Origin of the sequence: Lutimaribacter pacificus, from assembly GCF_900142185.1 — a bacterium.
In the GTDB taxonomy this organism is placed as follows: Bacteria; Pseudomonadota; Alphaproteobacteria; order Rhodobacterales; family Rhodobacteraceae; genus Lutimaribacter; species Lutimaribacter pacificus.
The window spans coordinates 1-55,123 of the sequence record NZ_FQZZ01000006.1; the positions used below are offsets into that span (position 1 = coordinate 1).

57 protein-coding genes (1 of these 57 cut by a window edge) are annotated in these 55,123 nt (G+C 63.4%); 24 read left to right on the top strand and 33 right to left on the bottom strand.

The genetic code is table 11. From position 1 onward, the window contains the following. The 3 genes from F3H87_RS14780 to F3H87_RS14790 form a co-directional block, all read right to left on the bottom strand. Nucleotides 1-272, bottom strand: a 272-nt coding sequence (locus F3H87_RS14780) for a TRAP transporter large permease subunit (RefSeq protein ID WP_149792002.1), incomplete at its 3' end; no start/stop codon positions are given. Between the two features lies 1 nt (nt 273). Beyond that, nucleotides 274-801 carry a TRAP transporter small permease gene (locus F3H87_RS14785; protein ID WP_149787399.1) on the bottom strand — a complete coding sequence of 176 codons (528 nt, stop codon included), beginning with the start codon at nt 799-801 and terminating at the stop codon, nt 274-276. A 12-nt stretch (nt 802-813) separates the two neighbouring features. Beyond that, nucleotides 814-1,788 carry a TRAP transporter substrate-binding protein gene (locus F3H87_RS14790; protein ID WP_188129163.1) on the bottom strand — a complete coding sequence of 325 codons (975 nt, stop codon included), beginning with the start codon at nt 1,786-1,788 and terminating at the stop codon, nt 814-816. 330 nt (nt 1,789-2,118) lie between these two features. On the opposite strand from F3H87_RS14790, the gene F3H87_RS14795 reads away from it, so the two are divergent. The 3 genes from F3H87_RS14795 to F3H87_RS14805 all read left to right on the top strand — a co-directional run bounded on the left by F3H87_RS14795 (nt 2,119) and on the right by F3H87_RS14805 (nt 5,564). Next, entirely contained in the window at nt 2,119-3,075 is a 957-nt protein-coding gene (locus F3H87_RS14795; protein ID WP_149787397.1) for a LysR family transcriptional regulator, read from the top strand. A 210-nt stretch (nt 3,076-3,285) separates the two neighbouring features. After that, entirely contained in the window at nt 3,286-5,010 is a 1,725-nt protein-coding gene (locus tag F3H87_RS14800; RefSeq protein ID WP_188129162.1) for a thiamine pyrophosphate-binding protein, read from the top strand. A gap of 53 nt (nt 5,011-5,063) precedes the next feature. Then, nucleotides 5,064-5,564: a YbhB/YbcL family Raf kinase inhibitor-like protein gene (locus F3H87_RS14805; RefSeq protein WP_149787395.1), complete on the top strand. Its 501-nt coding sequence runs from the start codon at nt 5,064-5,066 to the stop codon at nt 5,562-5,564. Between the two features lie 125 nt (nt 5,565-5,689). Here F3H87_RS14805 and F3H87_RS14810 read toward each other — a convergent pair whose 3' ends face one another. From F3H87_RS14810 to F3H87_RS14865, 12 genes are all read right to left on the bottom strand, one after another. Beyond that, a complete protein-coding gene (locus F3H87_RS14810; RefSeq protein WP_149787394.1) occupies nt 5,690-6,229 on the bottom strand; it encodes a TRAP transporter small permease in 540 nt (179 codons plus the stop codon). A gap of 3 nt (nt 6,230-6,232) precedes the next feature. Beyond that, a complete protein-coding gene (locus F3H87_RS14815; RefSeq protein WP_149787393.1) occupies nt 6,233-7,531 on the bottom strand; it encodes a TRAP transporter large permease in 1,299 nt (432 codons plus the stop codon). Between the two features lie 78 nt (nt 7,532-7,609). Next, entirely contained in the window at nt 7,610-8,695 is a 1,086-nt protein-coding gene (locus F3H87_RS14820) for a type 2 periplasmic-binding domain-containing protein (RefSeq protein WP_149787392.1), read from the bottom strand. A gap of 333 nt (nt 8,696-9,028) precedes the next feature. Further along, a complete protein-coding gene (locus F3H87_RS14825) occupies nt 9,029-10,624 on the bottom strand; it encodes a class I adenylate-forming enzyme family protein (protein WP_223228078.1) in 1,596 nt (531 codons plus the stop codon). An 11-nt stretch (nt 10,625-10,635) separates the two neighbouring features. After that, nucleotides 10,636-11,526, bottom strand: a complete 891-nt coding sequence (locus F3H87_RS14830) for a MaoC/PaaZ C-terminal domain-containing protein (RefSeq protein ID WP_149787390.1) — start codon at nt 11,524-11,526, stop codon at nt 10,636-10,638. 186 nt (nt 11,527-11,712) lie between these two features. Next, nucleotides 11,713-12,708: an NADPH:quinone oxidoreductase family protein gene (locus F3H87_RS14835; protein ID WP_149787389.1), complete on the bottom strand. Its 996-nt coding sequence runs from the start codon at nt 12,706-12,708 to the stop codon at nt 11,713-11,715. A gap of 55 nt (nt 12,709-12,763) precedes the next feature. Then, the gene (locus F3H87_RS14840; RefSeq protein ID WP_149787388.1) at nt 12,764-14,014 is read right to left on the bottom strand and encodes an acyl-CoA dehydrogenase family protein; all 1,251 of its coding nucleotides are present in this window, start codon (nt 14,012-14,014) and stop codon (nt 12,764-12,766) included. An 82-nt stretch (nt 14,015-14,096) separates the two neighbouring features. After that, nucleotides 14,097-14,840 (bottom strand): FadR/GntR family transcriptional regulator, encoded by a 744-nt coding sequence (locus F3H87_RS14845; RefSeq protein ID WP_149787387.1) that lies wholly within the window; start codon nt 14,838-14,840, stop codon nt 14,097-14,099. An 81-nt stretch (nt 14,841-14,921) separates the two neighbouring features. Next, entirely contained in the window at nt 14,922-15,695 is a 774-nt protein-coding gene (locus tag F3H87_RS14850) for an enoyl-CoA hydratase-related protein (RefSeq protein ID WP_149787386.1), read from the bottom strand. Nucleotides 15,696-15,711: 16 nt separating this feature from the next. Continuing rightward, on the bottom strand, nt 15,712-16,872 hold the full coding sequence (locus F3H87_RS14855; protein ID WP_149787385.1) for an acetyl-CoA C-acetyltransferase: 1,161 nt from the start codon (nt 16,870-16,872) through the stop codon (nt 15,712-15,714). A 58-nt stretch (nt 16,873-16,930) separates the two neighbouring features. Then, a complete protein-coding gene (locus F3H87_RS14860; protein WP_149787384.1) occupies nt 16,931-17,692 on the bottom strand; it encodes an SDR family NAD(P)-dependent oxidoreductase in 762 nt (253 codons plus the stop codon). Between the two features lie 118 nt (nt 17,693-17,810). Continuing rightward, entirely contained in the window at nt 17,811-18,812 is a 1,002-nt protein-coding gene (locus tag F3H87_RS14865; RefSeq protein WP_149787383.1) for a phosphotransferase family protein, read from the bottom strand. Between the two features lie 237 nt (nt 18,813-19,049). On the opposite strand from F3H87_RS14865, the gene F3H87_RS14870 reads away from it, so the two are divergent. Both F3H87_RS14870 and trxA read left to right on the top strand, forming a co-directional pair. Beyond that, a complete protein-coding gene (locus F3H87_RS14870) occupies nt 19,050-19,892 on the top strand; it encodes an enoyl-CoA hydratase-related protein (RefSeq protein ID WP_149787382.1) in 843 nt (280 codons plus the stop codon). 120 nt (nt 19,893-20,012) lie between these two features. Then, nucleotides 20,013-20,333 carry a thioredoxin gene (gene trxA, locus F3H87_RS14875; RefSeq protein WP_149787381.1) on the top strand — a complete coding sequence of 107 codons (321 nt, stop codon included), beginning with the start codon at nt 20,013-20,015 and terminating at the stop codon, nt 20,331-20,333. Between the two features lie 51 nt (nt 20,334-20,384). Here the strand turns inward: trxA and F3H87_RS14880 are convergent, their stop codons facing one another. Then, a complete protein-coding gene (locus F3H87_RS14880; protein ID WP_149787380.1) occupies nt 20,385-21,293 on the bottom strand; it encodes a hypothetical protein in 909 nt (302 codons plus the stop codon). A 100-nt stretch (nt 21,294-21,393) separates the two neighbouring features. Here F3H87_RS14880 and hslV point away from each other — a divergent pair, with 100 nt between their 5' ends. Beyond that, the gene (gene hslV / locus F3H87_RS14885; RefSeq protein ID WP_149787379.1) at nt 21,394-21,969 is read left to right on the top strand and encodes an ATP-dependent protease subunit HslV; all 576 of its coding nucleotides are present in this window, start codon (nt 21,394-21,396) and stop codon (nt 21,967-21,969) included. Here hslV and F3H87_RS14890 read toward each other — a convergent pair. After that, the gene (locus tag F3H87_RS14890; RefSeq protein WP_188129161.1) at nt 21,951-22,613 is read right to left on the bottom strand and encodes a helix-turn-helix transcriptional regulator; all 663 of its coding nucleotides are present in this window, start codon (nt 22,611-22,613) and stop codon (nt 21,951-21,953) included. The genes hslV and F3H87_RS14890 overlap by 19 nt on opposite strands. A 117-nt stretch (nt 22,614-22,730) precedes the next feature. On the opposite strand from F3H87_RS14890, the gene hslU reads away from it, so the two are divergent. After that, on the top strand, nt 22,731-24,035 hold the full coding sequence (gene hslU, locus F3H87_RS14895) for an ATP-dependent protease ATPase subunit HslU (RefSeq protein WP_149787377.1): 1,305 nt from the start codon (nt 22,731-22,733) through the stop codon (nt 24,033-24,035). A 6-nt stretch (nt 24,036-24,041) separates the two neighbouring features. Here the strand turns inward: hslU and F3H87_RS14900 are convergent, their stop codons facing one another. Next, the gene (locus F3H87_RS14900) at nt 24,042-25,088 is read right to left on the bottom strand and encodes a dipeptidase (protein WP_149787376.1); all 1,047 of its coding nucleotides are present in this window, start codon (nt 25,086-25,088) and stop codon (nt 24,042-24,044) included. Between the two features lie 124 nt (nt 25,089-25,212). Here F3H87_RS14900 and F3H87_RS14905 point away from each other — a divergent pair, with 124 nt between their 5' ends. Together F3H87_RS14905 and F3H87_RS14910 are read left to right on the top strand one after the other, a co-directional pair. Then, complete coding sequence (locus F3H87_RS14905; RefSeq protein ID WP_188129160.1) at nt 25,213-26,313, top strand: alpha/beta hydrolase; 1,101 nt, start codon at nt 25,213-25,215, stop codon at nt 26,311-26,313. 67 nt (nt 26,314-26,380) lie between these two features. After that, on the top strand, nt 26,381-27,544 hold the full coding sequence (locus F3H87_RS14910; RefSeq protein WP_149787675.1) for an MFS transporter: 1,164 nt from the start codon (nt 26,381-26,383) through the stop codon (nt 27,542-27,544). On the opposite strand, the gene F3H87_RS14915 is transcribed toward F3H87_RS14910, so the two are convergent. The 3 genes from F3H87_RS14915 to F3H87_RS14925 are packed head-to-tail and all read right to left on the bottom strand — an operon-like array spanning nt 27,527 to nt 29,804. Next, the gene (locus F3H87_RS14915) at nt 27,527-28,108 is read right to left on the bottom strand and encodes a Smr/MutS family protein (protein ID WP_149787374.1); all 582 of its coding nucleotides are present in this window, start codon (nt 28,106-28,108) and stop codon (nt 27,527-27,529) included. The two genes, F3H87_RS14910 and F3H87_RS14915, sit on opposite strands and share 18 nt — an antisense overlap. After that, nucleotides 28,105-29,142: a murein transglycosylase A gene (gene mltA, locus F3H87_RS14920; RefSeq protein ID WP_149787373.1), complete on the bottom strand. Its 1,038-nt coding sequence runs from the start codon at nt 29,140-29,142 to the stop codon at nt 28,105-28,107. Before mltA ends, F3H87_RS14915 begins: the two co-directional genes overlap by 4 nt. Then, the gene (locus F3H87_RS14925) at nt 29,142-29,804 is read right to left on the bottom strand and encodes a Tim44/TimA family putative adaptor protein (RefSeq protein WP_149787372.1); all 663 of its coding nucleotides are present in this window, start codon (nt 29,802-29,804) and stop codon (nt 29,142-29,144) included. Before F3H87_RS14925 ends, mltA begins: the two co-directional genes overlap by 1 nt. 101 nt (nt 29,805-29,905) lie before the next feature. Between F3H87_RS14925 and F3H87_RS14930 the strand changes: the two genes are divergently transcribed. Next, nucleotides 29,906-30,427 carry an FxsA family protein gene (locus F3H87_RS14930; RefSeq protein ID WP_149787371.1) on the top strand — a complete coding sequence of 174 codons (522 nt, stop codon included), beginning with the start codon at nt 29,906-29,908 and terminating at the stop codon, nt 30,425-30,427. A 63-nt stretch (nt 30,428-30,490) separates the two neighbouring features. Continuing rightward, complete coding sequence (secB, locus tag F3H87_RS14935) at nt 30,491-30,979, top strand: protein-export chaperone SecB (RefSeq protein ID WP_149787370.1); 489 nt, start codon at nt 30,491-30,493, stop codon at nt 30,977-30,979. Nucleotides 30,980-30,983: 4 nt separating this feature from the next. Here the strand turns inward: secB and dnaQ are convergent, their stop codons facing one another. Genes dnaQ through F3H87_RS14955 form a run of 4 tightly spaced genes read right to left on the bottom strand, consistent with a single transcriptional unit; the run spans nt 30,984 to nt 33,724 of the window. After that, complete coding sequence (gene dnaQ / locus F3H87_RS14940) at nt 30,984-31,712, bottom strand: DNA polymerase III subunit epsilon (RefSeq protein ID WP_149787369.1); 729 nt, start codon at nt 31,710-31,712, stop codon at nt 30,984-30,986. Then, the gene (coaE, locus tag F3H87_RS14945) at nt 31,705-32,298 is read right to left on the bottom strand and encodes a dephospho-CoA kinase (RefSeq protein WP_149787368.1); all 594 of its coding nucleotides are present in this window, start codon (nt 32,296-32,298) and stop codon (nt 31,705-31,707) included. The genes dnaQ and coaE overlap by 8 nt, the downstream gene beginning before the upstream one ends. Further along, nucleotides 32,295-33,128 carry a shikimate dehydrogenase gene (locus tag F3H87_RS14950; protein WP_149787367.1) on the bottom strand — a complete coding sequence of 278 codons (834 nt, stop codon included), beginning with the start codon at nt 33,126-33,128 and terminating at the stop codon, nt 32,295-32,297. The genes coaE and F3H87_RS14950 overlap by 4 nt, the downstream gene beginning before the upstream one ends. After that, complete coding sequence (locus F3H87_RS14955) at nt 33,125-33,724, bottom strand: Maf family protein (RefSeq protein WP_149787366.1); 600 nt, start codon at nt 33,722-33,724, stop codon at nt 33,125-33,127. The genes F3H87_RS14950 and F3H87_RS14955 overlap by 4 nt, the downstream gene beginning before the upstream one ends. A 409-nt stretch (nt 33,725-34,133) precedes the next feature. On the opposite strand from F3H87_RS14955, the gene F3H87_RS14960 reads away from it, so the two are divergent. The 7 genes from F3H87_RS14960 (at nt 34,134) to F3H87_RS14990 (ending at nt 41,501) form a co-directional block, all read left to right on the top strand. Then, on the top strand, nt 34,134-34,583 hold the full coding sequence (locus tag F3H87_RS14960) for a CopD family protein (RefSeq protein WP_149787365.1): 450 nt from the start codon (nt 34,134-34,136) through the stop codon (nt 34,581-34,583). A gap of 130 nt (nt 34,584-34,713) precedes the next feature. Further along, nucleotides 34,714-35,985, top strand: a complete 1,272-nt coding sequence (gene rho / locus F3H87_RS14965; RefSeq protein ID WP_149787364.1) for a transcription termination factor Rho — start codon at nt 34,714-34,716, stop codon at nt 35,983-35,985. A 27-nt stretch (nt 35,986-36,012) separates the two neighbouring features. Further along, the gene (mnmE, locus tag F3H87_RS14970) at nt 36,013-37,287 is read left to right on the top strand and encodes a tRNA uridine-5-carboxymethylaminomethyl(34) synthesis GTPase MnmE (RefSeq protein WP_149787363.1); all 1,275 of its coding nucleotides are present in this window, start codon (nt 36,013-36,015) and stop codon (nt 37,285-37,287) included. 12 nt (nt 37,288-37,299) lie between these two features. Further along, nucleotides 37,300-39,168, top strand: coding sequence for a tRNA uridine-5-carboxymethylaminomethyl(34) synthesis enzyme MnmG (gene mnmG / locus F3H87_RS14975; RefSeq protein ID WP_149787362.1), 1,869 nt, complete (start codon nt 37,300-37,302; stop codon nt 39,166-39,168). Then, nucleotides 39,168-39,779 (top strand): 16S rRNA (guanine(527)-N(7))-methyltransferase RsmG, encoded by a 612-nt coding sequence (gene rsmG, locus F3H87_RS14980; RefSeq protein WP_149787361.1) that lies wholly within the window; start codon nt 39,168-39,170, stop codon nt 39,777-39,779. The genes mnmG and rsmG overlap by 1 nt, the downstream gene beginning before the upstream one ends. Then, nucleotides 39,772-40,581 (top strand): ParA family protein, encoded by an 810-nt coding sequence (locus tag F3H87_RS14985; protein WP_149787360.1) that lies wholly within the window; start codon nt 39,772-39,774, stop codon nt 40,579-40,581. The genes rsmG and F3H87_RS14985 overlap by 8 nt, the downstream gene beginning before the upstream one ends. Nucleotides 40,582-40,598: 17 nt before the next feature. Further along, nucleotides 40,599-41,501 (top strand): ParB/RepB/Spo0J family partition protein, encoded by a 903-nt coding sequence (locus tag F3H87_RS14990; protein ID WP_149787359.1) that lies wholly within the window; start codon nt 40,599-40,601, stop codon nt 41,499-41,501. On the opposite strand, the gene F3H87_RS14995 is transcribed toward F3H87_RS14990, so the two are convergent. Genes F3H87_RS14995 through rph form a run of 4 tightly spaced genes read right to left on the bottom strand, consistent with a single transcriptional unit; the run spans nt 41,491 to nt 44,317 of the window. Further along, on the bottom strand, nt 41,491-41,844 hold the full coding sequence (locus tag F3H87_RS14995) for a YbaN family protein (RefSeq protein ID WP_149787358.1): 354 nt from the start codon (nt 41,842-41,844) through the stop codon (nt 41,491-41,493). The genes F3H87_RS14990 and F3H87_RS14995 overlap by 11 nt on opposite strands. A 1-nt stretch (nt 41,845) precedes the next feature. Continuing rightward, a complete protein-coding gene (hemW, locus tag F3H87_RS15000; RefSeq protein ID WP_149787357.1) occupies nt 41,846-43,003 on the bottom strand; it encodes a radical SAM family heme chaperone HemW in 1,158 nt (385 codons plus the stop codon). After that, nucleotides 42,996-43,607 carry an RdgB/HAM1 family non-canonical purine NTP pyrophosphatase gene (gene rdgB / locus F3H87_RS15005; protein WP_149787356.1) on the bottom strand — a complete coding sequence of 204 codons (612 nt, stop codon included), beginning with the start codon at nt 43,605-43,607 and terminating at the stop codon, nt 42,996-42,998. Before rdgB ends, hemW begins: the two co-directional genes overlap by 8 nt. After that, on the bottom strand, nt 43,604-44,317 hold the full coding sequence (gene rph / locus F3H87_RS15010) for a ribonuclease PH (protein WP_149787355.1): 714 nt from the start codon (nt 44,315-44,317) through the stop codon (nt 43,604-43,606). The genes rdgB and rph overlap by 4 nt, the downstream gene beginning before the upstream one ends. 112 nt (nt 44,318-44,429) lie before the next feature. Here rph and hrcA point away from each other — a divergent pair, with 112 nt between their 5' ends. Together hrcA and F3H87_RS15020 are read left to right on the top strand one after the other, a co-directional pair. Then, complete coding sequence (gene hrcA, locus F3H87_RS15015) at nt 44,430-45,494, top strand: heat-inducible transcriptional repressor HrcA (RefSeq protein WP_149787354.1); 1,065 nt, start codon at nt 44,430-44,432, stop codon at nt 45,492-45,494. A gap of 9 nt (nt 45,495-45,503) precedes the next feature. Next, on the top strand, nt 45,504-46,067 hold the full coding sequence (locus F3H87_RS15020) for a nucleotide exchange factor GrpE (protein WP_149787353.1): 564 nt from the start codon (nt 45,504-45,506) through the stop codon (nt 46,065-46,067). A 20-nt stretch (nt 46,068-46,087) separates the two neighbouring features. Here the strand turns inward: F3H87_RS15020 and mutS are convergent, their stop codons facing one another. Continuing rightward, on the bottom strand, nt 46,088-48,706 hold the full coding sequence (gene mutS / locus F3H87_RS15025; protein WP_149787674.1) for a DNA mismatch repair protein MutS: 2,619 nt from the start codon (nt 48,704-48,706) through the stop codon (nt 46,088-46,090). Nucleotides 48,707-48,863: 157 nt separating this feature from the next. Between mutS and F3H87_RS15030 the strand changes: the two genes are divergently transcribed. Together F3H87_RS15030 and F3H87_RS15035 are read left to right on the top strand one after the other, a co-directional pair. Further along, the gene (locus F3H87_RS15030) at nt 48,864-51,119 is read left to right on the top strand and encodes an NADP-dependent malic enzyme (protein ID WP_149787352.1); all 2,256 of its coding nucleotides are present in this window, start codon (nt 48,864-48,866) and stop codon (nt 51,117-51,119) included. 52 nt (nt 51,120-51,171) lie between these two features. Next, nucleotides 51,172-52,044: a ribokinase gene (locus tag F3H87_RS15035; protein ID WP_149787351.1), complete on the top strand. Its 873-nt coding sequence runs from the start codon at nt 51,172-51,174 to the stop codon at nt 52,042-52,044. Here F3H87_RS15035 and msrA read toward each other — a convergent pair. After that, the gene (gene msrA / locus F3H87_RS15040) at nt 52,041-52,703 is read right to left on the bottom strand and encodes a peptide-methionine (S)-S-oxide reductase MsrA (RefSeq protein ID WP_149787350.1); all 663 of its coding nucleotides are present in this window, start codon (nt 52,701-52,703) and stop codon (nt 52,041-52,043) included. The genes F3H87_RS15035 and msrA overlap by 4 nt on opposite strands. A gap of 151 nt (nt 52,704-52,854) precedes the next feature. Between msrA and F3H87_RS15045 the strand changes: the two genes are divergently transcribed. Further along, nucleotides 52,855-53,766: a D-amino acid aminotransferase gene (locus tag F3H87_RS15045; RefSeq protein WP_149787349.1), complete on the top strand. Its 912-nt coding sequence runs from the start codon at nt 52,855-52,857 to the stop codon at nt 53,764-53,766. Then, nucleotides 53,763-54,485 (top strand): sulfotransferase-like domain-containing protein, encoded by a 723-nt coding sequence (locus F3H87_RS15050; protein WP_149787348.1) that lies wholly within the window; start codon nt 53,763-53,765, stop codon nt 54,483-54,485. The genes F3H87_RS15045 and F3H87_RS15050 overlap by 4 nt, the downstream gene beginning before the upstream one ends. A gap of 3 nt (nt 54,486-54,488) precedes the next feature. Here F3H87_RS15050 and F3H87_RS15055 read toward each other — a convergent pair whose 3' ends face one another. Together F3H87_RS15055 and F3H87_RS15060 are read right to left on the bottom strand one after the other, a co-directional pair. Further along, entirely contained in the window at nt 54,489-54,770 is a 282-nt protein-coding gene (locus F3H87_RS15055; RefSeq protein ID WP_149787347.1) for an SCP2 sterol-binding domain-containing protein, read from the bottom strand. A gap of 79 nt (nt 54,771-54,849) precedes the next feature. Then, nucleotides 54,850-55,123: the end of an argininosuccinate synthase gene (locus F3H87_RS15060; RefSeq protein ID WP_149787346.1), read on the bottom strand. The gene runs 953 nt beyond the window's last position; the window shows 274 of its 1,227 coding nt (coding positions 954-1,227); the start codon falls outside the window, past its right edge — the gene reads right to left on this strand; its stop codon occupies nt 54,850-54,852.

Sequence of the window (55,123 nt, forward strand, 5' to 3'; positions counted from 1 at the left end):
AGCCAGATCGCGGCGGCCCGGAACAGCGCCGCCCCCAGCCCGGATATCGCGATCACCTCGCCCATCAGGACGAACAGCGGCACGATGACGAGGACAAAGCTCCATGTATGCGAATAGGCAATGTTGGCAATCTGAACGACCGCGCGGGGCGACACGAAGATTGCCGTGCCCGCGATGCCGATAAGCCCCATGCTGACCGCAACGGGAATGCGCAGCGACAGCAGGAAAACGAGCGCGCCGATAAAGGCGCCGAACCATAACAAGGCTTCCATGTCAGTCCTTCAATCTGTCTGCTGCCCGCAGGCGCTGCTGCGCCTCGGCAAGTCTCAGGAGGGCGGTCAGCACGAACTGAAGCACGCCGATGGGGCCGATCACCTGGATCCATTTGAGCTGAACCGTGATCACGGCATTGGCAAGACGGTTGTCGCCAAAGGACCGCGCGGTAAGCTGCCAGAGATACCAGAAGAAGATCGCGCCGAACAGGATGCAGGCAATGGCGGCCACGTGATCCAGGTATTTCCTGAAACCACGGGGAACCAGCCCCTCGAACAGTTCGACCGTCACGTGCTGCCCGGATTGCAGGGCCGGTGCGAGTGACAGGAAGACCACGTAGACAAAGGCGATCTGCGCATAATCATGCGCCCACATCTGCGGTGCGCCAAAGGAACGGGCAAGGGTTGCCGCGACCACGATGATACCGATCGCGGCAACCAGAAGGCAGGCAATGGCGGTGAAGAGGGCATTTACCCCCTCCACCGCTTTGCTGAAGAGCGTGAACGCTCTCGAATGCGGCTCAACCATATCGCGGCGGGCCTATCGACCGAAGGAGTACAGGGTTTCGACCAGGTGCTTGCCGACCTCGTCGGACACGCCGGCCATGGCCTCCTGATAGACGGGGTCCCAGCGGTCCAGCAGAACGGCCATCTCGGCATCCGATGCCTTGTGATAGTTGGCCTGTTGTTTGACCTGCTCCATTTCCTGCGCGCTGATCTCGCGCAGCGTCCTGGTTCCCTTTACCGTCATCTCGTCCGAGAGATCCTGCACGATCTGTTTCTGCTCGTCGCTCAGGTCGTCCCAGATGTCTGCGCCGACCATCGTGATCAGCGAATTGCCGGCAAAGCTGTAATCCGAGAAATAGGGCGCAACCTCGTAGAGCGAGCTGGCCAGGTAGATCGAGGCCGAGATCACCGCGCAGTCGATCGTGCCGTTCTGCAAGGCGGTATAAATATCCGCGGCGGGCAGGGCCACCGGGCTTGCGCCCGCGGCTTCCATCTGTTTCGCCTGCCAGCGGCCGGCGGTGCGGAATTTCTTGCCCGACCACTCGTCGACGGTTTCGAGGAACTCGTCGCGGCAGGCAAGGCCGCCGCCGAAGGCCGGCATGATCCACAATGCCTTTACGCCATGGGGTTCGAGAAGCTTGTCCACATCGGGAAAGATCTGGGCCATCGCCTCTTCGGTGGGCGGGTTGTCGATGGGCACGCTGAGGTTCAGCTCCAGATAGCCGAAGGCAGGAATCGTGCCTGCCATGGCCGATGCCACGCCCATCGCCGCTGGAACGACGCTGCCGGTGACGGCATCAAGGGTTTCCGGGATGCTGACCAGTGCGGAGTTGAGGACAGGTTCGAAGCTTACCTCGCCTCCGGTCGCCTCGCTCACGGCTTCGGCCCATTCGATGCCGATCTTGGAAAACTCGTTGGTTCCGTTGAAGGGAAGCGAATATTGCATATCCGCGACGGCCGGAGAGCCGACAAGGCACGCGACAAGTGCGGTGGCGTTAAGTCTGTTCATAAGATTTCCTCCCATTTGGTGTGTGCGTCCACGCCGCCGGCACCAGAACCATTCGGGCGTGGTGGATGTTGCGGCCAGGGTGAAGGCGAAGCGCCGAATGCTGTCCGCGCGGATATGGAAATGCGGCTGCCTGTGTGCGAGCGACGCGCTTGCGCGCACGCCATATTCGCCGCCAGGGCGCCATTCATATGCCGCCTTTGGCTTCCTCCCTGTTCTTCCTGCAGCCGGTCGGACTGCGTCTCCCTTTTTTGATTTTGCTGAAAAAGTTAATGCTTGCAAATTGATATTTGGCCGAGCCTTTATGTAAGATGTGAATACAGGGAGGCGGCGATGAACAGTCTGAACAATCTGGACCTCAACCTGCTAAAGGTTTTCGACGCGATCTATCGTGAGCGTAGCGTTTCCGTGGCCGCCAACAGGCTCAACATGACGCAACCGGCGGCGTCCAACGCACTGAACCGGCTGCGGCAGGCGCTGGGCGATCAGCTTTTCGTCCGAACGCGGAACGGGATGGAGCCGACACTGCTGGCGCAATCCATCGCTGGCCCGGTGCAGCAGGGGCTCAAGGGAATCGCCACGTCGATCCTGCAAGGCATGTCCTTCGATCCGGCCGAATCGGAACGGACCTTTACCATTCTCTGCATCGACGTGGGCGAGGAGACTTATGTTGCCGCCCTGATGAAGGTGCTTGAGGAAACCGCCCCCAACATCGACATCAAGGTGTTGGAGGCGCCGCTGGACGAATACGAGAACCTGCTGGAATACGGTTATGCGGATTTCGCCATCGGGCGGCTGGAAATCTCGGACAGGTTCATGCGCGAACATATCGCAAGCTGCGGCTACTCGGCGTTGCTGTGCGCCGATCATGCCGAAAAGATCGGGATCACCGAGGGAAGCGTGATCCCGCACGAGCTGTATCTTTCGATGCGCCATGTGCATGTCCTGCCGCGCGCCACCCCGGTGCACCGCCATCCCGTCGACCTGGCCCTGCGGCAGAACGACGACCAGCGGCGGGTGGCGCTGACCCTGCCGCATACCTCGGTGCTGTCCGAGATCCTTCCGGGCACGTCGCTGATCGCCACCGTGCCCGATCCCGCCGTGCAACCGATCCGCGCGCGGGCCCGGCTGGTACAGGCCCGCCTGCCGTTCGAGACCGAGATGCTGCATATCCTGCTGATCTGGCACCGCCGCCAGCAGCTCGACAAGGGTCATAGCTGGATGCGGGCGCAGATCCGGTCGCTGCCGATGTCGTCGTGGAACCTGATGGACCTGCGCGAAACGGGGTGATCGCGCCGTTCAGGCCAGATGTGACCGCGCAAATACAAGACTATTCATTCGTGTGATTTTGCCCGGACAATAAATCAATTTGAGAAACGAACCGGCCAAAGGTTAGCCTTGGCGCAAAGTGGCCGGTCCAGGTTCTGGGTATCCGGGCCCTGCCGGATGCCGGCGGGTGCCCGCCACGGCCATTGAGATTATATGGGAGGAGATTGTCGAATGGCAGACATTCGGGAAACGAAACAGGTGACCCTGCCGAACCGCGACGGGGACACGGTTTATACCGGCGCCGACCTTGTGGTCGATACGCTGGTCGCGCTGGGGGCGGACAAGGTTTTCAACATCATCGGCCTCGGGATGCTGGGGCTGGGTCGGGCGCTTCTGAACCGGCGGAACGAGATAGGCTATGTCAGCCATCTGAACGAAACCAACCTGAGCCTGATGGCGCAGGGCTATGCCCGGCAGACCGGGCAGCCGGCCTTTTGCATCGTGTACCATTCCTCGGGCACGGCGCTGTCGATGATGTCGCTTACGACCGCCTGGGCCGATAACGTGCCGATGGTTCTGCTGTCGACGACGGGCGCGCGCATGACCAGCGGCCGCGACCAGTACGCCGCGACACCGCGATCCCTGACCGAGATGAGCACGCAGTTCACCAAGTGGAACTACGATATCACCACGCCCGAACGAATCCCCGAGATCCTGGCGCGGGCTTGGGAAATCGCCTCGACCCCGCCGATGGGACCGGTGCATATCTCGATCCCCTCGGACCTCTATGATGTCGAGATGAGCGGGCCGCTGCCCCGGGAGGATTACGCACGGCTGCGGCGGTATGCCGATCCCTGCGCGGACGAGGCCGGGCTGACCGAGGCGGCGGCGCTTCTTCGGGATGCGAAACGCCCGGTGCTGCTGTGCGGGAGCGAGCTGGGCCGGCTGTGCGCCATCGACGAGGTCGTGGCGCTGGCCGAGGCGGTGGGCGCGCCGGTGATCTGCGAGCAAGACCCCTCGTTCCTCGGTTTTCCGACCAGCCATCCGCAATATGTCGGGACACCGGCAAGCAACGCGGATCTTCTGGCCGAGGCCGATGCCGCCCTCGCCATCGGGTTCGAATTCACCGAAAAGGGGGATTTCAACGAAAAGCCGATCCTGCCGCAATCGACCCGGCTGGCCACGTTGTCGGCCGACCCGATGCTTCTGGCCAAGCAGCTTTGGCCCGATCTGGCGCTGCTGGGGCACCCGAAACCCAGCCTTCGCCACATGACTGGCATACTGGCGGCACAGCCCGTCGCCGAGGATGCCAGGAAGCAGCGCCTGGAGCTTTGCGCGGCAAAACGCAAGGCGCGCACGGCCGTGATCGCCGAGGCCGACGCGATTCCCGGCGACCAGTCGCCCGTGCCGCAGCGAAAGCTGCTTCGCGAGGTTTATGAGCATTGCGGGCAGGACTGGATCGTCATCCAGGCCGGCAGCACGCTGGGCTGGCATGTCGAGGCGATGTACGAGTTCGACAACCCGCTGAATTTCCATGCCGTTTCGGGCAAGGCCAGTGCGCAGGGCTGGGGCGCGCCGGCGTCCATGGGCATCCAGATGGCCGCGCCGGACCGCCGGGTGGTCGCCCTGCTGGGGGATGGCAACCTGATGTTCAGCGCCACCTGCATCTGGGGCGCTGCGCAGCACGACCTGCCGGTGGTCTTCGTCGTCAACAACAACCGGGGCTGGGTCTGTGTCCCGGACGGAATCGATGCGGTCTATGACATCGAAACCGATACGCCCGTGCGGGATGCAATGGCATGGACCTGGGGCGATGCGCCGATCGACTATACCGGCTTTGCGCGCAGCCTCGGGCTTGAGGCCGAGCGGGTGACGACGGCGGACGAGCTGGGCGAATGCCTGGAAAAGGCCAAGGCCAGCAAGCGGCCCTGGCTGATCGAGGTCATCGGAGAATAAGGCCGGGACCGCGAAACCACGATACTTTTCATTCACTGCAACAGGAGAAAAACATGTCTCAGGACACATCCGCGCTTAAGCTGAACGTCGTCGGCGTTCCTGAAAACGGCACGATTCCCGAAACCTTTATCTTCAATGACTGGGGCTGCACCGGCGACAACAAATCGCCCGGGCTGGAGTGGAGCGGGGCGCCCGAAGGCACCAAGAGCTTTGCCATCACAGTGTACGATCCCGCCGCGCCGACCGGCAGCGGTTTCTGGCACTGGGTCATCTTCAACATTCCCGCCAGCGTCAGCAGCATCCCCGAGGATGTGCGCAACAACGGCGGGGTTCCCGCGCCGGCGATCGAAGGCCGGACGGACTGGGGCGCGCCGGGTTACGGCGGGCCGGTTCCGCCCCCGGGCGACGATCCGCACCCCTACGTGTTCACGATCCACGCCCTTGGCGTCGAGGCGCTGCCGCTGGATGATCAGGCATCGGCGGCAATGGTCGGATTCATGATCCACCAGAACAAGCTCGCCTCGGCGACCTTTACCGCCTATTACGGACGCTGAGCCGGAATAGTGACACATTGTTCCGCCGGACCCGGGCGCACCGGGTCCGGCGGTTTTTTTGTGGGGGAAGGATTCCATGCCCTCAGCGGTCGATGATATCGGCGACGAGGTGCGGCGGATGGCGTTCAGAACATCTCTTGCCGGGTGATCTCGGCGGGCCTGCGCGATGCGAAGTAGCGGATATGCCCGCCGATCTGCCACACCATCTCGATCAGCATCAGGCCGAAGGCGACCGGAACCATCATCATGAACGGCCAGACCGGGAAATAGCCCGAGCCAAGCTGCATCGTCCGGCCGCTTTCGAAACCGGCAAGCGAGAACAGCGAAAGCCGCCAGGTCAGGTAGACGAAGATCGCCAGCTCGACGGTAAGCGCGAGGATCGCCACCGCGTTACCCAGCCGCTTGGGCAGTATGTTGGGCAGAATCTCCAACCGGGGAAAGACGCCGTCACGATGCGCCAGCGGCAGCGCCCAGAACACCATCATGGGAAACAGCATCCGTTCGATGATATTGAAGGAACCGGGGATCAGGTCGGTCAGCAGCACGTAGCGGCCAAAGACGCTGATCACCGTGATCATCATGATCGCAAACAGGCACAGCCCCGCGCCGATCGAGGCCAGACCCCATTCGAGTTTTCCCAGTGCCTGATAGAATTGTCTCAACATCGGTCAGTCCAGATGGCTTGGCAGAAAGGTGACAATGCCGGGGAACAGGATCGTCGCGCCCACCACGACGATCGCCGCCACCAGCGCGAACTTGGTTGCCGGGCGAAAGATCTCGGCCACTGAATATCCCTGCGCCGCGGCCGCCGCATAGGCGGACAGGCCGACCGGCGGGGTCAGCAGGCCAAGCGCGATCATCAGGCTGGCAAGCACCCCGAACCATAGCAGATCGACACCCGCCGCTTCGAGGATCGGCAACACGATCGGCACGATCAGCAGAATCACCGCCGCGCTTTCAAGGATCATCCCGGCCAGGAACAGCACCACCATGAGTGCGGCGATCAGCAGGCCCGGCTGGTCGATGAACGGCTCGGCCAGGGCAAGCAATTCGCGCGGCACGCGGGAAAAGGCCAGGAAACGCGCGAATATCTGCGCCCCGATGACCAGCAGCAGCAGCATCGCCGAGATCTTGGCGCTGTCGGCCAGCGAATGCGCCAGCTCACGCAGGCCGATCCGCCGCATGGCAAACAACCCGACCATGGCCGTGAAGGCGCCGATGGCCCCGGCCTCGCCCACGGTGATGATACCGCCGTAGATACCGCCGAACACGACGACAAGCAGCCCGATCAGAAACACCGAGGCGGCCACCGCCCCGCGTTCATCCTCATCTGCGGCAGCTTTCTCGGGCTCGGGCATATCGCCGTCCTCGGCAAAGATCGCCAGGCAGACGATATAGACGATCATGCACAGCACGCCGGGCCCCAGCAGCCCGATGAACAGCTTGCCGATGGGAACCGACGTGATCGAGCCGTAGATGATGACGATCAGCGAAGGCGGGATGACGGCAGAGAGCGATCCCGCCACAGCTGCCAGCCCGAGGGAAAAGCGGCGTGAATAACCCACCCTTTCAAGCTCGGGCCCGGCAAGCGTGGCCAGCGATGCCGCCGAAGCCGCGCCGGACCCCGACACCGCGCCGAGCAGCCCGCCGATGATCAGCGTCGCCACCCCCAGCGGAAAGCGGCGGTACCCGGCAAGGCGGTGCCCGACGCGAAACAGGTCGAGCACCAGCCCGCCCCGCATCAGAAGCTGCGCCATCAGCAGGTAAAGCGGAATGATCGACAGCGAATAGTTCGAGACGGTGAAAAACACGTCCTGGCCGACGATACCGTTCAGCACCGGCGGACCGACCCAAAGCAGCACTCCGACGATCCCCGCCCCGAACAACACGGTCGCAACATGCTGACCGATCAACAGGAAGAACAGGAACCATCCGATCACGATCGACAAACTGATGGCCTCGGGCAAGTCAGGCCCTCCTATCGGATGAGAAACGGTTGCGGCACCAGACCGCGCAGGCCCGGTGCCGTGGCAAATGATGCCGGATCACATGCCTTCGTCGAGGAAGGCCTGCACACCCTCGGGCAGTTCACCGCCCTGCGCCTTGGTCAGATCGGCCCAGAGCCGCGCGGTGGCAAGGCCGGGATGGCCGTCGGCCTCGGTCTGTTCGACCCAGCGTTTCCAGGTATTCACCGACGCGGCGTTGATCGCGTCCTGCAGGCTGGGGGCGATATCCGCGATATCGACAAAGCTGCTGCCATCCGCCTCGGCGGCGCTGCGCACCTCGCCTTCCTGCGCCTCGATCGCCTCGGCGTTCTGCAAAGCGATTTCATGCGCGGTTTCTTCCCAGGTCGCCTTTTGCTCGTCCGACAGCTTGCTCCAGCCTTCGTCCGAGATTGCCAGGTAGCTGCCCCAGTGCCCCACGGCCACGCCGGTGATCGTGTAGGTCAGAACATCCTGCAACGAATAGCTTTTCCAGTCGCCGACCGACAGGATCGTACCGTTGATCGTGCCGCGCGACAGCGCCTCGTAGGATTGCGAGGACGGCATCGTCACGGGCGTTGCGCCCAGTTCGTCCAGGAAGATCGTGTGCAGCGCCGACCCGGCACGCAGCGGCAGCCCCTTCAGCGCATCGGCGCCATCGGGTTCCACGTCGGCAAAGCTGATCGCATAGGCCGCGGTCGTGGCGACCGGCCAGGCGTGGATATTCTTGGGCGCGATCTCATACTCATAGAAGGTCTTGCCATCCGCCAGCTCGACATCCGAGGCCATGAGTTCCAGGAACGCCTTGGTCTGGGTCACCGAGGTGGTGCCGATCGTCGGAAGCTGCGTCACATCCGACAGCGGGAATGCCCCTTCGTGATAGGGCGCCAGCAGCGGCACGGCGACATCCACCACGCCGCCCTGCAGCGCATCCAGTTCACGCCCGACGGACGTAAGTTCGCCTGCATAGAAACGGGTTGCGGTGATGTCGGTCCGTTCCTCGATGGCATCGACGAACGGGTCCATGAACTTTCCGACCCAGAAATGAACCTGCGGAAGCGAGGCCGAGACGGTCAGGCTTTGCGCGGAGGCCGCCGCGGGCACGATGGCGCAGGCGGCAAGCAAGCCGGTTTTCAAGAAATTATACATGTTTCCTCCCTTGCATACGTCGGGCGGGCCACTGAGCCCGCCGGCATGTGTCGCACGGACACTCCTCATTTATGTCCGACAAAAGGACACTCGGGGGATTTTCGGGTACTGTCAAGTCGCTTCCAGTGCGACGCATTGGAACACTCGGAAACCGCAGCGGATTCCGGCGGATTACGATCCGAAAAACCGGAAATACCTTCATTTGCCCCGTTTCAGAGCCGCTTTTATCGCAATTGGTCCGACCCGCCCGAAGCCAGGGATCACGACGCGACCGATCCGCACCGTCAGCCGGGGCGCAGGCGGATCGGATTCACGCGAAAAGGCCGGTACGAATCAGGCTTTCGTCTGATCGCGCAGGGCGTTTTTCTGCACCTTTCCGTTCGCATTGCGGGGCAGCGGTTCGTCAAGGAACGTCACGATATCGGGCACCTTGTAATCGGACAGCCGGGCCGCGCAGTAGCGTTTGATCTCGTCGGCGTTGGCCTCATTTCCATCGAGAAACAGATATGCGTGAACCTTCTCGCCAAGAACCTCATCGGCGACGCCGACAACAGCGCCCTCGACCACTGCGGGATGCCCGGCAAGGACATCCTCGACCTCGATACAATAGACCTTGAACCCGGCCCGGTTGATCATGTCCTTCTTGCGGTCGACGATCCGAACATACCCTTCGGTGTCCTTCGACCCGACATCGCCCGACACCCAGTAGCCGCCAATGAACCCCTTGGCATTGCCTTCGGGGTTGTCCCAGTATCCGGGTACGACCATCGGACCGCCGATCAACAGCTCGCCGCTTTCGCCGGGCGCCACTTCGCGGCCATCGTCATCGACCGCAACGATATCGGCCAGCGGCAGTACCTGGCCCACCGTGTCGGCATGTTCGGCGATCCTTCCCGCCGGCATGATTGTCACCGGTGAGGTCGTTTCGGTCGAACCGTAGACATTGTGAAGCACCATGTTCGGCAGATCGCGGGCCAGTGCCTCGATCGTGGATTGGGGCATCGGGGCGCCGCCGAAGCCGGCCACGCGCCAGCAGTCGAGGTTGAACTTCTGGAAATCGGGGACGAGCAGGCAAAGATTATACATCGCCGGAACCATGAGCGAGTAGTTGATCTGCTCTTTCTCAGCCAGCTCCAGGAATCGGCGCGCCTTGAACTCGCGCACGATCACCGTGGTGCCGCCGACATGGATCGCCGAAAAGATGATTGCGATCAGGCCGGTCACATGGCTGGCCGGGACGGAAAGGAAAGCCACATCGCCCTCCTGCAACTGGAACGCCCAGGCAAAGTGCATGACCGAGTGGATGCTGGACACATGGGTCAGCATCGCGCCCTTGGGCTTGCCCGTGGTCCCCGAGGTATAGAGCAGGCAGAGCGTGTCCTCCTCGTCCACATCGGGAAAAACGACGCCGTCGCCCTGCGCCGCCGCGATCGCCTCAAGAGGTTCCGCACCGGGATAGCTGCCGCCGTCGCCCACCAGGTAGACGCCGCGCAGGTCCGGCACGCTGTCTCTCGGCGGGATGTTCTCGGCATAGGCGGCACTTGCGATGACGGCCGCCGATTTGTTCTGGTTCAGCACGAATTCGATCTCGGGCATCCGCTGGCGGGTGTTCATCGGAACGGAAATCAGCCCCACCCGGGCAATCGCCAGAACGGCCACGACGAATTCAAGCTGGTTCCCCATCAGAAGCGCGACCCGGTCGCCCTTACCATAGCCCAGGGACAGCAGGCCGGCGGCCATGGCCTCGACCTGTGCGTCCAACTCGGCATAGGTGACCCGCCTGTCTTCGTCGACCACGGCGTCGCGGTCCGCGAATGTCGCCACCGCGTCGCGGAACATCGCGTCAATATTGCGGGGTCGGTCGGCAAAACACCGGACCACCCGGCTGCCATAGAGCACTTCATGTCTGATCCGGGGAAGTTCCCGCATTTTTTCCTCCATTAGCTTGTCTCCGTTTCAGCCTGGGTGCGTTTCTCATCCTTGCAACCCGGCCCGCCGGTTTCCGCGGCGGCAAAAAGAAGTTCACCATTGTCGATGGCGACCCGTCCCCGGCAATGGGCACGGAACGCGACACCATCGGGCATGTCCCATATTTCCAGCACCAGCGTATCGCCGGGAAAGACGGGTGCCGTGAACCGGCAGTCCATCACCCGGATTCGCTTGTCTGGATAGAGCTGCATGATCGCCCGGCACAGATGGCCATAGCTCGACAACCCATGCAGGATGGGCCGGTCGAACCCGGCCTTCCGGGCGAAATCCGGGTCGATGTGCAACGGGTTGTCGTCCCCCATCAGCCGATAGATCGCCGCCGCGTTGAGTGCCGTGGGCACATCGCAAACCCTGTCCGCCGGCCGCAGCGGAACCGGGGCGGGGGCGGGCGGTTTTCCGCCCGGCCCGCCGGCGCCGCCATCGGCCCGGCAGAACGCGCGCTGCGTCACCCTGGCCAGCAGGGCGCCGGTTGCAACGTCGCGCACCTCGCGTTCGCTGATCACCAGCGCGCCGCGACCCTGACCCTTGTCATGGATTTCGGCGATGCGCGGTGTCGCGGTAACATGACCCGCCACCGGCAATTCGCCGAACAGTTCGAACCGCTCCGACCCATGGACCGTGTGCTGATCGTCCAGGTCGATTTCGGGCCGCGCGTACCAGTTACCCGGATAGGCCAGCACGGTAGCCAGTGCCGGGATTGCCCGAAGGTTTCGTTCATAAACCAGGTCGAGCGCATCTGGCGCCGCACCGACGCCCAACGCGTAAAGGATCGTATCACGGCTGTCATAGCGGTGGTCAACCGGCGCGAAGGGATGGGCAAGCAGGCGATCATAGCGCGACATGATCGGTCTCCTGCCGTACCGGCCGCCGGGATACTGTCAGTGGTCCGTAAACCACGGCACACCCCGACGCGGGAACGCCAAAATCGGTTTTCATGATGTCCTCCAGCTAGTGCCGCGCACCTCTGTCCAAGTTGGTGGAACCGGATTTGAACCCCGCCGACAATCCGTCCCGAAAGCGAGGTCTGCCTAGAGCTCCACCAGCACCTTGCCCATGACCCCGCGGCCGGACAGGGCGGCGATGGCTGCGCCGCCTTCGGCAAGGGGATAGGAGGCGTGGATGCGCGGGCGGATCTTTCCTTCGGCGCAGAGGTCGAGCAGGCGGGCCATGGCGCGCCGGTTCGCCTCGGGGTCGCGCTGGATCGCAGCGCCCCAGAACACGCCGCGAATGTCGCAGGATTTCAGCAGCGGCAGGTTGGCCGGAATCTTTGCAATCCCCGCCGGGAACCCGATGATCAGGAACCGGCCGCCCCAGCCCGTGCAGCGCAGCGCCGGTTCGGTATAGTCGCCGCCCACGATGTCCACGACGATATCCGCGCCATCCTCGCCCAGCACCTTGCGAAACGCGGTGCTCAGCGCCTTTTGCCCGTCCTTGTCCAGCGGGCCGCGGGGATAGACGATGCCCTCGTCTGCGCCATGCTCGCGCGCCATCGCCACTTTTTCCTCGCTGCTGGCGGCGGCCACCACCCGCGCGCCGAGCACGCTGGCCAGTTCCACCGCCGCCAGGCCGACCCCACCGGCGGCGCCCAGCACCAGCACCGTGTTGCCGGGGCGGATATCCCCCCGCTCTTCCAGCGCATAAAGCGCGGTGCCATAGATCATCTGCAGCGCGGCGGCATCCGCGTCGCTGACACCATCCGGCACCGGGTGGCACTGATCCACCGGAACGCAGACCTTTTCAGCCATGGCCCCCCACATCGGCAGCGCCATGACACGATCGCCGGGCGCAAAGCGGGTCACGCCCTCGCCCAGCGCCTCGACCACGCCGGACAGCTCGGCGCCGGGGGCAAAGGGGCGCTCGGGCCTGAACTGGTACTTGTCCTCGATCATCAGCGTATCGGGATAGTTGACCCCGATACAGCGCACCGCCACCAGAACCTCGCCCGGTCCGGGAACCGGATCGGGCCGGTCCCGCAGCACCAGCGTTTCCGGGCCGCCGGTCTTTTCGCTCAGGAGAATTTTCATGTCCGGTTCCTGTTCAGAGATATCCGCCGGCGGCAGAACACCGCCGACAGGGGTGTCAGTGCGGTGCCACGAAATGCGCGGCGTTGGCGCCATGGCGGGATTTGGCGTTCTTCAGCTCGGACCGGGCGACGACGCGCATATGCACCTCGTCCGGCCCGTCGAGGAACCGCATTGCCCGACCCCAGGTCCAGAGATAGCTGAGCGGCGTATCAGGCGTCATGCCTGCCGCACCAAAGACCTGCATCGCCCGGTCGACCACCTGCGTCTGAAGCCGCGCGGCGGTGACCTTGATCATCGACACGTCGACGCGCGCGGCCTTGGCGCCGTCGCGGTCCATCTTCCACGCAGTCTGCAGCATCAGCAGCCGCGCGGCGTCGATCTCCATCCGGGATTGCGCGATCCAGTCCTGGATATTCGCGTTGTCCGCCAGCATCTTGCCGAAGGTCTTGCGCTCCATCGCGCGTTCGCACATCAGCTCCAGCGCCAGTTCGCACTGGCCGATCGTCCTCATGCAGTGATGAATCCGGCCCGGCCCCAGGCGCGCCTGCGCCAGCATGAACCCGTCGCCCGCCTGCCCCAGCATCGCGTCACGGGGCACGCGCACGTTGCGATAGACCACCTCGCAATGCCCTTCCGGCGCGTGGTGGTGCATGATCGGCACGTCGCGCACCACCTCGACCCCCGGCGTATCCATCGGCACCAGGATGAAGGAATGCTTGCGATGCGGATCGGCGTCCTCGCTCCGGTCGGACACGCCGAAGACGATGGACAGCTTGGCGTTGGGATGCTTGGCGCCGGTCGAAAACCATTTCCGGCCGTTGATGACGTAATGATCGCCATCGGGCAGGATCGTGGTCGACAGGTTGGTCAGATCCGAGGACGCGGTATCGGGTTCGGTCAGCCCCACCACCGAGCGGATCTCGCCGATCATCAGCGGGTCCAGCCAGCGGGCCTTTTGCTCGGGCGTGGCGAACCGCTTGAGGATCTCCATGTTGCCGGTATCGGGCGCCGAGCAGTTGAAGACCTCGGAACACCACGGAACGCGGCCCATCACCTCGGCCATCGGCGCGTATTCGAGGTTGGTCATCCGCGTGCCCGGATCATCCTCTTCCAGCTCCGGCATGAACAGGTTCCAGAGCCCGGCCTCGAAAGCCCTGGCTTTCAGCGGTTCGAGAACCTCGAGCGGATAGATGCCCTGGCTGGCCAGTTCGTGAAACCGGGCATTGGCCGGCAGGATATGGGCCTGCATGAAATCTTCCAGCCGCTCGACATATTCTTTTGTGCGGGGCGAATACTCAAAATCCATGGGTGTCTTTCCTTTTTTCCCGGTTTCTTCGGCGGCAGGCCCCGTGGCGGATTGATCCGGCCGCCCGATCCCGCCCGGCAGGTCATTTCTTGCGCTTGATCCGCGCGATCGGTGGTTCATCCTCCAGCCCGGCAATCTGGATGCCGCGCCAGAAATCCTCGATATGGCGGCGTGCCCATTCCCGGGCGCGCTCCGCATCGCCATCGCGGATCGCGGCGACCACCTGGGAATGCGCCTCGATCTGGCGGCCAAAGGATTGCGGCACCTTGTGCGTGATCCGGTGGAAGCCCTGGAACAGCAGCAATGCCACGGGTTCGCGCGCCAGAACCAGCACCCGGTTCTTGCCGATCTCGGCGATGTGCGAGTGAAACTCGGTGTCTATGGCGATCGTGTCGGCCTCGCTGTCCTGCGCCCTGGTCAGCCGGTCGTGGATCTCGTCAAGCTGTTCGATATCTTCGGGCGTGGCCAGTTCCGCGGCCAGCGCGGCGGCCATCGGCTCGGTGATCAGGGCGACCTGCCACAGTTCGCGGAACGTCACCTTCATCAACGTCATGGCCCGGCCGGCGCGGGTGGACAGCCTGTCGATGCTGGGGGTGGCCACCTCCAGGCGGCGCGGCGTCGGCCGGACGACCAGCCCTTCGCTTTCAAGCTGGCGCAACCCTTCGCGGACGGTCGACCGTGTCACGCTGAAAAGATCCGCCAGTTCGGTTTCGCCGGGAAGCTGCTCGCCGGGTTGCAACGTCCCGTCCATAATCTGCCCTTCGATCTCGTCTGCGATCTGGCGATAGGCGTAGTTAACTTTCAGCGGCTGACCCTTGATACCCATGACTGGTCCTCTTTCCTGTTCAAAGCCGTCCGGCAACAGGCCGGACGCCGGTACAAAGCGATGCAGCCCCCTCGGCCATCCTTATCGCCCTGTCCAGACCGGAGCCCGCTTTTCGCCGAAGGCCCGCGCCCCTTCCAGCGCGTCCTCGGAGGTGAAGATATCGGCAAACAGCTCGTCATTGACAGCCCAGAGCCGTTTTTCCTCTTCCAGTTCGAGATACCGCGCCAGTTGCAGGCCCGACGCTACCGAGCGCGGCGCGCTTTCGACGATCTGCCCGGCCAGGGCCATGGCCGCGTCGAAGGCGCCGCCATCCTCGACCACGCGGTTCAGCAGACCGTAGCGTTCCGCTTCGTCGGCGCCGAAAGTCGCGCCGGTCAGCACCAGTTCCCGCGCCTTGACCGGCGGGATGCGCTGCGCCAGGCGGAACACCCCGCCCGCAGCGGCCAGCAGGCCCAGCCGCGCCTCGGGCAGGCCGAACCTGGCCGATTGTTCGGCAATCGCCATGTCGCAGGCCAGCATGACCTCAAGCCCGCCGGCCAGCGCCGCGCCCTGCACCGCTGCAATAATCGGCTTGGTCCGGTCCAGGCGCACGAACCCGGCAAAGCCGCCTTCGCCATACAGCGCCTCGTCAACGTCGCGATTCACGAAGGCCTTGAGGTCCATACCGGCACAGAACACTCGGCCTTCGCCGCGCAGGACGGCAACGCGCAGTTCCGGGTCCGCCTCGAAGCTCTTTACCGCCTCTCTCAGCCGGTTGGCCAGGTCGCCGTTCACGCAATTGCGCTGATCGGGGCGGTTCAGCGTAATGACCGCGATCGCCCCTTGTTTTTCCAGTGTCACCACGCTTTCGGTCATGTTGTCCTTCCTCTGCTCACAGTGCCTCGACGATGGTCACGTTGGCCGTGCCGCCGCCTTCGCACATGGTCTGCAGCCCGTATTTGCCGCCGCGCGCCTTCAGCGCATGGATCAGGGTGGACAGCAGCCGCGTGCCGCTTGCCCCCAGCGGATGGCCCAGCGCGATGGCGCCGCCGTTGACATTGGTCCGCTCGGGATCGGCCCCGGTCTGTTTCAGCCAGGCCAGCGGGATCGAGGCGAAAGCCTCGTTCACTTCGAACAGGTCAATCTCGTCCAGCTTCAGGCCCGATTTTTCCAGCGCCCGGTTTGTGGCGGTAATCGGCTCTTCCAGCATGATCACGGGATCGCCCGCAGTGACCGTCATGTCGACGACCCGGGCGAGGGGGGTCAGGCCGTGGGCCTTGAGGGCGCGTTCGCTGACGATCAGCGCGCCCGAGGCACCGTCGCAGATCTGGCTGGCGTTGGCGGCGCTCAATACGCCGCCCTCGATCAGAAGGTCGACGCCACCGATGCTTTCGGCGGTCGCGTCAAAGCGGATGCCTTCGTCACGGCTGTGCGTGCCGCCATCGACCTGCAGCGGCAGGGTTTCCCGTTCGAAAGCGCCCGATTCAGTGGCCCCGGCCGCACGCCGGTGGCTGTCCAGCGCATAAGCATCGAGCATGTCCCGCGACAGCCCGTATTTCTGCGCGACCATCTCGGCGCCGTTGAACTGGTTGAACTCGCTCACGCCGTACCGCTCACGGATGCGCGCGCTGACCGGGCCCTCGCCGATACCCGCCTTGGCCAGCACCGTCATGTCGGCGAACATCGGCACGCGGGTCATGCTTTCGACCCCGGCGGCGATCACCACGTCCTGCACCCCCGCCATCACCGCCTGCGCCGCAAAGTGCAACGCCTGCTGCGAGCTACCGCACTGGCGGTCGACCGTCACCGCCGGCACCGTATCCGGCAGGCGCGAGGCAAGCACCGCGTTGCGCCCGATATTGAACCCCTGCTCACCCGCCTTGGTCACGCAGCCCATGATGACATCGTCGATGGACGCGGGATCGATCCCGGTTCTGTCGACCAGGGCGTTCAGCACCTCGCCCGCCATGTCCGCGGGATGCCAGCCCGACAGCGCGCCCTTGCGGCGCCCTCCGGGTGTGCGGATCGATTCAACGATATATGCCTCGGCCATAAACCTGTCCTTTTCCTTCGTCCATTCCGTCACGACCGGTCGGGTGAACCGGCGGTATTCATTTCGGCTGCATCCTGATCGCACCGTCCAGCCGGATGGTCTCGGCGTTCAGCATCGGGTTGGCGACGATCGCGGCCACCAGGTCGGCGAATTCCTCGGGCTTGCCCAACCGCGACGGGAACGGCACCTGCGCACCCAGCGAATCCTGCGCCTCCTGCGGCAAAGATTCCAGCATCGGCGTCAGGAAGATGCCCGGCGCGATCGTGTTCACCCGGATACCGAAGCGGGCAAGCTCGCGCGCGATCGGCAGCGCCATCGCGGCGACACCGCCCTTGGACGCGGCGTAGGCCGCCTGCCCGATCTGGCCTTCGAAGGCGGCCACCGATGCGGTGTTGATGATCACCCCGCGTTCCTCGCCCAGCGGATCGGCGTTGTGCAGCCGCGCGGCGAATTTCGAGATCACGTTGAACGTGCCGATCAGGTTCACCTGGATGATCTTCGAAAAGGCGGAAAGGGGCTGCGACGCACCGTCCCGGTCCAGCACCTTGGCCGGCGGCGCGATCCCGGCGCAGTTCATCAGGATGCGCGCGGTTCCGAATTCGGCCTCGGCCTTGTCCAACGCCGCCTCGACCGCGCCTTCGTCGGTCACGTCGACCTTGTAGAACCCGCCGCCAAGCTCGGCCGCGATGGCGCGGCCCGCCTCTTCGTTCATGTCGAAGATCACGGCCTTCGCACCATCCGCCGTCAGCCGCCGCGCAACCGCCGCCCCCAGCCCCGAAGCCCCGCCCGTGATGATCGCGGTCGTTCCGCCTGTTTTCATGCCGTCCTCCTCTACCATGTCCGGGTTAGCAGCCCTGCGACACCGGCCTTCGTTTTCCGGGGAAGGCGGGTGTGCCTTCCGTCCGGTTTTCAATCATGCGCTGCCGCCGGCCCGGCCCTTACGGGCGGTCCGACGACAGGATGTCATGTGCCCACCGGGCGCACACCGGCGCCAGCGCGCCAACCTGCGCCGCATCGCTGCTGACGGCCTGCCCCGACCGGACGCGCGCCGCGATACCGGAAAAGATGATCGACATCCGGTAATGCGCAAAGGCGCGGTGGAACGGGGTCAGCTCAAGGTTCGGGCCGCCAGCCCGGTGATAATCGTCCAGGAACGCCTGCGGTCCCGGCACGCCCAGCGCGGCCAGGTCAAGCCCGTGCATCCCGCCAAGCTGATCGGGCGCCAGATCGTAGAACAGGAACCAGTGCGCAAGGTCGGCCAGCGGGTCGCCAAGGGTCGAAAGCTCCCAGTCCAGCACCGCCGATATGCATTTGCGCGTCTGGTCATACATCAGGTTGCCGACGCGGAAATCGCCGTGAACGATGGTGGTCGGCGATGGTCTGGGCAGGTTCGCCGAGAACCAGTCGTTCAGGCTGTCGATCAGCGGATCGGGATCGGCCCGGGAATCCTGCCATTGCCGGGCCCATCTGCGCACCTGCCGCTCGTAATACCCGTCGGGCTTGCCGTAACCTTCCAGTCCCACCGCCATCCAGTCCACGCGATGCAGCGCGGCAAGAATCCGCGCGGCATCGCGGTGGAAAATACCCCGGTCCTCCGGCGGCAGGGCGGGCAGGGCGCTTTCTTCGTGAACCTGCCCCTCGACCCGCTCCATCAGGTAGAACGGCGTCCCGATCACATCGGTATCTTCTTCCAGCAGGATCATTTCGGGCACCGGAACGCCGCTGCCCGCAAGGGCGGCCATGATCCGATATTCCCGTTCGATGGCATGTGCGCCGCTCAGCGTCTTGCCGGCCGGTTTCTTGCGCAGCACCAGGCGGTCCGCCCCCCGCGTGACGAACCAGGTCGGGTTCGACTGGCCGCTTGCCACGGGTTCCAGAGAGATCGGGCCGCCGATCGCCTGCTCAAGCTGCGCGGGGTTGAAATCCGGTTTGATCGTCATGCCGATCCGCCCCGCTGTCTGCTCGCCATGTCGTCAGGCACCTGCCGCTCCCCCCTTCGGTGATTGAATCCGCAACCACTGTCCGATGAATGAGTTATTTGACCGAATTGAAAGTGTCAACGTCCGTATGTCTGACAATAAACAGTCCCGCACCACCCTCGCGGAACGAGGCCAGAGGCTTCCTTTGGGTCTGATTGTCCGATAAAGCGACAAAAATATGGTATCAGGGAGGGCGCGATGACGTTCGAGGACATTCGTTATACACAGCAGGGATCGGTGGCGACGATCACGTTTGACCGGCCGGCCTCGATGAACACGGCGCGGGTGCAGACCCATACGGAACTCAGGGCTGCGCTCGACGCGGCGGATACGGACGAGTCGGTGCGCGCGGTGATCGTCACTGGCGAGGGGCGTGCGTTTTGCGGCGGCACCGATATCTCGCAGGGCTTCCAGCTGCCCGAAGGCGGCGACCCCGCCAGCGGCAGGAATATCCCGCCCGATGTCGGCGGGGTCACGGTTCTCAGGCTGTTTCGGATGCGCAAACCCGTGATCGCTGCGATCAACGGCGCGGCGGCGGGTTTCGGCGCCACCTTCACCCTTGCCATGGATACCCGCATCGCGGCCCAGGGGGCGAAATTCGCCTTTCCCTTCACCCGCAGGGGCATTTGCGCCGAAAGCTGTTCAAGCTGGTTCCTGCCCCGGCTGGTGGGTATGCCGGCCGCACTTGACTGGATGCTCAGCGGGCGCACCTTCGGCGCGGACGAGGCCCTGGCGCGCGGGCTTGTGCAGGAACTTCTTGCGCCGGAAGATCTGCTGCCGCGCGCGATCGAAATCGCCGAAGAGATCGCCACCAACTGCGCGCCCGCCTCGGTCGCGCTGAACCGGCGGCTGCTCTGGCAGATGCTGGGCGCTGCGCACCCGGCCGAGGCGCATATGCTGGAAAGCCGGGGCGTCGCCGCGACGCTGGCAGGCCCCGACTCGGCAGAGGGTGTGGCCAGTTTCCGCGAAAAGCGGCCGCCACGATTCACGGGCCGGGTTTCGGACGCCGATTTCATGGACGCGTGGTGGCCTGAAACATGAGGGCAGCAGACCGCCCGGCGACACCCCGTCACGGGATCGTGCACGGCCCGCCTGCTTGACGCCCCCACAGCCGCCGCTTACCTTCGCGGCCAATCGACATTCCCTCAGGAGAGAACCGAAATGGCAACCGTAGCCGTCACCGACGATACCTTCGACGCCGAAGTAAAGAATTCCGATATCCCCGTCGTGGTGGATTTCTGGGCCGAATGGTGCGGCCCCTGCAAGCAGATCGGCCCGGCCCTGGAAGAGCTGTCGGACGAACTGGCCGGCCGGGTGAAGATCGCCAAGGTCGATGTGGACAGCAACCCCAACGCAGCCGCCGCCATGGGCGTGCGCGGCATCCCGGCGCTGTTCATCTTCAAGGACGGGGAGATTGTTTCGAACCGCGCAGGCGCAGCCCCCAAGGCCGCGCTGCAAAGCTGGATCGAGGGCGCCCTGTAATCACGGGCATTCCGTCATGCGCAAAAGGGCGCCCCTTTCGGGGCGCCCTTTTCATATGGGCCAACCGGCGCGGCGCAGCGCGGCGGCGATCTTTTTCCCGGCGTCGGGGCGGCCGGCATTGATCGACATCTTCTGCCAGAACCACCACAGGTAACCCGCATAGTCCGGGTGCAGACCGGGCAGGGCGTGGAACGCACCGTCGACGCCCAGCGCGGGCACGTTCGCGGCGATGTGGTGGAAATCGACCTGTCCGAACAGGATCGCCGGCTTTTCAAAGAAAAACCCGTTGAAGGCCGCGCTGGAATTCTGCGTGGCGACATAGGAACAGGCGGGAAGGTAGCGTTCCATCTGACCCATCTCAACGGTCAGGCGCGGGTGCCTTTCGGCAAGGGCGGACAGGGCGGTGCGCTCCGCCGTGGTATATGTCTCTTTCGGATGCAGGGTGGCGACCACCGGGCGCGTATCACGCTCCAATACGGTTTCGATCATCTCCAGCGGGCGCATCGACTGGAACGAGCGGTGATCCAGCAGACGCCCCTGCAGCGGCACATAGACGAAACCGTCGTCACTTGTGCCAAGTCCGGGAAACAGGCGCTTGCGCCAGAAGGCGGCAAACCGGTCGGCCCCGGCCCGGTCGACCGTTGCGGGATCGAAGGGGGTGCGGGCGACGTGCCAGTGCCAGCGTTCGGCGGTGGGCTCGATCCCCCAGAACGGATAGTGATAGGCGCGGCGAAAGGTCAGGCCCCGGTCATTCGTCGGCGGCGCCATGTGGAACATCGCATAGCCCGGGCGCAGCGCCGATTCCGCGCGGTTTCGGGCCGAATCCGCGCGGTATTCCACGCGGAACCCTACCGCCTCGGCCACGCTTGCGATCTTGCCGATAAAATTGTGCTGTCCTGCCTCGGCGCTGCGGCGCAGGCCGGGGTCGAGATAGAACCGTAGAACGCGTGCGTCACTCATGGCTTTTGGTAGCCGGGGCATGGGCCACCGGCAAGGCCCCGCCCTTGTTCCCCGCGGCGATGACCGCCATATAGGCCATCAACACGAAACGGAGGCCCCAATGGCAGACAGCGATTTTCCCGGCTGGCACGGCACCACGATCATCGGCGTGAGAAAGGGCGATCAGGTCGTCATCGCCGGTGACGGGCAGGTGAGCCTGGGCCAGACCGTCATCAAGGGCACCGCGCGCAAGGTGCGCCGCCTGTCGCCCGGCGGTTTCGACGTGGTGGCCGGGTTTGCCGGGTCGACGGCGGATGCCTTTACCCTGCTTGAACGGCTTGAGGCCAAGCTGGAGGCGACACCGGGGCAACTGGCGCGGGCCAGCGTGGAGCTGGCAAAGGACTGGCGCACCGACAAGTACCTGCAAAAGCTCGAGGCGATGCTGATCGTCACCGACGGGCGTGACATGTTCGTGATTACCGGCGCGGGCGACGTGCTGGAACCCGAACACAACGTGGCGGCCATCGGATCGGGCGGTAACTTTGCCCTTGCCGCCGCGCGCGGGCTGATGGAGGCGGACGGGCTGTCGGCCGAGGACATCGCGCGCAAGGCGATGGCGATCGCCGCCGATATCTGCGTCTACACCAACGGCAACCTGACCGTGGAGAGTATCGGGGGTCAGGCAGAGCGGTTATAGAACTCTTCGTCGTTCCTTTGTTTTTCACTTATGGCCGCAAGGATCAGGCTGTGCCGGTCCGCAGAAAACCCATCTGTCAGGACGGTCATTTCAATCATGTTTTCCACTGCGAAATGCCGCAATGCCTGCCGCATCTCGCACCAGGCGATCAAACGGATTCCGCGGCCGGGATAGACCAGTTCGATGGGCCGCACGCTGCGTTGCGTAATCGCGCCTGCCCGGTCCCGATAGGTAAGCAGGATGCGGCGCGCATCGGTACAGGCGCGATGCAACCCGGTCAGGTCGATCTGCACCGGCGGCCGGCACGTGGCGAGCCCTTCGCCGCTGCGATAGAGCCGATGGAGGCGCACAAGGTCGGGTGCCTCGGGCATGATCTGGGTGATCTCGTCCAGCATCGACTGGCGTTCGCTGCTCAGGGCGCCATCCGCCTGCATGTCCGAAGATCCGATGTCACGCAAGAGAACCGCCAGCTGCGCGCGCGGGAGTGTGGCCAGACCGGCCACCCCGTCCGATTGGGTGGCCGCAAACGAGCCGGGCAGCATGGCACCGGCCATGCCACGAAAAAACAAGCGCCGCGCCGCATTCGGCTTATCCTCGGCTTCACCTTTGTGGCGGCCTGCAATCCATTTCGACACCCGTTTCATGCCTGCGTTTATACATCCCGGACACATAAACCCAAAGCCGCATTGCGCCGCACAATCACTTGAAGACAGGTTAAATGCCGCTTACCTCTCAGCCACCGCAATGAGGAGCCTTCCCGGATGACCGACCTGACCCCCCGCGAAATCGTCAGCGAGCTTGACCGATTCATCATCGGGCAGAAGGATGCCAAGCGCGCGGTTGCCGTGGCGTTGCGCAACCGCTGGCGGCGCAAGCAGCTGGGCGACGACCTGCGGGACGAGGTGTATCCCAAGAACATCCTGATGATCGGCCCGACCGGCGTCGGCAAGACCGAAATTTCGCGCCGCCTGGCCAAGCTGGCGCGCGCGCCCTTCATCAAGGTCGAGGCGACCAAGTTTACCGAGGTCGGCTATGTCGGGCGGGACGTGGAGCAGATCGTGCGCGACCTGATGGACGCCTCGGTCGCGATGACGCGCGACTACATGCGCGACGAGGTGAAATCGCGCGCCCACAAGGCCGCCGAGGAGCGCGTGATCAGCGCCATTGCAGGCGAGGATGCGCGCGAGGCCACGCGCGAGATGTTCCGCAAGAAACTGGTGTCGGGCGAACTGGACGACACGGTGATCGAACTGGATGTGGCCGATACCGCCAACCCGATGGGGATGATGGATATCCCCGGCCAGCCGGGCCAGATGGGCATGATGAACCTGGGCGAGATCTTTGGCAAAGCCTTTGGCCAGCGCACCGTGCGGCGCAAGATGACGGTGGCGGAAAGCTATGAAACGCTGATCGCGGAAGAGGCCGACAAGCTGCTGGACGAAGAGGTGGTGAAATCCACCGCGCTGGAAGCGGTCGAGGAAAACGGCATCGTGTTCCTGGACGAGATCGACAAGGTTTGCGCGCGCCAGGACGCGCGCGGCGGCGATGTCAGCCGCGAAGGCGTGCAGCGCGACCTGCTGCCGCTGATCGAGGGCACGACCGTTTCGACGAAATACGGGCCGGTGAAAACCGATCATATCCTGTTCATCGCGTCGGGCGCGTTTCACATCGCCAAACCGTCTGACCTGCTGCCGGAGCTTCAGGGCCGCCTGCCGATCCGGGTGGAGCTGCGCGCGCTGACCGAGGACGATTTCGTGCGCATCCTGACCGAAACCGACAACGCGCTGACGCGGCAGTATACCGCGTTGATGGCGACCGAAGAGGTTGCGGTGGATTTCACCGAGGACGGGATCAAGGCGCTGGCGAAGATTGCCGCCGACGTGAACCAGTCGGTCGAGAATATCGGCGCGCGGCGGCTTTACACCGTGATGGAGCGGGTGTTCGAGGAACTGTCCTTTACCGCGCCGGACCAGGCCGGGCAGGCGGTGACGGTGGATGCGGCGTTCGTCGATCAGAACCTCGGTGAACTGACCAAGGACGTGGACCTGAGCCGTTACGTCCTGTGACGCCGGTCAGGGCAGGGTGCGTTCGAGGAAGCGCAGCCAGTTTTCGTGGCACAGCTTGACGATCAGTGCGTCGCCATAGCCCGCGTCGAGCATCCGCCTGACCAGAACCGGCAGGTCGGCGGCGCTGTCCAGCCCTTCGGGCATCGGGGCGCCGTCAAAATCCGAGCCGAGACCGACATGATCCTCGCCCGCCATTTCGATCATCCGGTCGAGATGGGCGATGGCGTGATCCAGCGCGCCTGCGGCGTCGCGCCGTCCATCCGGGCGCAGGAACACGGTGCCGAAATTCAGCCCCGCCATGCCGCCGGTTTCCCCGATCGCGCGAAGCTGATCGTCGGTCAGGTTGCGGGCCGAGGGGGAAACCGCGTGTGCGTTGGAGTGGGTGGCCACCAATGCCGCGCCTTCGCCGGCGACATCGTAAAACCCCTTCATCGTCATGTGGCTGCAATCCACCACCATACGGCGGGCCACGCATTCGCGCACCAGCGCGCGGCCGGCATCCGTCAGGCCCGGCCCGGTATCGCCATCCGAGGGGTAGCGGAACGGCACGCCATGCGCAAAGGCGGTGGGCCGCGACCAGACCGGCCCGACCGAGCGCAGGCCAAGGTCGTAAAGCGTATCCAGCCCTTCCAGGTCCGGGCCGATGCATTCCGCGCCCTCCAAATGCAGGATCATCGCCATCGGATCGCCGGCGTTCCACGCGCGGCGCAGTTCGGCCCCTGACTTGCACAGCCAGACCTGCCCCGCCTTGTCCAGTTCCTGCGCGATACGGGCCTGCCCCTCGATCACGCTCCACGCTGTCGCGCGATCCATTTCCGGCGGCAGCGGCGTGTCGTAGGGCGGGTTGTCGAAGATCGCGAAATCGAGGCCGCGCGCCTGATCCAGCGCGAACATGGCAAAGAAGCCGCCGCCGAAGCCGCCCGCCTGCGCGCGCGGGATGGTGATATGCCCCGGCCCGGGCGCGGCGAAGCTTTCCGTTGCGGGCCGGTCGCCACGCCACAGGCGCAGCAGCGCGTCGTTATGGCCATCGAATACACGGATCTGTTCGGTCATGGCACCCCCTTGCCAGTCACTGTGGCAAGCTTGTCCGATTCCCGCCGCGATGACCATGGCCCACTGGCAATCATCCGGCGCGCGATCTAACTTGCGGCCAAACGCCCCTGAGGAGTCGGGCCGGATGCGCCGCGTAATCTTGATAAGCCTGGTGTTCCTGATCGCGGCCTGCGTGGATCGCGGTGCCACCGTCATCGTGCCCGAGGCGCTGAATATCGGCACGATCCGCGAAGTGCATGTCGCAACGCTGCGCGCGCCGAACGAACAGGGCTGGTTCGGGCGCGAGCGGGCGAAGGAGCTGTCGTTTTCCACGATAGCGGTCTCGGTTCCGCCCGAACACCGGCCCGGAAAGGTGCGGCCGGGCCTGGCGCGGCCCGATCCGCGCCGCGATTTCACAGTGGCCGCCCGCGAAGACCTGGAGGGCGACGATGCCTTTACCCGGCGTATCCGCGCACGGCTGCAGGCGATGCCACCGAATGAGCGCGAGATCACGGTTTTCGTCCATGGCTATAACAACAGCTATCTCGACGGCGTTTATCGGATGGCGCAGCTTTATCACGACCTCGAACTGCCGGGGGTGCCGGTGCATTACTCGTGGCCCAGCGCGGCGAACCCGCTGGGCTATACCTATGACCGGGACAGCGTGCTTTACGCGCGCGACGGGCTGGAACGGATGCTGCGCGACCTGCGGCAGGCAGGGGCGCGGCAGATCATCCTTGTCGGCCATTCGCTTGGCACGATGCTGGTTATGGAAACGCTGCGCCAGATCGAGATACGCGAACCCGGCTGGTCCGAGCGTGCGCTTGGCGGTGTGATCCTGATTTCGCCGGATCTGGATGTCGAACTGTTCGAGATGCAGGCGCGGCGCATCGCGGAATTGCCGCAGCCTTTCGCAATCTTCGTCAATACGCGCGACCGGGCGCTGGCGCTGTCGTCGCGCCTGAACGGTGCCAGCGCACGGCTGGGCAACCTGACCGATCCCGACGCGCTGGCACAACTGCCGGTGACGCTGATCGACGTTACCGCCTTTGCCGAGGGCGGATTGCGGCATTTCACGTTGGGAAACTCGCCGCTCTTGTTGCAGATCCTCGGGCAGAGCGCCGAGCTGGACGCGGCGTTCCAGCTTGACCGCGCGGGACAGTCGGGGCTGTTGCCCGGCACGATCATCACGGTGCAGAACGCCACGCAGCTGATCCTGTCGCCGCATCTTATCCTGCAGGACTGACAGGGTGGTCCGGGGGCTGGATTTCTTTCGGCTGAACGCAACGTGGTTGTCGACCGGGGCGTTGCTGATGTTCCTGTCGAGCTTTGGCCAGACGTTTTTCATCTCGCTTTTCGCGGGCGAGATACGCGCCGAGTTCGGGCTGAGCCATGGGGAATGGGGCGGTATCTATACGCTGGGCACCACCGCGTCCGCGGCGATCATGGTATGGGCCGGTGGCCTGACCGACCGGTTCCGCGTGCGGACACTGGCGCCGGTGGTTCTGATCCTGCTGGCGGGGGCCTGTGTCTGGATGGCCACGGCGCAAAGCGCGTGGATGCTGCCCGGCGTGATCCTTGCGCTGCGGTTCTGCGGGCAGGGGATGACAAGCCATGTGGCGGTGGTGGCGATGTCGCGCTGGTTCGTGAAGACGCGGGGGCGCGCCCTGTCGGTGGCGCTGCTGGGTTTCTCGGTAGGCGAGGCGCTGTTGCCGATCGTCTTCGTATCGCTGATGGGTCCGGTCGGATGGCGCAGCCTGTGGCTGGTCGCGGCGGGCATGGCGGTGCTGGGTATTCCGATCCTGATCGCGCTGTTGCGGAACGAGCGCACGCCGCAATCCATGGCGCGCGACAACCAGGCGCCGGGCATGGATGGGCGGCACTGGACCCGCGGCGAGGCGTTTCGCCATCGCCTGTTCTGGCTGATGGTGCCCGCCCTTCTGGGGCCGGCCGCGTTCAACACCGCATTCTTTTTCCAGCAGGTGCATTACGCCGGGGTCAAGGGCTGGGCGCATATTGAACTGGTGGCGCTGTTTCCGCTGTTCACGGCGATGAGCATCGGCGCGATGGTGATCTCGGGCTGGGCGCTGGACAAGTGGGGCACCGCGCGGCTTATGCCGTTTTACCAGCTGCCGATGGTGGCGGCGTTCATCGCGTTTTCGCTGGCCACCACACCGGCGGGCGCGCTGGTGGGGTTGTTCTTTCTGGCGATGACGACGGGTGCGAATGCGACACTGATCAACGCGTTCTGGGCCGAGTTCTATGGCACCGGCCATATCGGCGCGATCAAGGCGATGGCGGCGGCGGTTATGGTCCTGGGGTCGGCCATCGGGCCGGGGATCACCGGGGTGCTGATTGACCTCGGCGTCGGGATCGAGGTGCAGTATCTGGGCGTCGCGGGCTATTTCCTGGTTGCATCCGCGCTGATGACCATCGGCGTCCTGAACGCGCGGCGGGATCTACCGGTGGCGGCGTAGATAGACGTAATAGGCCCCGTCGCCGCCATGCGAGATATGCGCGGGCGACACTTGCAGCACCGCCTGCGCCAGCGGCGGCATCGACAGCCATTGCGGCGCCTGATGCTTCAGAACACCGCGCCGCACCGGGATCGGGCCGTCGCCGTCGCGATCCTTGCCCTTGCCGGTAATCACCAGAACCAGCCGCCGCCCCTTGGCATGCTGGGTGAGGATGAACCGGGTAAGTGCGGGATGGGCGCGGTCCAGCGTCATGCCGTGCAGGTCGATCCGCGCCTCGGGCGACAGTTTGCCCTTTTTCATGCGGCCGAACGTCTTGCGATCCATCGCCACGGGCGACAGTTCCAGCGCATCGCGCAGGCCGGGCGCAAGGTCGTGGGTGCCGCCGATCGGCTGGGCGGTCTGGCCAAGCGTGAAATCGGGGATGCGGGTCTTGGGCTGCTTTTCCGGCCGGGGTTTGGGGCGCGGGCTGTCCTTCGGGCTGCGTTCGGGATGGAGGCGCTGTGTCGTGTCGGCCACCTTGCGCCACAGGTCGATTTCGTCGGGGCGCAGCCTGCGCCGGCTCATTGTTCGCCCTCGGGCAAAAGGGCATAGGCGCGCTGGATCGGCAGCAGGACCAGCATCCGGCCCGGATCGCGCAAACGCCCCGCGGCGCGGCCGGCCAAATCGCCGGTGCCGAAAAAGATATCCGCCCGCTGCGCGCCCTTGATGGCCGATCCGGTATCCTGCGCGATCATCAGGCGGTGCAACGGGCTCTCGCCGCCCTTTTCAACCCAGACCGGCGCGCCCAGCGGCACATAGCGCGGATCGACGGCCACCGTGCGCATGGTCGTGACCGAGCGGTTCATGGCGCCGAGCGGGCCCCGTTCGGCAGGCACTTCGGACACCTCACGAAAGAATACGTAGGATGGGTTGTGCCGCAGCAGTTCCTGCCCTTCGAGAGGGTTCCGGCTGACCCAGCTTTTGATCACCTGGGCTGAAACCTGGTGCGGCTGGTAGACGCCGCGCCGCACAAGCTCGACCCCGATCGAGCGATAGTCGTGCCCGTTCGACCCGGCATAGCCGACGCGGATGGTGCGCCCGTTCGGCAACCTGATCCGTCCCGAGCCCTGCACCTGCAGAAAGAACAGCTCGACCGGGTCGTCGACCCAGGCGATTTCAAGCCCGCGACCTTGCAGCAGGGGACCTTCCTCGATCTCGCGCCGGCTGAGCCATTGCGCGGTGCGCCGCGCCTCGGGCGGCATCCGGTAGACGGGATGACGAAACCGGCCATCGGCACGCAGGCTGCCATCGAGTTCGGGTTCGAAATAGCCGGTGAACAGCGCGGCCTGCCCGTCCTCGATCAGGACCGGACGAAAGAACAGTTCGAAAAAGGCGCGGGGGTTTTCGATATTGTCGGCCACCGCGCACAGGCTTTGCCAGTCCGGCGCATCCATATCCATGCAGGTGTTGCGGAAGACGTCGAGGGCGGCGGCGTGATCGTCATCGTCCCAGCCGGCCAGATCCGGGAAATCAAGAACCTTGTATGTAGGTTCGGCACTGGTGGCGGGCGATGTCATGACCAGCCCCGCCAGAAGGGTCGCCCACAGCGCCGCACGCATCACTCACCCGTGGCGACCAGTTGCCAGTTGGGATCGTCGCTGCCCATGACGCGGGCAAAGGTCCAGACGTCGCGCTGGCGCTTGATCTCGTTCGGCTTGCCTTCGACGATTTCGCCCGCGTTGTCGCGCACGACCGATGTCAGCTCACCCACGAAGCGCACGCTTATCTCGGCCTCTTTGGTGGTGTCGTCGAACGTCGCTTCGGCAAGGGCCAGTTCGCGCAGGCCGACGAAATCGGCCTCGATCGTCAGGCCCTGCCCTTCGCGTACTTCGACCACTTCGGCGAAAGCTTCGTAGATATCCTGCGACATGAACGGCTTGATCCCGGCCAGGTCGCCGCGTTCGAACCCCATCAGGATCATCTCATAAGCGCCACGCGCGCCCTGCAGGAAATCGGCCACCGAGAACGAGGGCTCGATCCGCTTCATCGCGGCCAGCGCCCTGGCGGTTTCGCTGCCTTCCTCGGCATGGTCGGTGATGTCGTGATCGGGCCCGCCCTCGATCACCGCGAAATCCGGGCGCCGCGCCTCGTCCCCGGAACGGTTCACCTGCGACGGCGGACGTTCGAACCCCTCGCGGGTGCCCAGAACGCTTTTGAGGCGCAGGATCAGGAACACGGCGATGCCGGCCAGAACCAGAAGCTGAAGAATGGGGTTGTTCATCTTATCCTCTTAGCGGGGCATGGTAACGGGCACTTACCGCACCTATGTAGGTGACGCACCGGGCCAAGTCCACCGCGCGACCCGGCAAAAAGGAGGGTCATATGTGGCTGTTGCTGGCGTTCATCGCCGTTCCCATCATCGAGATCGCCCTGTTCATACAGGTCGGCGGGGCCATCGGCACCTGGCCGACGCTGGGGATCGTGGTGTTGACTGCGGTGATCGGCACGATGCTGATGCGGGCGCAGGGCGCGCTGGCGATGCAGGATCTGCAACGGTCCTTCAACGAGCTGCGCGACCCGACCGAGCCGCTGGCCCACGGGGCGATGATCCTGGTGGCGGGCGTGCTGCTGCTGACACCAGGGTTTTTCACCGACGCGCTGGGGCTGTCGCTGCTGATCCCGCAGGTGCGCAAGGCGGTACTGGCCTATATGCGGAGCCGCGTGCAGGTGCACAGCGTTCATTTCGGCCCCGGGGGTCCACGCCCGCGCGATCCCTACGATCCCCGGCATCCGGGGCGTGACGATATCATCGACGGCGAGTTTCACGAAGTTGACGAAGGTGCCGCCCATGTCGAACCGCCCAAGCGCCCGACGCACAAACCGTCGGGCTGGACCAAGCATTGAGGCGCCGGGGCCATCCTGTTAAGACAGCGCGCAAGTTCCGCAACGGTTTGGAGATAACGACACATGGCCGATAACCAAGGCGCGCAACAGGCGCCCCAGGTCAAGATGAACATCCTGACGCAATTCATTCGTGACCTGTCCTTCGAGAATATCCTGGCGCAAAAGGGCGTGCAGGGCGAGGTGCAGCCCGACGTTCAGGTGCAGGTCAACCTGGATGCCAAGAAGCGCCCCGCCGATCACCAGTTCGAAGTGACGATCAAGCTTCAGGTGGAATCCAAGGCCAAGGACAGCGATGCGCGGCTGTTCCTTATTGAGCTTGAGTACGCCGGCATCTTCCATATCGAGGGCGTGCCTGAGGATCAGATGCACCCTTTCCTGCTGATCGAATGCCCGCGGATGCTGTTCCCGTTCGTGCGGCGGATCGTGTCCGACGTGACGCGCGACGGTGGCTTCCCGCCGCTGAACCTGGAGAATATCGACTTCGTTCAGCTTTACCGCAACGAATTGCTGCGCAGGCAGCAGGCGCAGGGCAACAACAAGGCCGACGCCTGACGCCTCAGCCCAGTTTCGACCACAGCGCGCCGTCGCCCATCGCCTTGACAAAGGCGTCATGGGCGGCGGCCTCTTCGTTGGTAAGGCGCGACGGCAGCGGCGCCGGTCGTGGTTTCGGCTTCCATACGGGTGCGCCGGTATCGCCGCTGTCGGTGGTAACGGTGGCAAGGCCGAAATCGGGTTGCCGCCCGCCGATCAGTTCAAGATAGACCTCGGCCAGGATCTCGGAATCGAGAAGCGCGCCGTGCAGCGTGCGCGACGAATTGTCGATGCCGAACCGCCGGCACAGCGCATCCAGCGATGCCGGCGAGCCGGGAAACTTCTTCCGGGCGATGGCCAGCGTGTCGACGGCGCGCACCCATTCCAGTTCGGGCAACCCTATCCAGCGCAGTTCGGCATTCAGGAATTTCATGTCGAAGGCGGCATTGTGAATGACCAGCTTTGCGTCGCCGACAAAGTCGAAAAACGCCTGCCCGACCTGTTTGAACACCGGCTTGTCGCGCAGGATCACCTCGCCATCCCTGGGCGGGCGGGGATTTATCAGAAGATCCGGGCCGATGCCGTGAATTTCGAAGGCACCGTCGGGCATGTCGCGTTCGGGGTTGATATACTGGTGATAGGTCCGCCCCGTAGGCATGTGGTTGAACAGCTCGATCGCCCCGATCTCGACGATCCGGTCGCCCTGATCGGGTTCGAACCCCGTGGTTTCGGTATCCAGAACGATCTCACGCATGTTTCATCCGTTTTCTTATATCGGCAATGACATCCTGCACCTGTTGCTGCGCGTGGTCCATGCTGTCAGTGACAATAACGTAATCGGCGCGCGCACGTTTTTCGGCATCCGGCATCTGCTTGGCGCGGATGGTCTGATACTGGTCCTCGGTCATAGTGCCACGCGCCAGAACCCTCTCACGTTGTGTGTCGGCGTCGACCGAAACGACGGCCACCGCATTCATACGCGCATCGCCGCCGGTTTCGAACAGGAGCGGAATGTCAAACACCAGGATATCGGATGTGGCTGTCTCGATGAAAACCGCGCGATCCTGCCCGACAAGCGGGTGAACGATCTGCTCGATCCGTTTCAGCGCCGCGGGATCGCGGCCGATGATCTCTTTCAGCCGGTCACGCGACACGGCGCCATCCACGATCGCGTCGGGAAAGGCGGCCTGCATCGGCGCGACGGCGGCACCCCCGCGGGAGTAAAGCCGGTGCACGGCGGCATCGGCATCCCAGACGGCGCATCCCGCCTCGGCGAAAAGGCGGGCGGTGGTCGATTTGCCCATGCCGATAGACCCGGTAAGACCCAGACGAAAGCTCATCGCAGGGCCGCTGCCCGTGCTGCGGCATCGACCGTCGGGCGCATCCCGAACCAGCGTTCGAAGGCCGGCACCGCCTGATGCAAGAGCATCCCCAGCCCGTCGACCGTGACGCAGCCCATTTCCTCGGCCACCCGCAACAGGCGGGTTTGCAGGGGCGCATAGACCAGATCGGTCACGACCGCACCCTTGCGCAAACCGTCCAGCGGCACACGCAGTTCGGGTTTGCCGACCATGCCAAGGCTCGTGGTGTTCACGATCGTGGTGGCCTCTTCCAGCATGTTGCCCGCCTGCACCCAGTCGACGACCTTGAGCCGCTTGCCGAAGTCCTGCTGCAGCGCCTCGGCACGGATGCGGGTGCGGTTCGAGATCAGGATTTCCGGCACCCCCACGTCAATAAGCGATGCGATGACCGCGCGCGCCGCGCCACCCGCGCCAAGAACCGCGGCCGGACCGGCCTGCGGGTTCCATTGCGGGGCCCCCTGGCGCAGGTTTTCGACAAATCCGTAACCGTCGGTATTGTCGGCATGGATCTTGCCATCCTTGCGAAAGATCAGCGTATTTGCCGCCCCGATCAGGATTGCACGGTCGGTGATCAGGTCCGCGATCTCCATCACCTTTTCCTTGTGGGGCACGGTGATGTTCACACCCACGAACCCGGCCTTCGGCAGCGTGGTTATGACCTCGCGCAGGTTTTCGGGCGCGACGTCCATCGGGATGTAATAGCCGGGGATGCCATAGGTTTTCAGCCAGTGGCGATGCAGCTGCGGCGACTTGGAATGCGCAATGGGCGAGCCGATCACACCGGCCAGCGGAATACGCGGTAACGTCATTGTTGCAAATCCCCCCGCAACGTCAAATAGGACAGAAGTTCAAGTAGTGGCATACCCAAAACCGTAAAATAGTCGCCTTCGACCCGTGAGAACAAGCGCACGCCTTCCTCTTCGAGCTTGTAGGCACCCACGCTGTCGGAAATGCCGGGCCAGTTGCGTTCGAGATACCCGTCAAGGAACGCGTCCGAGAAATCGCGCATCATCAGCCGGACGGTTCCCACGAAACGCCAGATCGGTTGCCCGTCTTCGCAGATCACGGCAGCCGACAAAAGCTGGTGGCGTTTACCCCGTAACGTGCGCAGCTGATCGCGGGCATCGTCACGCGATGCGGGTTTCGCAAGAAGACGGTTGTCGAAGCTCAGCACCTGGTCGCAGCCGATCACCAGCGCGCCGGGATTGCGATCGCTGACCTTGCGCGCCTTCAGCTCGGCCAGGGCATCGGCGATATCGCGGGCCGCGGCGCCCTCGGCCAAAAGCGCGTCGCGCACCATATCCTCGTCCACGCGCGCGGCCTGAACGTCGAATTCGACGCCTGCCTGTGTCAGCATCTTCCGGCGGATCGAAGAGCCGGAGGCCAGTATGATCTTTTGCGCCATGTGGATAATTCCGTGGGGAAGTTTAAGGATTTCTTAAGGAAGATGGCGGGGTAAATCCACCGCTCCTGTTCAGACGTGGAAAAATGGGCATTTCCAGCCCGTCTCATGCCAAGTTCCTCACCTGTGAAAAGGATAAGTGGCAGGTTGTCGACAGTTCGGTTTATCCGGGATTATGAACCTGACTTTCCACAGGTTTCAGTCGATAAGTAACGATGTAAGCCACTGTAATAATTATTCAATTACGATTTATCCCCGATATCCAAACCTGGTGGATAGTCTTGTCCGACCTGTGGGAAAACCGGGGGTAACGTAGTAATCCACCGATGGTCCGGTCCCCAACAAAATCATCATCTCTTTCTTTATAAAAATATTAATATTAAGGATGGCCGGGCTGACCGGAGGCCCGTGAATGTCTGACCTGCTTGCAATCCTGTATCCGTGGAACAAGGCCATTCATATCATGGCCGTGATCACCTGGATGGCAGGGATATTCTATCTGCCCCGGCTGTTCGTCTATCACGCGGAGCAGGCACAGACCGGCGATGTGAAGGACGAGGTGTTTCGCATCATGGAATACAAGCTGCTGCGCTATATCATGAACCCGTCGATGATCGTGGTGTGGGTGTTCGGGCTGGCGCTGGTGTTCACCCCGGGGATCGTGGATTGGGGTATGATCTGGCCCTGGACCAAGGCGGCGTCGGTTCTGGCGATGACGTGGTTTCACATGTGGCTTGCCGCGCGGCGCAAGGATTTTGCCGCGGGGAACAATCGGCTTGCCGGGCGGCGCTATCGCATGATGAACGAGTTGCCGACGATCCTGATGATCGTGATCGTGCTGTCGGTGGTCATCAAGTTCTGAGTCCATTTGACTCATGCCGCGCACGGGCGTAAAAGCGCGATCAAGCTGCCCGTCCGGGTGGATGTTTTCCATTCAAAGAACTGACCATGGGCTGCGCGCGGCGCGGCCGGTCGTGCAAGGTGTATCCCAAATGTCCGAGAACCGTCTGAACCTGGCCGAGCTGAAGGCGAAAAGCCCCAAAGACCTTTTGGCGATGGCCGAAGAGCTTGAGATCGAGAACGCCTCGACCATGCGCAAGGGCGAAATGATGTTCCAGATCCTCCGCGAAATGGCGGATGAGGGGTGGGAGATCGGTGGCGATGGCGTGCTGGAAGTGCTGCAGGACGGGTTCGGTTTCCTGCGCTCGCCCGAGGCAAACTATCTGCCGGGCCCCGATGACATCTATGTTTCGCCCGACATGATCCGCCAGTATTCGCTGCGCACGGGTGACACCGTGGAAGGTGTGATCAAGGCGCCGGACGACAATGAAAGGTATTTCGCGCTGACCAGCGTGAACCAGATCAATTTCCAGGAGCCGGACAAGGCCCGTCACAAGATCGCGTTCGACAACCTGACGCCGCTTTATCCCGATGAGCGCCTGAAGATGGAGATCGAGGACCCGACGATCAAGGACCGTTCGGCCCGTATCATCGACCTGGTGGCGCCCATCGGCAAAGGCCAGCGGTCGCTGATCGTCGCGCCGCCGCGGACGGGTAAGACGGTTCTGTTGCAGAACATCGCCCATTCGATCGAAACCAACCACCCCGAGGTGTACCTGATCGTTCTGCTGATCGACGAACGCCCCGAGGAAGTGACCGACATGCAGCGCAGCGTGAAGGGCGAGGTGATTTCCTCGACCTTCGACGAGCCTGCGACGCGGCACGTCGCGGTGTCGGAAATGGTGATCGAGAAAGCCAAGCGCTTGGTCGAGCATAAACGAGATGTTGTTATTCTTCTCGACTCGATCACAAGACTTGGTAGGGCCTTCAACACCGTCGTGCCGTCCTCGGGCAAGGTTCTGACCGGTGGTGTGGATGCGAACGCCTTGCAGCGACCCAAGCGGTTCTTCGGTGCCGCGCGGAATGTCGAGGAAGGCGGATCGCTGACCATCGTCGCGACCGCGCTGATCGACACCGGCAGCCGGATGGACGAGGTGATCTTTGAAGAATTCAAGGGCACCGGCAACAGCGAGATCGTTCTGGACCGCAAGGTTGCCGACAAGCGCGTGTTCCCGGCCATTGATATTCTCAAATCGGGCACGCGGAAAGAGGATCTGCTGGTCGATAAATCGGACCTGGCCAAGACCTATGTCCTGCGCCGCATCCTGAACCCGATGGGCACGACGGATGCGATCGAATTCCTGATTTCGAAGCTCAAGCAGACCAAGACGAATTCGGAATTCTTCGATTCGATGAACACCTGACGCGCCGACGGTGCCGAGGTTTGACCGATGGACACAATTTTCGCCCTTGCCACCGCACCCGGCAAGGCCGGGGTCGCGGTGATCCGCGTTTCCGGTCCGCAGGCTTTCGCGGCCTGTGAAAAGCTGTCCGGGGGCGTGCCGGAACCTCGTCGCGCCAGTCTGCGGCGGTTGCGCGATCTGTCGGGCGATACCCTGGACGAGGCATTGGTTCTTTGCTTTGAAAAGGGGCGCAGCTTTACCGGCGAAGATGTGGTTGAGTTTCAGTGCCACGGGTCCGTGGCGATCACCTCGGCTATTCTGCGGACCCTGGGGCAGGTTGACGGGTTGCGAATGGCCGAACCGGGCGAGTTCACGCGCCGGGCGCTTGAAAGCGGGCGTCTGGATCTGACCCAGGTCGAAGGATTGGCGGACCTGATCGAATCCGAGACCGAGGCGCAGAGGAAACAGGCGCAACGGTTGTTGGACGGTGCGATTGGCGATCAGGCGGAAATCTGGCGCCGTGATCTGATCCGCGCGGCGGCTTTGCTGGAAGCGACGATAGATTTCGCGGACGAGGATGTGCCGGAGGATGTTTCCGACGAGGTTCTGGCGCTTGTTGCAAAGACACGGGCCGCGATATCGGAGCAGCTGAGAGGGATTGACGCTGCCGAGCGTGTGCGAACGGGGTTTGAGGTGGCCATCGTCGGGGCGCCGAATGTAGGAAAATCAACGCTTCTGAACGCCCTTGCGGGGCGCGAGGCAGCGATAACCTCGGAATATGCGGGCACGACCCGGGATGTGATCGAGGTTCGGATGGATCTTGGTGGATTGCCGGTCACCGTTCTGGATACCGCCGGTATCAGGGAAACCGTGGATCACGTGGAGGGTATTGGTATCGCCCGTGCGCGTGAGCGTGCACAATCCGCTGATCTGCGTGTTTTCCTGGTGGACGATGCGCCGCCTGAATTGGAGCCCATGCCGCAGGATATTGTGGTGCAGGCCAAGGCCGATCTGCGGGGAGAAGGCGTATCCGGGCTGACCGGGCAGGGCGTGGGGCAATTGGTAAGCGATATTACCGACCGCCTGAAGGATCAGGCTGCGCAGGCGGGGCTGGCAACGCGGGAACGTCACAGGCTTGCATTGGCACGGGCGATTTCTGGCCTCGAACTGGCCGAGGACCATGTCAGAATCGGTGGGATGCAGTACGATCTGGCAGCGGAAGAGTTGCGAAATGTTGTCCGGTCCCTTGAATCCTTGCTTGGGCGGATAGATGTGGAAAATCTGCTGGATGAAATCTTTGCCAGCTTTTGTCTTGGGAAGTGAGGAGTGTTTCACGTGAAACATTTTGACTTCGATGTTCTGGTTGTCGGCGGGGGCCATGCGGGTGCGGATGCCGCGCATGCGGCTGCCCGTATGGGTGCGCGCACCGCGCTGGTCACGCTGCGGCGCGACGGGATCGGTGTGATGTCCTGCAACCCCGCCATCGGTGGGCTGGGCAAAGGGCATCTGGTGCGCGAGATTGATGCGCTGGACGGCGTGATGGGGCGTGTTGCGGATAAGGCGGGCATACAGTTTCGGCTGCTGAACCGGCGCAAGGGTCCGGCGGTGCAGGGGCCGCGGGCACAGTCTGACCGCAAGATTTACCGCACAGAAATGCAGGCTGAGATGGATGCCCGGCCCGGCCTGACGATTGTCGAGGGTGAAGCGACGGATTTCCTGATGGATGATGGCCGGGTTTCCGGCCTGATCCTGGGGGATGGCAGTGAAATTCGGGCGAAAACAGTTGTTCTGACCACCGGCACTTTCCTGCGTGGCGTGATCCATATCGGCGATGTTTCGCGTCCGGGTGGGCGGATGGGGGATAAACCCTCTGTTCGCCTGGCCGAGCGAATCGACAGTTTTGCCCTGCCATTGGGGCGGCTGAAAACCGGCACACCGCCCCGCCTGGACGGCCGCACAATCGCCTGGGATAAGCTGGAAGAGCAGCCGGGCGACGACGATCCGGTAATGTTTTCCTTTCTTTCCAAGGGGCCGTTCGTTCGACAGGTGTCCTGCGGGATCACGCACACGAATGAGCGCACGCACGAGATCATCCAGAACAACCTGACGCGGTCGGCAATGTATGGCGGCCATATCGAGGGGGTTGGCCCCCGGTATTGCCCGTCGATTGAGGATAAGGTCGTGCGGTTTGCCGACAAGTCATCGCATCAGATCTTTCTTGAGCCCGAGGGCCTGAACGACCACACGGTTTATCCGAACGGCATTTCGACCTCACTGCCCGAGGATGTTCAGCACGACTATGTGCATTCGATTTTCGGGCTGGAGGAGGCTACGATCCTGCAGCCGGGTTATGCGATCGAATACGATTACGTCGATCCGCGCGCGCTGGATTTGCGGCTCGCGGTACGGAGCGTTCCGGGGCTGTACCTGGCCGGGCAAATCAACGGTACGACGGGATATGAGGAGGCTGCGGCGCAAGGGCTTGTCGCCGGGTTGAATGCGGCGGCCGAGGCGTTGGGGCGCGATCCGATCACGTTCAGCCGGTCCGACAGCTATATCGGTGTGATGATCGACGACCTGACCACCAGGGGTGTAAGCGAGCCATATCGCATGTTCACCTCGCGCGCCGAGTTCCGGCTGTCGCTGCGCGCGGATAACGCGGATCAGCGCCTGACGCCGCTTGGTTTGGGTATTGGCTGTGTCGGTGAACAGCGTAAGCGCGCCTTTGGTACAAAGATGGAGCGGTTGGAAGCAGGGAAGGCGCTGCTCGAATCGCGCACCTATACGCCGCGCGAGGTGGCCTCGCTCGGGCTGAAGGTGAATCAGGATGGCGCGCGGCGGAGCGGGTTTCAGATTCTGGCATTTCCCGATGTCAGTTTCGAGGATGTGATTCGGCTGGAACCGGGGTTGAGCGGCGTCGATGAAGAGACGCGGCGCCAGTTGGAGCGCGATGCGCTCTACGCCAATTATATCGAGCGCCAAAAGCGGGATGTTGAGGCCATGAAGCGGGATGAACAACAGGTTATCCCGCCGGATTTCGAGTTTTCGGTCATTGAGGGGCTGTCAAACGAGCTGAAAGTAAAGCTTGCCGCCACACGGCCGGGCAATCTCGCCCAGGCGGCCCGGATTGACGGGATGACGCCGGCGGCGCTGACCTTGATCCTGGCGCGGTTGCGTCGTGAAAGACGCGAGAAGTCGGCGTGATGCATGAAACCCCCGGAGTCGATGTTTCACGTGAAACAATCGCGCGGCTGGAACACTACGTGGCGCTTTTGAAAAAGTGGAACCCGCGCATCAACCTGGTCAGCAGGTCAACGCTGGCCGATGCGTGGGAACGGCATGTCAGGGATTCTTTGCAAATATTGTCGCTTGCGCCAGCCGGATGGAAGACGTGGGCGGATCTGGGGAGTGGCGGCGGTTTTCCGGGGTTGGTGATTGCGATCGCGGCATTGGAGCTGAATCCCGGCGCCCGCGTCATACTGGTGGAAAGCGACCAGAGAAAATGCGCTTTTCTTCGCACAGTGATCCGCGAAACCGGTGCAAATGCCGAAGCGATCGCCCGGCGTATCGAGGATGTACAGCCGATCGGCGCGAATGTCGTTTCGGCGCGAGCGCTGGCCGATCTTTCGACGCTTTTGGAGTTCGCCGAAAGGCATGGCGGTGAGGGGTGTGTCGCGCTGTTTCCCAAGGGCGCCACATGGAAAAAAGAACTTACCGAAGCACAGCAGGAGTGGGAATTCTCCTGCGCCCGATATAAAAGTGAAACCGAAGAAAAATCCGTCATCCTGAGGATCGAAGGAGTCGCCCGTGTCTGACCCCACACGCCCGCCTGGGCCACGCATCATCGCTGTTGCAAACCAGAAGGGCGGCGTGGGCAAGACCACTACGGCCATCAACCTTGCCGCAGCGCTGTCGGCGCAAGGCCAGCGCGTGCTGATCATCGACCTTGATCCGCAGGGCAATGCATCAACGGGGCTGGGGATCGAGGTGGATGATCGCGAGCTTACCACCTACGAGCTGTTGCTTGAGGATATCGAGCTTGGCACGGTGATCCAATCGACGGAAACTGAAAATCTGTTCATCGTTCCGGCGACGATTGATCTGAGTTCGGCGGATATCGAGCTGATATCCAACGAAAAGCGCAGCTTTCTTTTGCATGATGCGCTGCGTCAGCACGCGATGGATGATTTCCGCTTTGATTACATCCTGATTGACTGCCCGCCTTCGCTGAACCTTCTGACGGTCAACGCGATGGTTGCGGCGCATTCCGTGCTGGTCCCGCTGCAATCCGAATTCTTTGCGCTTGAGGGGCTTTCTCAGCTTATGCTGACGATTCGAGAGGTGCGCCAGACCGCGAACCCGAACCTGAGGATCGAAGGTATTGTGTTGACCATGTATGACAAACGCAACAGGTTGAGTCAGCAGGTCGAGCAGGATGCGCGGGAAAACCTGGGGGATCTGGTTTTCAAAACGGTAATCCCCCGGAACGTGCGCGTGTCCGAGGCGCCGTCTTACGCGGTGCCGGTTCTGGATTACGATCCCACCTCCAAGGGGGCGCAGGCCTATCTTGATCTGGCGCGGGAAATCCTGCGGAATCACACGAAACTTGCGGCATGAGTGACGGAGACGGCAATATGGACAAGAAAACCAAATCGCGCGGGTTGGGCCGTGGCCTGTCGGCCCTGATGGCGGACGTCAATGCCGAAGAGGGGGGGCAGGAAAACGCGCCACGCCGCGCCGACCTGTCGGTTCCGATCGAGCGGATTCATCCGAACCCCGATCAGCCGCGCCGCAGTTTTACGCCCGAGCAGCTGGAAGAGCTTTCCGCCTCGATCAAGGAAAAGGGTATTATCCAGCCACTGATTGTCCGGCCGCGTCCTGACAGCGATGGCGAGTACGAGATCGTCGCGGGCGAGCGGCGTTGGCGGGCGGCTCAGATGGCGCGTCTGCACGAAGTCCCCGTTCTCGTGCGGGATTTCAACGATACCGAAGTTCTTGAGGTTGCGATTATCGAGAACATCCAGCGCGCCGACCTGAACCCGGTGGAAGAGGCCGCGGGCTATCGTCAGCTTATGGACAAGTTCGGCCATACCCAGGAAAAACTGTCCGAGGTTCTGGGGAAAAGCCGCAGCTACATCGCCAACCTCGTGCGCCTGCTGAGCCTGCCGGACGAGGTGCAAACCTATCTGCGTGAGGGGAAACTGTCAGCCGGTCATGCGCGCGCGCTGATCACGTCAGAAGATCCCGCAGGCCTTGCCCGCAAGGTGATCCAAAAGGGCCTGTCGGTGCGCGAAACCGAAAGCCTGGCGAAAAAGGCCGTTGGCAACATCTTCGCCGAGAGTGGCAAGACGACGCCGAAAAAGGCGGCTGAAAAGGATGCCGATACCAAGGCCCTTGAAGGGGATTTGTCGGCCGGCCTGGGCATGAAGGTCGAGATCGACCACGATAAAGGGCAGGAATCGGGTCGATTGGTGATCCGTTACGATTCCCTCGACGATCTTGATGAGCTGTGCATGCGCCTGTCGGCTATGCGCTAGGGCGCGACCAGAGGAAGATCAGGACGCAGGACAGGACAACGGCCTGAATCGCCAGTATCTGCCAGCGCAGCCCAAGCAGCAGCGAGACCGCGAAAACCAGCACGATCGACAGGGTTGCGATGCGTTTGCCGCGCGGATTTATCGCGCCGCGTTCCTGCCAGTCGATGATCGACGGGCCGAATGTCGGGTGGGCCAGTATCCAGCCATGCAGGCGTTCGGATGAGCGTGCGAAAAAGAACGCGGCCAGCAGCATGAAGGGAACGGTCGGCAAAAGCGGCAGAAAGATTCCGATCAGGCCCAACCCGACCGAAAGAAGCCCCAGACTGGCCCAGACAAAGCGCATTTCAGTCTACCAAAAGCTGTTCCAGAACCGCATTGAGCACCAGCCGCCCCTCGGCCGTCGGACGCAGGAATGCGGCGTCATGCTCGATCATGCCGATATCCTGAAGATAGCGCAATTTGTCCTGCGGCAAAGGCCGGCCCGCGATACGCGCATATCTGCGCGGATCAATGCCTTCGACCAGGCGCAGGCCCATCATCAGGAATTCATCGGCCTGATCGGAGGGGGCGATGGGGCTGCGAAGCTCGTCGGCATTTCCGGCTTCGGCCTGCTGCAGCCATTTTCCCGGAGCGCGCCATTGCTCTGTGGCGTGGCGTTGTCCGTTCAGTGTCAGACGCCCATGCGCGCCGGGGCCGATGCCGATGTAATCACCGTAACGCCAATAGATCCTGTTATGCCGGGATTCCGCGCCGGGACGGGCATGGTTCGACACCTCGTAGGCCAGAAACCCGGCCGCACCGCAAATGTCCTGCGTGGCCTGGTACATATCGGCGGCCTGATCGTCCTGCGGCAGTCCGCGCAGCTTTCCGGCATTGTACCTGTCGCCGAACGCGGTGCCCTGTTCGATGGTCAGTTGGTAAAGCGACAAATGATCGACAGCCATGGACAGTGCCTGGTTCAGCTCGTCCTGCCAGTCCTCCAGGGTTTGATCCTGTCTTGCATAAATCAGGTCAAAGCTGACGCGCTCAAACTGATTGCGCGCGATGTCGAAAGCGCGCCGGGCCTCGTCAACCGTGTGGATACGGCCAAGCCGGGCAAGATCGCGGTCGTTCAGCGCCTGGATGCCCATCGAGATACGATTCACGCCAGCCTGTGCATATCCGGCAAAGCGCCCGGCCTCGACCGAGCCGGGATTCGCCTCCAGCGTGACCTCAAGATCGTTGGCGGCGGGCCAGTGGTGGCGGATGCGTTCCAGAATACCGGCAACCACATACGGTTGCATAAGGCTGGGCGTGCCGCCACCGAAGAACACGGATGTCAGAACGCGGTTAGGCACCTTGGCGGCATAGCGGTCGATTTCGGCGATATAGGCGCTGAGCCAGCGGGATTGGTCGATTTCGCGGGCAACGTGGCTGTTGAAGTCGCAATATGGGCATTTGGCCTGACAAAAGGGCCAGTGCAGATAAAGGCCAAAGCCCCCCTCTTGCCAGTCCTCAGCCAAAACAGCCCGCGACGAATTTGCGGAATGCATCCGCGCGGTGGCTGATCCTGTTCTTTTCCCAGCGGTCCATTTCACCGAAGGTGATGTTGTAGCCTTCGGGCATAAAGATCGGGTCGTATCCATGACCCTGATCGCCGCGCATCGGCCACACGACGCGGCCGGGCATCACGCCGGGGAAAACCTCGTCACGCCCGTCTGGCCAGGCAAGCACCAGCGTGCAGCAAAATCGCGCGGTCCAGGGCTCCGGCGTGCCTGACGCGAGCAGTTTGTCATGGGTGCGGGTCATGGCCATGACAAAATCACGACCAGTCTCTGTTTCGGCCCAATCGGCGGTATAAACGCCGGGTGCACCGCCCAAGGCGTCGATCTCGATACCCGAGTCGTCGGACAGCGCGGGCAGGCCCGTGGCCCTGGCGGCGGCATGGGCCTTGATGCGCGCGTTTTCCACGAAGCTCGTGCCATCCTCGACCGGCTCGGGCAGATCCATCTCAGCCCCACCCACCACGCTGACGCCAAACGGTTCCAGAAGAGCGGCGATTTCTTCCAGCTTGCCCTTGTTGTGGGTGGCGACCAGCAGGCGGTCGCCCTGGAACCGGCGTGTCATGCCACCGCCGCCATTTGGGCCGCAACCAGTTCGCCAACGCCTTTTTCAGCAAGATCCAGAAGCTGGTTCATCTGGTCGCGGGAATAGGTGGCGCCCTCGGCGCTCATCTGCACCTCGATCAGACGACCGTCGGCGAGCATGATGAAATTGCCGTCGACGCCGGCCTCGGAATCCTCGGGATAATCGAGATCCAGCACCGGTTGGCCCGCGTAAATTCCGCAGGATACCGCCGCGACAGGCGAGACAAGCGGATCGCTGAGGACATCTCCCGCCTTCATCAGCTTGTTCACGGCCAGTTTCAGCGCAACCCATCCGCCGGTGATCGAGGCGCAGCGGGTGCCGCCATCGGCCTGGATCACATCGCAATCCACGGTGATCTGCCGCTCACCCAGTGCCACGCGGTCGACGCCCGCGCGCAGGGACCGCCCGATCAGCCGTTGAATTTCCACGGTGCGCCCGCCCTGTTTGCCGGCCGACGCCTCGCGCCGCATCCGCGAGGTGGTGGAACGCGGCAGCATCCCGTATTCCGCCGTGACCCAGCCAAGGCCGGACCCCTTGATAAAGGGCGGTACGCGATCTTCGATCGTGGCGGTGCACAGGACATGGGTGTCGCCCATGCGGATCATGCATGACCCTTCCGCATGTTTCGTGACCCCTGTTTCGATTGAAACCGGGCGCATTTCGCTTAAATCTCGTCCAGACGGGCGCATGGCATCTCCTCGCTTTGCACTCTGGGGATACAGGCGTGACGGGCCCATGCGCAACCCCGATTGACCTTTGCAACCCTTCCCCTTTAATGGCCTCTTGTCTGAGGTTCCGACGATGCACGACGACACGAACATTCTGGCTGAGATGAACGACCGCTCGCGCGAGGTGTTTCGCCGCGTGGTCGAGGGCTATCTGGAAAGCGGCGACCCCGTGGGCAGCCGCACCCTGACCCGCACGTTAAGCGAAAAGGTCAGTGCGGCCACGATCCGTAACGTCATGCAGGATCTGGAGCTTCTCGGGCTTCTCGGCAGTCCGCATGTCAGCGCGGGCCGCGTTCCGACGCAGCTGGGCCTTCGGCTGTTCGTGGACGGGCTGCTTGAGGTGCGCGATCTGGACGAATCCGACCGCAAGAAGATCGACGAAACCGCGGGCAGTAACAGCCAGGATGTCGGTGGCCTGCTGGATCGGGTCAGCACGGCATTGTCCGGCGTGACGCAGGGTGCGTCGCTGGTTCTGGCCCCCAAGCACGAGGCGCCGATCAGGCATGTCGAGTTTGTCAGCCTCGGGGCTGACCGTGCTTTGGTAGTGCTGGTGTTCTCGGACGGGCATGTGGAAAACCGGCTGTTCACCCCGCCTGTCGGGCAAACGCCATCCTCGATGCGTGAGGCGGCGAATTTCCTGAACGCCCTGGCCGAGGGTCGCACGCTGAGCGAACTTCAGGCCGTGATCCGGCGCGAAATCACGCTGCGCCGGCAAGAGATCGACACGCTGGCGCGCGACCTGGTGGAAAGCGGCCTTGCCGTGTGGGAGAGCGAAGGCGAACATGGCGAACGGCTGATCGTCCGCGGGCGGTCGAACCTGCTGTCCGACGAAACCTCCGAGGCCGAGCTGGAAATGATCCGCACGCTGTTCGATGATCTTGAACGCAAGCGCGACATCGCCGAATTCCTGCAACTTGCCGAAACCGGCGAGGGTGTGCGGATTTTTATCGGCTCCGAGAACAAACTTTTCTCACTTTCGGGTTCATCTTTGGTCGTCTCTCCATATATGAACGCTGACCGGAAGATCATGGGCGCGGTGGGCGTGATCGGCCCCACGCGCCTGAACTATGGACGCATCGTGCCGATTGTGGATTACACGGCGCAACTGGTCGGAAAACTGATTTCAGACCGCAGTTAGAGGTGAAAGATGGCAGAGCCCAGGGAAGAGGAATTCCTCGACGATATCGAACAGGCCGAGGCCGAGGCGAACGCCGCCGCCGAAGAAGAGATCACTGACGAGGCGGCAGAGGTCGATGCCCTGCGCGCCGAACGTGACGAATATCGTGACAAGTTCATGCGCGCGCTGGCAGACGCCGAAAATTCGCGTAAGCGCGCCGAAAAGGATCGCCGCGAGGCCGAGCAATATGGCGGGTCCAAGCTGGCCCGCGACATGCTGCCGGTTTACGACAACCTCAAGCGTGCGCTTGAGGCCGCGACCGATGAACAGCGCGCGGCCTTCGGTCCGTTGCTCGAAGGGGTCGAACTGACCCTGCGCGAGCTTCTCAACGTGTTCGGCAAGCACGGGATCGAGCTTGTCAGCCCGGTTGAGGGCGACCCGTTCGACCCGCAACTGCACCAGGCCATGTTCGAGGCGCCGGTGCCCGGCACCAAGGCCGGGCAGATCATCCAGGTTTCGGCCGAAGGTTTCATGCTGCACGACCGCCTGCTGCGGCCCGCGCAGGTCGGCGTGTCGTCGAATACCGGGGCATAAGCATTGCGGGACGGGTGGCGTCACCCGTCCTTTGCCAGCATCTCACGCAGATCGTAGAGCGCCTGCAACGCCTCGCGCGGGGTCAGGTCGTCGGGGCGAATCTCGCGCAGGCGGTCTTCGACCCCGGATGATTGCGCAGGCTTGGCGGGCGCCGGTGCGGGCGCTGCGGCGAACAACGGCAGATCGTCGATCAGCGCCTTGGGTTTTGCCGCGCCTTCCCGTTCGCCCTGTTCCAGCGCATCCAGAACGACCCGGGCCCGCGCCACCACCGATTCCGGCAGCCCGGCCAGTTTGGCCACCTGCACCCCGTAGGACCGGTCGGCCGCGCCCTTGCGCACCTCGTGCAGGAAAATCACGTCGCCTTCGTATTCGCGCACGGCAACGGTGGCGTTATCGACGCGATCCAGCTTGCCGGCCAGTTGCGTCAGCTCGTGATAATGCGTGGCGAACAGCGCGCGGCAGCGATTGACCTCGTGCAGATGTTCCAGCGTGGCCCAAGCAATCGACAGCCCGTCATAGGTGGCGGTGCCGCGCCCGATTTCATCGAGGATGACAAGCGCCTTGTCATCCGCCTGGTTCAGGATCGCGGCGGTTTCCACCATTTCCACCATGAAGGTCGACCGCCCGCGCGCCAGATCGTCCGAGGCGCCGACGCGGCTGAACAACTGGCTGACCATGCCGATATGCGCGTGGCGGGCCGGCACGAAGCTGCCCGCCTGCGCCAGCAGGGCGATCAGCGCGTTCTGGCGCAGAAAGGTCGATTTACCGGCCATGTTCGGCCCCGTCAGCAGCCAGATATCCGAGGCATCCCCCAGCGCGCAGTCATTGGCGATGAACGGGCCGCCCCCTTGCTGACGCAGCGATTGTTCCACCACCGGGTGCCGACCGCCTTCGATCTCCAGCATCCGGCTGTCATCGACCACGGGCCTGCCCCATGCCTCGCCGCGCGCAAGGTCGGCCAGCGCGGTGGTCAGGTCGATCTCGGCCAGCGCGCGGGCGGCTTGCGCGACCTCGGCGGCGCGTTCCAGAACCTCGTGTTTCAGGCTGTCATAGAGCCGCTTTTCGATCTCGATCGCCCGTCCGCCCGCGTTCAGGATGCGGGTTTCCATCTCGGACAGATCGACCGTAGTGAACCGCACCTGATTCGCCGTGGTCTGGCGATGCTTGAAGCTTTCGTTCAGCGGTGCCGACAGCATCTTGTCGGCATGCGTGGCCGTGACCTCGACGAAATAGCCCAGCACGTTGTTGTGTTTGACCTTCAGCGACGCGATGCCTGTCAGCTCCTGGTATTGCGACTGCATCGCCGCGATGACGCCGCGCCCTTCGTCGCGCAGCTGGCGCATCTCGTCCAGTTCCGCGTCGTATCCCGGTGCTATGAACCCACCATCGCGCACCAGCAGGGGCGGTTCGGCGATCAGCGCCTGATCCAGAAGGTCCAGCAATTCATCATGGCCGATCAGGCTCTGTTTCGCCTGCATCAGCAGTTCAGGCATCTCGTCCGGCAGGGTTTGCGCAATCCCGGCCGCCTGTTCCAGCCCGTTGCGTATCGCGGTCAGGTCGCGGGGGCCGCCGCGATCCAGCCCAAGGCGCGACAGCGCGCGATCCAGATCCGGCACCTTGCGCAACGCGCTGCGCAAATCGGCGGAAAGCCGGGTTTCGTCATGGGCGAACTGCACCGCCTCCAGCCGTGCCTGAACGACCTCCAGCACGCGCGACGGGCTGGACAATCGCCGTTCCAGCAGGCGCGCGCCGCCGGCGGTCAGCGTGCGGTCGACCGCAGACAACAGCGAACCGGTACGTCCGCCATTCATCGAATGGGTGATTTCAAGGTTGCGGCGGGTTGCGGCGTCGATCTGCATCACGCGCGCCTCGGCCTCGCGGACGGGCGGGCGCAGCAGCGGCAGTTTGCCCTTCTGCGTGATCTCCAGGTATTCGACGATAGCGCCCATCGCCGAAATCTCGGGCCGGGTGAATTGCCCGAACGCCTCAAGCGAGCCGACGCCAAACAGGGTGCAAAGCCGTTTCTCGGCGCCCTGGCTGTCAAAGGCCGCGCGCCCCAGCGCCGTCAGCGATGCGCCGGAGTCCGAGACTGTTTCGGCCATATCCGCCTCTTGCGCCTCGGATACGATCACCTCGGACGGGGCAAGGCGGGCCAGCTCCGGCCCCAGCCGCACCGGCGCCAGCGGCATTACGTGAAACTCACCCGTGGAAATATCGGCCCAGGCCAGCGCGCTGGCATCGCGCACCGTAACGAAGGCGGCCAGGTAATTGTGCCGCCGCGCCTCGAGCAGCGATTCCTCGGTCAGGGTGCCGGGCGTGACCAGCCGCACCACGTCGCGCCTGACCACCGATTTCGACCCACGCTTTTTCGCCTCTTCCGGGCTTTCCATCTGTTCGCAGACGGCGACGCGAAACCCCTTGCGGATCAACGTCAGCAGATAACCCTCGGCCGAATGAACCGGCACGCCGCACATCGGAATGTCCTGATCCAGATGCTTGCCGCGTTTCGTCAGGGCGATATCCAGCGCTTCGGCCGCGGACACCGCATCGTCAAAGAACATCTCGTAAAAATCGCCCATCCGGTAGAACAGCAGCGCGTCGGGGTATTGCGCCTTGATTTCCAGATATTGCGCCATCATCGGCGTGACGTTCGACACGAGAAACACCCCCTTGGTTTCGCGCGACCTTACAAATGCCGCCGCGCGCGTCCAAGGGCCAATCGGTGCAAACGGTTGAGGCAGGCGCGTGCGCCATGTAAGAGGCATCAGCCCGACCCAATCACAGGCCCCCGTAAAGATGTCGAAAAACCGTATCACCCGAGAAGAGGCGCTGGCCTTTCACCTGGAACCCACCCCCGGCAAGTGGGAGGTGAACGCCACCGTCCCGATGACCACACAGCGCGATCTGTCGCTGGCCTATTCGCCGGGCGTCGCCTTTCCGTGCGAGGAAATCGCGGCCAAGCCGGAACTGGCCTATGACTTCACCAACAAGGGCAACCTTGTGGCGGTGATTTCGAACGGCACGGCGGTTCTGGGGCTTGGCAACCTCGGGGCGCTGGGATCGAAGCCGGTGATGGAGGGCAAATCGGTCCTGTTCAAACGCTTTGCCGATGTGAACTCGATCGACATCGAACTGGATACCGAGGACGTGGATGCGATCTGCAACGCGGTCAAGCTGATGGGGCCGACCTTTGGCGGTATCAACCTCGAAGACATCAAGGCGCCCGAGTGTTTCATCATCGAACAGCGTCTCAAGGAAGAGATGGATATCCCCGTCTTCCATGACGACCAGCATGGAACGGCGGTGATATGCGCGGCGGGGCTGATCAACGCGCTGCACCTGTCGGGCAAGAAGATCGAGGATGTCAAGATTGTCCTGAACGGCGCGGGGGCTGCTGGCATTGCCTGTATCGAGCTGCTGAAGCGTATGGGTGCGCGGCACGAAAACTGCATCGTCTGCGACACCAAGGGCGTTATTTACCAGGGCCGGACCGAGGGAATGAACCAGTGGAAATCGGCCCACGCAATCAAGACCGAGTTGCGCAGTCTTGAGGATGCGATGAACGGGGCCGACGTGTTCCTGGGCGTGTCGGTCAAGGGTGCCGTCACGCAGGACATGGTGGCCAGCATGGCCGACAACCCGGTTATCTTTGCGATGGCCAACCCCGACCCGGAAATCACCCCGGAAGAGGCGCACGAGGTGCGGCAGGATGCGATCGTCGCAACCGGGCGCAGCGACTATCCCAATCAGGTGAACAACGTCCTTGGCTTTCCCTACCTGTTCCGTGGTGCGCTGGATATTCACGCGCGGGCCATCAACGACGAGATGAAGATCGCCTGCGCCGAGGCGCTGGCCGAACTTGCGCGGGAAGACGTGCCCGACGAGGTTGCGATGGCCTATGGCCGCAAGCTGACCTTCGGTCGCGATTACATCATCCCCACGCCGTTCGATCCGCGCCTGATCCACCGGGTGCCGCCCGCCGTGGCCCGTGCCGGGATGGATACCGGCGCGGCGCGTCGTCCGATCATCGACATGGACGCGTATGAGCTGGGCCTGAAAACCCGGATGGACCCGACCGCCAGCATCCTGCGCGGGATCAACGCCCGCGCCCGCAACGCGCAGGCGCGCATGATCTTTGCCGAGGGTGACGATGTGCGCGTGCTGCGCGCCGCCGTGATGTATCAGCGGCAGGGGCTGGGCAAGGCATTGGTTGTCGGGCGCGAACATGACGTCCGGGAAAAGCTTGAGGCCGCCGGCATGGGCGATGCCGTGCGCGAGCTTGAGGTGGTGAACGCCGCCAATACCCGCCATCTCGATACCTACAAGCAGTTCCTGTACGACCGGTTGCAGCGCAGGGGATATGACCGGCACGATATCCACCGGCTTGCGGCGCGCGACCGGCACGTGTTCAGCGCGCTGATGCTGGCGCACGGGCATGGCGACGGGATGATCACCGGGGCCACCCGGAAATCCGGGCATGTGATGGAACTGATCAATCACGTTTTCGACGCGGATGCATCGCACGGGGCGGTGGGCGTTACCGCGCTGTTGCACAAGGGGCGGATCGTTCTGGTGGCCGACACCCTGGTGCATGAATGGCCGGACCAGGAGGATCTTGCCACTATCGCCGAACGCTCGGCCGACGTGGCCCGGCACCTCGGGATCGAGCCGCGCGTTGCCTTCGTTTCGTTCTCGACCTTCGGCTATCCGCGGTCCGAGCGGGCCGAGAAAATGCATCTTGCCCCCCGTGTGCTGGAACGTCGCGGCGTCGATTTCGAGTTCGAGGGCGAAATGACCGTGGACGTCGCCCTGAACCCGCAGGCGCAGGCGGCCTATCCGTTCCAGCGTCTGTCCGGCCCGGCCAATATCCTTGTCGTGCCCGCGCGGCATTCGGCCTCGATCAGTGTCAAGCTGATGCAGGAAATGGCCGGTGCCACGGTGATCGGGCCGATCCTGTCGGGTATCGACGCGTCGATCCAGATCTGTTCGTCGAACTCGACGGCGACGGATATCCTGAACATGGCGGTCATGGCCTCGTGCAAGGTCGGCTGAACGCTTGCGCCCTGTCCCGGCTGTTGTAGCGTCGGGGCAGGGGGGGTGCCGCATGACCATCTATAACCTGGGTTCGATCAACGCCGATCATTTTTATGCCGTGCCGCATCTGCCGGGCGCGGGGGAAACGCTTGCCGCCATGACGCTTGCGACCGGGTTGGGCGGCAAGGGGGCGAACCAGTCGGTCGCCGCAGCACGGGCGGGGGCCGACGTTGTGCATATCGGCGCGGTCGGCCCCGATGGCGGCTGGGCGGTCGACAGGCTGGCGCAATATGGTGTGGGCACGGAGCGGATCGCGCGGATCGGCACGCCCACCGGACATGCAATCATCTGTGTCGATCCGGCGGGCGAGAACCAGATCATTCTCTATCCCGGCGCGAATTGTGCCCTGACGTCCGATCAGCTGACCGTTCTGGATGCGGCGGGGCCGGGTGACTGGCTGATGCTTCAGAACGAAACCAACCTACAGCAAGAGGCGGCAGAACGGGCGCGGGCGAACGGCGTGAAAACCGCCTATTCCGGCGCGCCTTTCGACGTGGCTGCGGTGCAGGCGATGTTGCCCCATACCGATCTTCTGCTGCTCAACGCGGTCGAGGCGCGGCAACTGGCGCAGGCGCTGGGCTTGGTGGTCGGTGATTTGCCCGTGTCGCAGATCGTCGTGACAAAGGGTGCCGACGGGGCGGAATGGCATGGCACAGGGTCAGGCGAAACGGTCTCGATTCCCGCCTGTCCGGTGGTGCCTGTCGATACGACCGGGGCGGGCGACACCTTTGCGGGATACATGGTTGCGGGCCTGTCCCAGGGGTTGGTGCCCGAGGCCGCGTTGCGGCTTGCGTCGGCTGCCGCCGCAATAAAGGTCACGCGCGCGGGAACGGCCGATGCGATCCCCGCGCGGGATGAGGTCGATACCTTTCTGGCGGGTTAACCGGCAAAGGGCGCGCTGCCGCCCCACAACTGGCGAATCCGCTGATCCCGGCCGCAGGCATCGCGATACCGCTTATAGGCTTTCGATTGCTTGATCGGGCCGAACCGGGTCAGGACCCGGTTGTCGCCCTTGTAGTAATCCTGGTGATAGTCCTCGGCCTTGTAGAACTGCTTTGCGTTCAGGACCGGTGTCACGATTTTCTGGCCCAGCTCTTTCTCCGCCTCAGCGATCACCTGTTGCGCAAGCTGCTTTTCCGCCGGGTCAGAGACGAATATCGCCGTGCGATAACTGTCGCCCCGGTCGCAGAACTGGCCGCCGGCATCGGTCGGATCGACCGACCGCAGGAACATCGTCAGAAGCTGCTCACGCTGCACCTGCGCGGGGTCGAACATGATCTGGACCGCCTCGTAATGGCCGGTTCCGCCGCGTGTCACGTCCTTGTAGGTGGGGTTTTTCAGCGTGCCGCCGGTATAGCCCGAAACGACCTCTTTCACGCCCTTCACCTTTTCGAAATCGGCCTCGACGCACCAGAAACAGCCACCCGCGACGGTCAGAACCTGCGTGTCCGCGGCGCGTGCTTCGGTGCAATGGGCAATCCAGCCCAGGGCGATGGCAAAGGCCAGCGTGATGCTTTTCAGATGTGCCAGACGTGATGTCATGGATTTGCCCTCCGAAATGATGGCTGCAGGGTGCGCGCAAACACGGCGTCAGCAAAGCCCCTGCAACGCGATGTCACGCAACGGTGACGCCGTGTGAGGGGCTTTTCCCGCGCGGCGTGCCGGTCTAGCGTTGCGGGAAGCGGAGCATATTATGACCGATCACGTCACCACCCATCAGGCCGAAGACGACGCGCGCAACGAATCCATAAAGATCTGGCTGAACGGCCGGCTTGTGCCGAGAGCCGAGGCGACGGTCAGCGTCTATGACAGCGGCTTCATGCTGGGCGACGGCGTGTGGGAGGGGTTGCGGCTGTATGACAATCGCTGGGCCTTTATCGCCGAACATATGGACCGCCTGTTCGAGGCCGCAAAAGCCATTGACCTGGATATCGGCATGACCCGCGATCAGGTGATTTCAGCCATAACAGAAACACAACAGGCCAATGGCATGACGGATGACGCCCATGCCCGCCTGATGGTGACGCGGGGCGTCAAGACACGGCCGTTCCAGCACCCCGCGCTCAGCCGGCAGGGGCCGACTGTCGCGATCATCATGGAGCATTCCCGCCCGTCGATCCCGCGCCCGATCCGTCTTGCCACCGTTCCGCATATCCGTGGCCTGCCGATGACGCAGGATCCGAAACTGAACAGCCACTCCAAGCTGAACTGCATCCTTGCCTGCATCGCCGCCGAAAAGGCGGGCGCCGACGAGGCGCTGATGCTGGATGTGCATGGGTTCGTGAACACGACCAATGCCTGCAATTTCTTTATCGTCCGCAAGGGCGCGGTTTGGACCAGCACGGGCGATTACTGCATGAACGGGATTACCCGGCAAAAGGTCATCGACCTCTGCCGCGCCAATGGCATCCCGGTTCACGAACGCAACTACAGCCTGGTCGATACCTATGGCGCGGATGAGGCATTTCTGACCGGCACGTTCGGCGCGCAGACGCCTGTGGGCGAAATCGACGGGCGGCAGATCGGCGACGGCCAGATGGGGCCGATGACGAAACGCCTCCGGTCGCTTTACAAGGATCTGGTCGCGCGGGACTGCGGCTCATGAAGATCGCCATGTGGAGCGGGCCGCGCAACCTGTCGACGGCGATGATGTATTCCTTTGCCGCGCGCGGCGATTGCGCCGTGGTGGATGAACCGTTTTATGCGGCCTACTTGGCGCGCACCGGGCTGGACCATCCGATGCGGGACGAGATTCTTGCCAGCCAGCCCACCGATCCCGCGCAGGTGGCCGCGATGCTTTCTGGCCCAAACCCTGCGGAAATGCCGCATTTCTACCAGAAACACATGTGCCAGCACATGATCGACGGTATTCCCCGCGACTGGATGGCGGATGTGGTCAACGTGCTCCTGATCCGCCACCCGGCGCGCGTGGTGGCCAGTTTCGGTGCGAAATACGAAAGCCCGACGCTGGCCGATATCGGTTTTGTCCAGCAGGCCGAGCTTTTCGAGTATTGCGTGGGGCTGGGGCAGAAGCCCGTGGTGATCGACAGCGCCGATATACGGCGCGATCCGCGCGATATGCTGCGAAAACTGTGCAGTATCATCGGCCTTTCCTGGACCGAAAAGATGCTGCACTGGCCCAAAGGCGGGCACAAGGACGATGGTATCTGGGCTCCGCATTGGTATGGCGCCGTTCACGACAGCACCGGCTTTGCCGCGGCCGAAGGCGACTTGCCCACCCTGTCCGGTGCGCTGTCAGATCTGGCTGGGCAGGCGATGCCCTATTATGCGGCGCTGTCCGAGTGGCGGATTGCGCCGGAATAGGGCCTATTTCAGCAGCGATCCCAGCTTCATCGCCACGGCCGGGTTGCCGCTGACCTTCAGCTTGCCCATCATGACACCGGTCATCGGGTTCAGCTTGCCGCTGAGCAGCGCCTTGAGGTTCTCGGCGCTCAGCCGGATCGTGCAATCCGTTTCCCGATCTGTGGTCGAGGCGCGGTTATCCGCCAGAACCAGAACGCCGTCCTTGCCGCAATCGAATTTCAGAGAGCCGTCAAAACCCTGGCCTGCCAGGCCCTCGTTGATGCGTTCCGCGATGTCGTTCAGCATGATGCTTGCGCCTGAATTGAAAATGCCCACCTGATCAGGCGGGCATTTCGGTAAATTCGCAAGGGTGACGTGGGTTCCCTTACCCTTTCAGCCGCCGGTTCCGCGCCGCCAGCAGCTTCAGCCGCAGCGCGTTCAGCTGGATAAAGCCCTGCGCATCCTTCTGGTCATAGGCACCGGCGTCGTCCTCGAATGTCACATGTGCCTCGGAATACAGCGAATGATCCGACCAGCGGCCGACGGTGCGCGCCAGCCCCTTGTAGAGCTTCAGCCGGACGGTGCCGGTCACATGTTCCTGGCTCTTGTCGATCAGGGCCTGCAGCATTTCGCGTTCGGGGCTGAACCAGAAGCCGTTA

What these genes read in the sequence shown, in the direction of transcription:
- F3H87_RS14785 (WP_149787399.1), bottom strand. Translation starts at nt 801, where the DNA reads ATGGTTGAGCCGCATTCGAGAGCGTTCACGCTCTTCAGCAAAGCGGTG.
- F3H87_RS14790 (WP_188129163.1), bottom strand. Translation starts at nt 1,788, where the DNA reads ATGAACAGACTTAACGCCACCGCACTTGTCGCGTGCCTTGTCGGCTCT.
- F3H87_RS14795 (WP_149787397.1), top strand. Translation starts at nt 2,119, where the DNA reads ATGAACAGTCTGAACAATCTGGACCTCAACCTGCTAAAGGTTTTCGAC.
- F3H87_RS14800 (WP_188129162.1), top strand. Translation starts at nt 3,286, where the DNA reads ATGGCAGACATTCGGGAAACGAAACAGGTGACCCTGCCGAACCGCGAC.
- F3H87_RS14805 (WP_149787395.1), top strand. Translation starts at nt 5,064, where the DNA reads ATGTCTCAGGACACATCCGCGCTTAAGCTGAACGTCGTCGGCGTTCCT.
- F3H87_RS14810 (WP_149787394.1), bottom strand. Translation starts at nt 6,229, where the DNA reads ATGTTGAGACAATTCTATCAGGCACTGGGAAAACTCGAATGGGGTCTG.
- F3H87_RS14820 (WP_149787392.1), bottom strand. Translation starts at nt 8,695, where the DNA reads ATGTATAATTTCTTGAAAACCGGCTTGCTTGCCGCCTGCGCCATCGTG.
- F3H87_RS14825 (WP_223228078.1), bottom strand. Translation starts at nt 10,624, where the DNA reads ATGCGGGAACTTCCCCGGATCAGACATGAAGTGCTCTATGGCAGCCGG.
- F3H87_RS14830 (WP_149787390.1), bottom strand. Translation starts at nt 11,526, where the DNA reads ATGTCGCGCTATGATCGCCTGCTTGCCCATCCCTTCGCGCCGGTTGAC.
- F3H87_RS14835 (WP_149787389.1), bottom strand. Translation starts at nt 12,708, where the DNA reads ATGAAAATTCTCCTGAGCGAAAAGACCGGCGGCCCGGAAACGCTGGTG.
- F3H87_RS14840 (WP_149787388.1), bottom strand. Translation starts at nt 14,014, where the DNA reads ATGGATTTTGAGTATTCGCCCCGCACAAAAGAATATGTCGAGCGGCTG.
- F3H87_RS14845 (WP_149787387.1), bottom strand. Translation starts at nt 14,840, where the DNA reads ATGGGTATCAAGGGTCAGCCGCTGAAAGTTAACTACGCCTATCGCCAG.
- F3H87_RS14850 (WP_149787386.1), bottom strand. Translation starts at nt 15,695, where the DNA reads ATGACCGAAAGCGTGGTGACACTGGAAAAACAAGGGGCGATCGCGGTC.
- F3H87_RS14855 (WP_149787385.1), bottom strand. Translation starts at nt 16,872, where the DNA reads ATGGCCGAGGCATATATCGTTGAATCGATCCGCACACCCGGAGGGCGC.
- F3H87_RS14860 (WP_149787384.1), bottom strand. Translation starts at nt 17,692, where the DNA reads ATGAAAACAGGCGGAACGACCGCGATCATCACGGGCGGGGCTTCGGGG.
- F3H87_RS14865 (WP_149787383.1), bottom strand. Translation starts at nt 18,812, where the DNA reads ATGACGATCAAACCGGATTTCAACCCCGCGCAGCTTGAGCAGGCGATC.
- F3H87_RS14870 (WP_149787382.1), top strand. Translation starts at nt 19,050, where the DNA reads ATGACGTTCGAGGACATTCGTTATACACAGCAGGGATCGGTGGCGACG.
- trxA (WP_149787381.1), top strand. Translation starts at nt 20,013, where the DNA reads ATGGCAACCGTAGCCGTCACCGACGATACCTTCGACGCCGAAGTAAAG.
- F3H87_RS14880 (WP_149787380.1), bottom strand. Translation starts at nt 21,293, where the DNA reads ATGAGTGACGCACGCGTTCTACGGTTCTATCTCGACCCCGGCCTGCGC.
- hslV (WP_149787379.1), top strand. Translation starts at nt 21,394, where the DNA reads ATGGCAGACAGCGATTTTCCCGGCTGGCACGGCACCACGATCATCGGC.
- F3H87_RS14890 (WP_188129161.1), bottom strand. Translation starts at nt 22,613, where the DNA reads ATGAAACGGGTGTCGAAATGGATTGCAGGCCGCCACAAAGGTGAAGCC.
- hslU (WP_149787377.1), top strand. Translation starts at nt 22,731, where the DNA reads ATGACCGACCTGACCCCCCGCGAAATCGTCAGCGAGCTTGACCGATTC.
- F3H87_RS14900 (WP_149787376.1), bottom strand. Translation starts at nt 25,088, where the DNA reads ATGACCGAACAGATCCGTGTATTCGATGGCCATAACGACGCGCTGCTG.
- F3H87_RS14905 (WP_188129160.1), top strand. Translation starts at nt 25,213, where the DNA reads ATGCGCCGCGTAATCTTGATAAGCCTGGTGTTCCTGATCGCGGCCTGC.
- F3H87_RS14910 (WP_149787675.1), top strand. Translation starts at nt 26,381, where the DNA reads ATGTTCCTGTCGAGCTTTGGCCAGACGTTTTTCATCTCGCTTTTCGCG.
- F3H87_RS14915 (WP_149787374.1), bottom strand. Translation starts at nt 28,108, where the DNA reads ATGAGCCGGCGCAGGCTGCGCCCCGACGAAATCGACCTGTGGCGCAAG.
- mltA (WP_149787373.1), bottom strand. Translation starts at nt 29,142, where the DNA reads ATGCGTGCGGCGCTGTGGGCGACCCTTCTGGCGGGGCTGGTCATGACA.
- F3H87_RS14925 (WP_149787372.1), bottom strand. Translation starts at nt 29,804, where the DNA reads ATGAACAACCCCATTCTTCAGCTTCTGGTTCTGGCCGGCATCGCCGTG.
- F3H87_RS14930 (WP_149787371.1), top strand. Translation starts at nt 29,906, where the DNA reads ATGTGGCTGTTGCTGGCGTTCATCGCCGTTCCCATCATCGAGATCGCC.
- secB (WP_149787370.1), top strand. Translation starts at nt 30,491, where the DNA reads ATGGCCGATAACCAAGGCGCGCAACAGGCGCCCCAGGTCAAGATGAAC.
- dnaQ (WP_149787369.1), bottom strand. Translation starts at nt 31,712, where the DNA reads ATGCGTGAGATCGTTCTGGATACCGAAACCACGGGGTTCGAACCCGAT.
- coaE (WP_149787368.1), bottom strand. Translation starts at nt 32,298, where the DNA reads ATGAGCTTTCGTCTGGGTCTTACCGGGTCTATCGGCATGGGCAAATCG.
- F3H87_RS14950 (WP_149787367.1), bottom strand. Translation starts at nt 33,128, where the DNA reads ATGACGTTACCGCGTATTCCGCTGGCCGGTGTGATCGGCTCGCCCATT.
- F3H87_RS14955 (WP_149787366.1), bottom strand. Translation starts at nt 33,724, where the DNA reads ATGGCGCAAAAGATCATACTGGCCTCCGGCTCTTCGATCCGCCGGAAG.
- F3H87_RS14960 (WP_149787365.1), top strand. Translation starts at nt 34,134, where the DNA reads ATGTCTGACCTGCTTGCAATCCTGTATCCGTGGAACAAGGCCATTCAT.
- rho (WP_149787364.1), top strand. Translation starts at nt 34,714, where the DNA reads ATGTCCGAGAACCGTCTGAACCTGGCCGAGCTGAAGGCGAAAAGCCCC.
- mnmE (WP_149787363.1), top strand. Translation starts at nt 36,013, where the DNA reads ATGGACACAATTTTCGCCCTTGCCACCGCACCCGGCAAGGCCGGGGTC.
- rsmG (WP_149787361.1), top strand. Translation starts at nt 39,168, where the DNA reads ATGCATGAAACCCCCGGAGTCGATGTTTCACGTGAAACAATCGCGCGG.
- F3H87_RS14990 (WP_149787359.1), top strand. Translation starts at nt 40,599, where the DNA reads ATGGACAAGAAAACCAAATCGCGCGGGTTGGGCCGTGGCCTGTCGGCC.
- F3H87_RS14995 (WP_149787358.1), bottom strand. Translation starts at nt 41,844, where the DNA reads ATGCGCTTTGTCTGGGCCAGTCTGGGGCTTCTTTCGGTCGGGTTGGGC.
- rdgB (WP_149787356.1), bottom strand. Translation starts at nt 43,607, where the DNA reads ATGACACGCCGGTTCCAGGGCGACCGCCTGCTGGTCGCCACCCACAAC.
- rph (WP_149787355.1), bottom strand. Translation starts at nt 44,317, where the DNA reads ATGCGCCCGTCTGGACGAGATTTAAGCGAAATGCGCCCGGTTTCAATC.
- hrcA (WP_149787354.1), top strand. Translation starts at nt 44,430, where the DNA reads ATGCACGACGACACGAACATTCTGGCTGAGATGAACGACCGCTCGCGC.
- F3H87_RS15020 (WP_149787353.1), top strand. Translation starts at nt 45,504, where the DNA reads ATGGCAGAGCCCAGGGAAGAGGAATTCCTCGACGATATCGAACAGGCC.
- mutS (WP_149787674.1), bottom strand. Translation starts at nt 48,706, where the DNA reads ATGATGGCGCAATATCTGGAAATCAAGGCGCAATACCCCGACGCGCTG.
- F3H87_RS15030 (WP_149787352.1), top strand. Translation starts at nt 48,864, where the DNA reads ATGTCGAAAAACCGTATCACCCGAGAAGAGGCGCTGGCCTTTCACCTG.
- F3H87_RS15035 (WP_149787351.1), top strand. Translation starts at nt 51,172, where the DNA reads ATGACCATCTATAACCTGGGTTCGATCAACGCCGATCATTTTTATGCC.
- msrA (WP_149787350.1), bottom strand. Translation starts at nt 52,703, where the DNA reads ATGACATCACGTCTGGCACATCTGAAAAGCATCACGCTGGCCTTTGCC.
- F3H87_RS15045 (WP_149787349.1), top strand. Translation starts at nt 52,855, where the DNA reads ATGACCGATCACGTCACCACCCATCAGGCCGAAGACGACGCGCGCAAC.
- F3H87_RS15050 (WP_149787348.1), top strand. Translation starts at nt 53,763, where the DNA reads ATGAAGATCGCCATGTGGAGCGGGCCGCGCAACCTGTCGACGGCGATG.
- F3H87_RS15055 (WP_149787347.1), bottom strand. Translation starts at nt 54,770, where the DNA reads ATGCTGAACGACATCGCGGAACGCATCAACGAGGGCCTGGCAGGCCAG.